Here is a 53,610-nt window from a genome sequence, read left to right on the forward strand (position 1 = left end):
CCTATGGGCTGGCGCTGCTCAGCCGGTTCCTGGAGTGGAAGCCATGATCGTCTTCCCCGCAATCGACCTCAAGGCTGGTCAGGTCGTGCGCCTGGCCGAAGGCGACATGGCCCGCGCAACGGTTTATGGCGACGATCCGGCAGCGCAGGCGCTGCTGTTTGCTGCGGCGGGGTCGCAGTTCCTTCACGTGGTCGATCTCGACGGCAGCTTTGCCGGGCGGGCGGAGAACCGCGCGGCGGTGGAAGCGATCGTCGAAGCGTTCCCCGGCCACGTCCAGCTGGGCGGCGGGATCCGCACCCGCGAGGCGGTCGAAGGCTGGTTCGATCTGGGCGTGTCGCGCGTGGTGATGGGCTCGGCCGCGCTCAAGGACCCGCAGTTCGTCAAGGACATGGCACGCGAGTTTCCCGGCGGGATCGTCGTCGCGGTCGATGCCAAGGACGGAATGGTCGCGACCGAGGGCTGGGCCGATGTCTCCGACGTCGCCGTGGTCGATCTCGCCCGCCGCTTCGAGGATGCCGGGGTCGCCAGCCTGCTGTTCACCGACATCGGCCGCGACGGGCTGCTCAAGGGCGTCAATATCGACGCGACGGTCGAGCTGGCCCGCCGGGTCGACTTGCCGGTGATTGCCAGCGGCGGGGTCAAGGGGCTGGACGACATCCACATTCTTGCGCTCCACGCGCATGAAGGGATCGAAGGCGTGATCACCGGGCGCGCGCTCTACGAAGGGCGGCTTGATCTGGCGGCGGCGATTGCGATGGCGGGGCGGCGATGAGCGACAGAATCGTTACAGTCGCACTGGCTCTCGTAATTGCTTGGGAGACCCCCAAGTTGTGGATTGGCTGGAGGCTGCAGACCTCAGTATTCGGCGGCCAGCGCTATTCTAAGGTCGAATATCCAAGGACTTTTTGGACGCTGTTAGCTTTGCATTCGGCGTTATACATATTGTGTCTTGTCGTTCTCAGCAGCCTTCTCTTTGGCTGGCACACATGACCGTCCGCATCCGCGTCATCCCCTGCCTCGATGTCCGCGACGGGCGCGTGGTCAAGGGCGTCAACTTCGTCGATCTCAAGGATGCCGGCGATCCGGTCGATGCCGCGAAGGCCTATGATGCGGCGGGGGCGGACGAGCTGTGCTTCCTCGACATCAGCGCCAGCCACGAAGGGCGCGGGACGCTGCTCGATGTGGTGCGCCGCACCGCCGAGGTGTGCTTCATGCCGCTGACCGTCGGCGGCGGGGTGCGCTCGGTCGAGGATGCCCGCGCGCTCCTGCTGGCCGGGGCGGACAAGATCGCGGTCAATTCCGCCGCAGTTTCGCGGCCCGAAGTGGTCGCCGACATCGCACAGAAGATGGGCAGCCAATGCGTGGTCGCCTCGGTCGATGCGCGCAAGACCGCGGGCGGCGGCTGGGAAATCTTCACCCACGGCGGGCGCAAGGCGACCGGGATCGACGCGATCGAGCACGCCGTACGTCTGGCCGAGCTGGGCGCGGGCGAGCTGCTGGTCACCTCGATGGACGGCGACGGCACGCAAGGCGGCTACGATCTCGCGCTGACCCGCACGATCGCTGATGCAGTCTCGGTGCCGGTGATCGCTTCGGGCGGGGTCGGCACGCTCGATCATCTGGTCGAGGGCGTCACCAAGGGCCACGCCAGCGCGGTACTGGCCGCCTCGATCTTCCACTTCGGCACCCACACCATCGCCGAGGCGCACGCGGCGCTTCGCGCAGCAGGCTTGCCCGCGCGCGGATAGCTTGGCAGACCGGCGATCATGGACACCCTGACCCGCCTTGCCGCGACCATCGCCGCGCGCCGCGATGCCGATCCTGCGACGAGCTGGGTGGCGAAGCTCCACGCCAAGGGCCTGCCGGTGATCGCGAAAAAGCTGGGCGAGGAAGCGGTCGAAACGGTGATCGCCGCGCTGTCGGGCACCCGCGAGGAACTGGTCGGTGAAGCGGCCGACACGCTGTTCCACCTCATGGTACTGCTCGACGCCAAGGGGATACCGCTGGACGAGGTCCTCGCCGAACTCGACCGCCGCGAGGGAACCAGCGGGATCGCCGAAAAAGCCAGCCGGAGCGAATAGATGCCGATCGACGCCACCCAGCCCTATGACGAGCAGAACATTTTCGCGAAGATCCTGCGCGGCGAGATCCCCAACCGGACCGTCTACGAAGACGAATGGGCGCTGGCCTTCCACGACATCAACCCGCAAGCGCCGCTCCACGTGCTGGTGATCCCCAAGGGGACTTACGTCAGCTGGGACGACTTTTCGGCCAAGGCCAGCGCAGAGGAAATCGCCGGGTTCGTCCGCGCCGTCGGCCACGTAGCGCGCGACAACGGACTGGTCGCGCCGGGCTACCGTTTGCTCGCCAATGTCGGTCAGCACGGCCACCAGGAAGTGCCGCATCTGCACGTCCATCTGTTCGGCGGGCGGCCGCTGGGGCCGATGCTGGCGCGCTGAACTGCCCTGCACGGCTGACCAGTTGCACCCGCAAGCGGTCCGCACTGGCACTTGGGGTTGCCCCCTGACTCCCGCACTTGCTAAGGGTCCGGCGGCATGACGTCATTTCCAGCTCCACCCTCCGGCCTGATCGACGGACCTGTGCACCGCTTTGCCGTGCGCGCCTATTTCGAAGACACCGACCTGTCGGGGGTGGTCTATCACGCCAATTACCTGCGCTGGTTCGAACGTGCGCGCAGCGATTGCGTCCGCCTGCTGGGGATTGACCAGCGCGCCGCGAATGAAGGTGGCGAGGGTGCCTTTGCCGTGGTCGACCTGACCATCCGCTATGCCGTGCCCGCCCGGCTCGACGATGTCGTGAACATCGAAACGCGCTGCACCGCCCTGCGCGCCGCATCGTGCCTGATGCACCAGAAGGCGTTCCGCGGCGACGGCGTACTTCTGTCCGAAGCGACGTTCCGGGTCGGCTTCGTCTCTCCCGAAGGCCGTCCGCGCCGCATGCCTGCCGGCTGGCGCGAGGCCTTTGCCACCATTGCCCTTGAAGGATCCGAATGACCCTGCTTCCCTTGCTCGCCGCTGCCGCCCCCAAAGCGGTCTCGGGCCACCTCAACCCGGTCAAGCTGTTCCTCGACGCGGACATTGTCGTCCAAATCGTCATGGCCGGGCTGATCCTGGCTTCGGTCTGGGTGTGGATGATCGTGCTGTCATTTTCGCTCCGCTCGGGCGGCATCCGCACGCGCTGCGACACCTATGAACGGGCCTTCTGGAAGGCCAAGGACATCGACGCGTTTCAGGCCGAATGGGAAGCGCGCGACACCCCTTCGGCGCGGGTTGCCGCTGCCGGCCTGGCCGAATGGCGCGCCTCGGCCCGGCGCGACAAGGACGGCACCCGCCAGCGGCTGGCTCAGGCGATGGACGGCGCGATCGCGCAGGAGGCCGACCGGCTGGCGGAACGGCTCAATTTCCTCGCCACGGTTGGTGCGGTGGCGCCCTTCGTGGGGCTGTTCGGCACGGTCTGGGGGATCATGAACAGCTTCTTCCAGATCGGCCAGCAGCAGAACTCGTCGCTCGCGGTGGTCGCCCCGGGCATTTCCGAAGCGCTGTTCGCCACCGCGATCGGGCTGTTCGCGGCGATCCCTGCGGTCATCGCCTACAACCGCTTTTCGCACCGCGTCGACCAGCTCGAAGCGCGGCTGCAGCGCTTTGCCGACCGCTTCCACGCCAGCCTGAGCCGCGATCTGGAGGCGGGATAAATGGCCTTCGCCACGCCTCGTCGCAGCAAACGCCGCGGCCGCGCGCCGATGGCAGAGATCAACGTCACCCCGCTGGTCGACGTCATGCTGGTTCTGCTGATCATCTTCATGGTCACCGCGCCGCTGCTCAATGCCGGGGTGCCGGTCAACCTGCCCGACAGCCAGGCCAAGGCGCTGGATCAGCAGGCGCAGCAGGTCAATCTGTCGATGGATGCTCAGGGCCGCCTGTTCATCGACCAGAGCGAAGTCGCCCCCGGGGCGCTGGCCGACAAGCTCGCCGCCCTGCCGCGCGGGGCCGATGGCAAGCCACCGCTGGTCACGCTGCGTGCCGACAAGGCGCTGGACTATGGCCGGGTGATCGCGGTGATGGGCCAGCTCAACCGCGCCGGGTTCAACGCTATTTCGCTGGTCACCACCAGTTCAGGCGCGGCTGAATAGGGCCCGACCATGGCAGCCATCGCCCTTCGCAGCGAAGAACGCATCGGCCTGGGCCTGGCGCTGGCGGCGCATGCCGCGCTGGTGGCCTGGCTGGCGCTGAGCCCGCCTGCACCTGCGCCGCTGCCCCCGCCCGAACGGATGACCGTGACGCTGAGCGAGGATGTCGGCCTGACCGCGACCGCGCCTGCGCTCGACGAGGCCCCGGTGCTGGGCGAAGTCGCGCCGATCCCGCAGCCGCAGCCCGCCGCAGTTGCGCCGCCAAAGCCGCAGCCCGCACCGCCGCGTGCCGTTCCTGCGCCCGCAGCCAAGGTCGCACCGCAGCCCCCGCGCGTGGCCCCTGCCAAGGTTGCGCCGGCCCGTCCTGCGCCGGTCACCACCCGGCCCGCCGGTGCCAGCCGGATCGGTTCCGATTTCCTCAAGGGCGTGTCCGGCGCGCAGGGAACCGCGCGCACGGCCGCGCCTGCCGCAGCCTTCGGGCCGCAGCAGCAATCGGCCCTGCGCGCGGCGATCATGCGTCAGCTCAAGCCGAACTGGAGCGCACCGCAAGGTGCCGATGCCGAAAAGCTGGTGACCCAGGTGCGCTTCAACCTCAATCGCAGCGGCGCGCTGGTCGGCGATCCGCAGGTGATCGCGCAAAGCGGGCAGACCCCGGCCAATGCCGCGCAGGTCCGGCTCCACGCCGAACGGGCGATCCGCGCGGTGCGCCTGGCCGCGCCTTTCATCCTCCCGCCCGACCTTTACGATCACTGGCAGACGGTGACATCGACTTTCGACAGAAGGCTATCGCAATGAAGTTTGCCCCCTTTGCCCTCGCGCTGATTCTTGGTGCAGGCAGTGCGTTCGCGCAGACTACCCCGCCGCCGACCACGCCCGCTCCCGGGATCGACGTGACCGTGTCGGACGACAGCGACTGGCAAAACCAGACCATCGCCATCCCCGCCTTCGCCACCAATGCCGACGTGCCGACCCGGACCAGCGCGGGCAGAACCGGTTCGCTGGGTTTCACTCTGGCCAGCGTAATCACCGCGGACTTGCAGAACAACGGGCTGTTCAAGCCGACCGGCCCCGGCGCCCTGCCGCGACCGGCGCTGGGCCAGGTCCAGGCGCCCGAGTTCGGTACGTGGAGCACCCGCGGTACCGACATGCTGATCCAGGGCTATGTCCGCGCCGAAGCCGACGGGCAGGTCACCGTCGGCTGCTATCTCTATGACGTCGCGCTGAAGCAGCAGCTGGCCAAGGCCGGGTGGACCCTGCCGCCCGCCGACTGGCGCCGCGCCGCGCACAAATGCGCCGATCTGGTCTATTCGCGGCTCTCGGGGGAAAGCCCGTTCTTCGACAGCAAGATCGCCTTCATCGCCGAATCCGGCCCCAAGGATCGCCGGCTCAAGCAACTCGCGATCATGGATTCGGACGGCGAGAACTTTACCAAGCTGACCACCGGGCAGGCCACCGCGCTGACTCCGCGCTGGTCACCCGATTACACGTCGATCCTCTATCTGTCCTATCTCAACGGCCAGCCGCGGATCTATATCCTCGATCCCGCGACCAGGACCCAGCGGCTGCTGCTGTCGGCCCGGAACCCGTTGTTCGCGCCGCGCTGGTCGCCCGATGGCAAGTGGGTGCTCTATTCGATGGCCCAGGCCGGCAATACCGACATCTACAAGATCCCGGCAGCGGGCGGAAATGCGATCAAGCTGACCGACAGTCCGGGGATCGACATCGGCGGCAGCTTCTCGCCCGATGGCAGCAGGATCGTGTTCGAAAGCGACCGCTCGGGCAGCCAGCAGGTCTATGTGATGGACGCCGACGGATCGAACCAGAAGCGCATCAGCTTCTTCGGCGGGCGCAGCGCCACGCCGGAATGGAGCCCGCGCGGCGACCAGATCGCCTTTACCCACATTGTCGGCAACCTGCGTGTCGCGGTGATGGATCCGCAGGGTGGCTCGCTGCGCTATCTGACCGATAGCTGGCAGGACGAAGCCCCGACCTGGGCCCCCAACGGCCGGGTCATCCAGTTTTTCCGTACCGCCAAGACCACCGGCAAGACCAGCGTCTGGCAGGTCGACCTGACCGGGCGCAACCTGCGCCGGATCGAGACCCCGGGCGACGGCAGCGATCCCGCGTGGGGACCGCTTCGTCCCTGATCGTCCCTCACCCATCATTGACTCTGCGGCCCGGCCCGCGAAGCTGAATTCGAAGGAGTAAGCCATGAAGACTAACCTCGCACTTGCTGCAATCCTGGCTGCGGGCCTGGCCGTTTCAGGCTGTTCCAAGAAAGCGCCCAAGGTGCTGCCGCCCGATCCGGGCGGTTCGGTCTCGACCGAGACCCCGGGTGCCAATCAGGGCCCGGTCCCCGGTAGCCAGGCCGATTTCGCCGCGACGATGATGGGCCAGGACACGATCCTGTTCGATACCGACAAGTACAACATCGACAGCGCCGATCAGACCGCACTGGCCGCCCAGGCGCAGTGGCTGGCCAAGTATCCGGCCAAGCGGATCACCCTGGAAGGGCACTGCGACGAACGCGGCACCCGCGAATACAACCTGGCGCTGGGCGAGCGCCGCGCCAACGCGGCCAAGAACTATCTGGTTACCCTGGGCGTGGATGCGGCGCGGATCACCACGGTCAGCTATGGCAAGGAACGGCCCGCGGCGCTGGGATCGGACGAGGACAGCTGGGCCAAGAACCGCCGCGCGGTAACCGTGACGCTGGATTGATGGGTAAGGCGCTTCCCGCGGCTATTGCAGCGCGGGAAGCAGCTGGCTGATCGTCGGCAGGTTCGGCGCCTGGGCGCTGATCGGGAGGCGCAAGGCAGAGCCCGCCCCAACGCCAGCGCCGTGATCGCTGCCCAGCAGCACCAGTCCGGTCATTGCCAGCACCGACAGCGCGATTGACAGGGCCAGTTGCTTGCTCATCACGTGCCTTGTGCCCGTTTCGGCACGGACTTTCAACCCTGCCAGCCCTGAACAAAGGTCCATGGCGTGCATCGATACTTGCGCGCCCTACCCCCGAAAGCCTATCGCACCACAATGAGCCGTCCCAGCCGATCCGACAATTGGGGATTCCCGCGCTGGCGCGGCTATGAAGGCGCGCGCGAAGCGGCGACCGTTCGGCTGTGCGATCGTCACGGCTGCAACGAAGTGGGCAGCTGCCCCGCGCCCAAGACGCCTAACAGTCCCGAACGGTGGATGTTCTGCCAGCGTCACGCCGCCGAATACAACGCCGGGTGGGACTATTTTGAGGGGCTCGACAAGGAAGAAGCCGCCCAGCGCGAAGCGGACGAGACCCGCGACAACTCCGGTTATCACGAGGCGGCCCACTATGGCTGGGCGGGCTCTGGCGACGGCAGCCGCAGCCGCGACGAACTGCGCGCGCTCGACCTGCTGGAACTGACTCCGGACGCCGATTTCGACGCGATCAAGAAAAGCTACAGGGCCAAGGCCAAGCTGGTCCATCCCGACGTCCGGCCCGGCGACGAAGACGCGGCCAAGGCGTTTCAGGCGCTGCAGCTGGCCTATGAGGTGCTCCGCGCGGCCGAGGAACGCCGCGAGTGGAAGGGCTGATCAGGCCCGCTTCTTCAATTTCTTGATCGTTGCCGAGAAGGTCAGCACCGGGCGGCCGTCATCGTCGATGATGCCGCGCACAAAGACGATCGAGAAACCCTGGCGGACCACTTCGCCGCGACCGGTCAGCAGCCGCCCGGGTTCGGCCGCGCCGATGAATTCGCAGTTCATCGTCAAAGTCACCCCGTGGATCGATCCGTCGATTCCGCTGGCACTCATGAACAGGACATAGTCGGCAAAGGTCATCAGCGCCCCGCCGTGGATGTTGCCCCCGCCATTGCGGTTCTTGGCTTCGGGCATGAAACCGCAGACCAGCCCGTCGCCCTCGGGCCGGCAATAGAACGGCCCGGCATGCTCCTCGAAATCGTCGACCGGCTCCCAGTGGTGCCAGCCGGCCCACGGCCCTTCGCTGACCAGGGCCAGGCGCGAATCGCCGGGCGTATCGGCGTCGGATTGCAGCTTGTCGTGCGGTTCGTGGGTCATGGCAGCGGGCCAAGCATATTGCCCGGCCCGCTGCAAGCCGGATCAGACCGCAGCCAGCGCCTGTTCGAAGTCGGCGATCAGATCGTCGGCGTTCTCGATTCCGATGCTGACGCGGACCAAGTTGTCGGTGATGCCGAGCTGGGCCTTGCGTTCGTCCGGCACCGACAGGTGGGTCATCGCCGCGGGCAGGCTGGCCAGCGTTTCGGTGCCGCCCAGGCTGACCGCGAGCTTGGCGATCCTGAGGTTGTCGAGGAAGCGGAACGCCTCGGCCTCGCCGCCCTTGATATAGAGCGAAAATGTGCTGCCCGCGCCGGTGCAGTGGCGATCGAAAATGTCCTGCTGGCGCGGATCGTCGATCATTCCCAGATAGCCAAGCTTTTCGACCTTGGGATGCACCGCCAACCAGGCGCAGACCCGCGCGGCGTTCTCACCGGCGCGGTCCATCCGCAACTCGACCGTTTCCAGGCTGCGCATCAGCATCCAAGCGGTGTTGGGATCGACGATCCCGCCCATCACGTTGCGCAGCATCCGCACCGGGGTCATCCACTTCTTCGCCCCGGCGATCGATCCGGCGACCAGATCGGAATGACCGCCGACATATTTGGTCAGCGAATAGACCACGATGTCGGCGCCGTGATCGAGCGGGCGCGACCACAGCGGGCCCAGGAAAGTGTTGTCGATCGCGATCGGGCATTCGGGGCCGAAGGCGGCATCGCGGGCATCGCGCACAGCCTCGACGTCAACCAGCGCGTTGGTCGGGTTGGCCGGACTTTCAAGATAAACCATCGCCACCTTGCCGCCCTGCGCCGCGGCCTGGGCCTTGGCCCTGGCCATCACCGCGTCGAGCTCTTCGCGCGTCGCCCCGGCGGGGAAATCGACATAGGTGACGCCGAAGCGGCTCAGCGTCTTGGCAACGAAGCCCTCGCTGGCGGCATAGAGCGGGCCCGAATGGACGATCACGTCCCCGGCGTTGCAATAGGCCAGGAACAGCACGCAGATCGCGGTCATCCCGCTGGAAAAGCTCAGCGCCTCTTCCGCGCCGTCCCAAACAGCCAGACGGCCTTCAAGGATCTGCTGGTTGGGTCCGTTGAAGCGCGAATAGACCAGCCCGTCGGTGCCACCGGGAACCTTGCCGGTGATCCCTTCGAAGAAACGCTTGCCGTCAGCCGCGCTGGGGAAGGCGAAGGTGCTGGTCAGGAAAATCGGCGCCTTGAGGCTGCCCTCGGACAGCACCGGATCATAGCCATGGCCCATCATCAGGGTGGCGGGCGAAAGTTCGTGGTTGCCGATATGGGTGATTGCCGCCTTGGGCTTTCGCGCGGGCGTGGGGGTGTCTGCCATGCTTGGCATCCTTCCTGAATTCAACGCCCCCAGGAAGGCGGGAGCTGGTCATTGGCCGGGGCCGGGGTTCCTAACCTCCGCAGGAACGCATCTCCCCAAGGGCCGCGCCTGCGGATAGGGCAGCGCACGGCCCAAATCAATATCGTTGCTGTTGAAACCGGTTAAGTGCTAGCCATGGTTCCGGGTCGAACTTTATACCAATAATGGAGCAAAGTCCGATGTCCAATACCAACCTGCTGGCCTTGGCCATGCGTCTGTTTGGCGCGGTTTTCTGCGTGATCTATCTGCTTGCGATCGTATGGCCATCGGGCTGGGCCTGGCACGAGGGCAGTCCGGCTACGAACGATTATTTCCTGATGATCGTCGGGGTCTACTTCACTCTGGGCGTGTTCCTGATCCGCGGTGCAGGAAATCCGGCGGCGAACGCTTCGCTGATCTGGTTCACCGTCTGGTCCAGCTTGGTCCACGCCGGCATCATGGCGTGGGAGGCAATGCGCGCGCCGATGCATCAGGGCCATCTGATGGGCGACGTGCCAGCGCTGTTGCTGGTTGCTGTTGTCTTTGCCGTGCTGATGCGACGCGGCGCGGCAGCCTGATCCTGATCAGTCTTCGGTAATCAGGCTGCGCTCGCGGGTTTCGGGCAGCAGCAGCGTGGCGACGCCGGCCATGGCGATGACCAGAGCGACGTAGATGTAGAACAGCCACTCCACGCCGGCGCCCTTCAGCGCCAGCGCGACCATTTCCAGCGTCCCGGCGAACAGCGCGTTGCCGATGGCGTAGGGCAGCGCCACGCCCAGCCCGCGGATGTGCGCCGGGAACAGTTCGGCCTTCACCAGCGCGTTGTTGGCGCTGTAGCCGCTCTGCAGAGTCAGCGGGATCAGGATCAGCAGCGTGGCGATCACCGGCGAGGTTGTCTGCTCCAGCGTCAGGAACACCGGTACGGCGGCCAGGGCCCCGCCGATGCCGAAGATCAGCAGCATGGGTTTGCGCCCGAAGCGATCGGCCAGCGCGCCGAACAGCGGCTGCATCGCGGTGAACCACAGCAGCGCCACAGCGATGATATAGGTCGCGGTGGCCTTGTCGAAGCCGACCGTGTTGAACAGGTACTTCTGCATGTAGCTGGTATAGGTATAGGCGCTGAGCCCCCCGCCGGCCGAGAGCATCGCGACCAGAATGCTTTCACGGCGATGGTCGCGCCACAGCAGCCGGGCGGTGGAGGCCGGGCGATCGACCGCCTGGTTGGTGAATGACGGCGTTTCGCCCAGGTTACGGCGCAGCAGGTAGACGCCAAGCGCCAGGCCTGCGCCGATCACGAAGGGAATGCGCCAGCCCCAGGTGGTCAATTGCGCCTCGCTGAGGAAACCCTGCAGCACCACCGCCACGGCGATCGCGCAGAGCTGCCCGCCGCACAGCGTCATGTACTGGAAGCTGGCCCAGAACCCGCGATTCTCCTTCGGCGCCATCTCCGACAGGTAGGTTGCACTGGCGCCGTATTCGCCGCCCAGCGACAGTCCCTGCAGGACACGGGCGAGCAGCAGCACGGCTGGGCCAAGCAATCCGGCCTGGGCATAGGTCGGGGCGACGGCGAGCAGCAATGAGCCGCTGAACATCAGCGCCACCGACAGCGTGAGGCCCGCCTTGCGCCCCCTGCCGTCGGCAAAGCGGCCCATCACCCAGGCCCCGATCGGGCGCATGACAAAGCCCGCGGCGAAGATCGTCGCGGTGCTTAAGAGCTGGGCGGTGGGATCGGCCTTGGGGAAGAAGACCGGGGCGAAGTAGATCGCGAAACTGGCATAGGCGAACCAGTCGTACCATTCGACCAGGTTGCCGGCCGAGCCGCCGATGATCGAGACCAGCCGCTGGCGGGGTATCGACAACTTCGCGCCCATTGCGTCGTTCCCCCCGCCAAGTCCCGGTTTACTTCGGCGAAATCACCATCAGCATCTGGCGGCCTTCCATGCGCGGCCAGGCTTCCATCTTGGCCACTTCGGCGGTGTCGTCCTGGACCCGCTTGAGCAGGTTCATGCCCAATTGCTGGTGCGACAGTTCGCGGCCGCGGAAGCGCAGGGTCACCTTGACCTTGTCGCCTTCGCCGATGAACTTGTGGATCGCCTTCATCTTGGTGTCGTAATCGTGGTCGTCGATGTTCGGACGCATCTTGATCTCCTTGATCTCCTGCGTCTTCTGCGACTTGCGGGCGAGATTCGCCTTCTTCTGCGCCTCGTAGCGGAACTTGCCGACATCGAGGAACTTGCACACCGGCGGGTCGGCGTTGGGGCTGACTTCGACCAGGTCAAGGCCGACCTCGGCCGCCTGCTCGATCGCTTCGCGGGTGTACATCACGCCGATATTCTCGCCGTTCTCGTCAATGACGCGAACCTTGTCGGACGTGATCATCTGATTGTAGCGCGGGCCGCTCTTAACGGGGGGCTGCATGCTGCGCCGGGGTGGGGGTGCTATGTTGGAATCTCCTGAGACGTTTTTCTGCGCCGCTCCATAGTCCGAAACCGGGACTTGGGAAAGGGTTTAGGCTGCGTTTCGACTTGCGGCACGGCCAGTGCGGGGTATCAAGTGCGTGGCGGTGGAACACCGATGCCAGGGGAGGCGGCATATGGCGACAGTTGCGGCGCGGTCCAGCCGCGCAAGACCGGGGGCGCTCTATTTCCCGGTGATGACCCTGCTGCTGGTCATGCTGTCGTTCCTGGCCTTTGCCGACAATCTGATCACCGATGTCGGCCAGCCGAGCAATTCCGATCCGAAAATGATCGTCCATGCGCTGTTTTCGGCGGCCTGGGTGATCGCCTTCGCGGTGCAGGCGTGGCTTGTTTATCTGGGCCGGATCGCCGCGCATCGCCGCATCGGGCAATGGGTCTTCGCGATCGCCGCCGGCATGGTGCTGAGCACGCTGTACCTCTTCATCGCCAAGTTTCGCGGCTTTGCGGCGATGGAGCCCGAAGTGATCGCCAACCGCCTGCTGATGGCGGTGTTCGCGGCCTGCACGTGGCTGGCCTACCAGCGGCGCAACCGGCCCGACTGGCACAAACGGCTGCTGCTGGTCGGCACCATGGCCCTGCTCGAACCGATCCTGGCCCGGCTTTACGATCCGCTGTTCGGTCCCCTCCTGCCCAAAGTGATGAGCGAGACGACCGACATGGCGCTGTTCCTGACCTACCTGTTCGGCGTGTGGCTGGCCTTTCTGGGTTCGCTGGCGCTGTACGACCGGCGCCTTATCGGCCGCGTCCACCCCGCGACGCTAGGTGGAAGCGGCGCGATCGCGGCGTGCAATGCTGCCGCATTCCTGATTTGAGGCGCGCCACAGCGGGAACTGGGCCAGTCGGCCCGAGGCGGGGAGCACCGCGTCGACCGCGCTGGCCGGCTGCATCGCCGCGATGATCGCCGGATCGGCGGCATCCATCCCGCCGGTCAGGGCGCCGAACGCGGGGAGGATCAGCTTGCGCTCACTTGCCACCCAGCACGGCCGGGCAATCATCCGGCCGCGCGCCGAAACGCGCAGGCGCGGGTGGTAATGGCCTGACAGTTCGGCCCGCACTTCGCCCTTCAGCGCTTCGTGGCGCAGGACGATCCCGGCCAGTTCCAGCTCGTCCACCGCGGTGCCCCACGGCACCCGGCCCTGGTCGTGATTACCGGCGATCCACACCCAGTCGGTCGCGCGGCTCAGCGCGTCGAGCATCCCCGCGGCGTGCGGCTCGAGCCGCTCCGGCCCGGCGGTGTCGTGGAAATTGTCGCCCAGACAATAGACCCGCCGCGCCCCGGTCTGGCGAATCGCCCCGGCCACCCGCTCCAGCGTTTCGCGGCTGTCATAGGGCGGCAGCATCTGCCCGTGACGGGCGAAGAAGCTGGCCTTTTCAAGATGCAGGTCGGCCACCAGCAGCGCCGCTTCGCGCGGCCAATAGAGCGCGCGTTCGCCGACCAGGGCAAACTCCTCACCTGCGAACGAAAAGGGAACCATGGCTTTTCCTTGCCGCAGCCCCCGGCTTTTGGCAAGCGCCCGCTGATGACCGACTGGACCCCCGCCACCACCCGTGCCCGCGCCTGGTTCGAAAGCCTGCGCGACCGGATCTGCGCCGCTTTCGAAGAGATCGAGGCCGAGGCGGGCAGCGCCGCGCGCTTCGATTACCTGACCTGGCACCGCGAGGAAGCGGGCAACGACAATCCCGGCGGCGGCACCCGCGGGTTGATGAAGGGCCAGGTGTTCGAGAAAGTCGGGGTCAATGTCTCGACCGTCCACGGCACTTTTGCGCCGGGCTTTGCCGCCAGCATCAACGGTGCCTCGGACCAGGATCCGGGCTTCACCGCGACGGGGATCAGCCTGGTCGCGCACATGGCCAATCCGCACGTCCCGGCGGTGCACATGAACACCCGCTTCCTGACCACGACCAAGGCGTGGTTCGGCGGCGGCGGCGATCTCAATCCGCCGATCCCTTATCCGGAGGATACCGCCGACTTCCACGCCGCCTTCCAGGCCGCCTGCGACGCGCACGACCCGACCTATTACGAGCGCTTCAAGAAATGGGCCGACGATTACTTCTTCATCCCCCACCGCGGCGTCCACCGCGGCGTCGGCGGGATCTTCTACGACCACCTTGAATGCCCCGACCAGGCCGCCTTCGAAGCCAATTTCACCTTCACCCGCGATGTCGGCGAGGCATTCCTGGACATTTTCCCGCAGCTCGTCCGCCGCCGGATGGACACGGCCTTCACCCCGGCCGACAAACGCCAACAACTGGAATGGCGCGGCCGCTATGCCGAATTCAACCTGGTCTACGACCGCGGCACGCTGTTCGGCCTCAAGACCGGCGGCAACGTCGACGCCATCCTGATGAGCCTGCCGCCCGAGGCGAGCTGGGGTTGACCGATAGCCGCGGTTAAATTGTATATTAATCTGTTTAATCCAGAGGACGGCGCGTCGCTAGATAACAATAACCGAACGCGTAATCAGTAATCTGGGGAAAATCCAAATGAAGAAGATTCTTGCTTCGGCCGCAGTTCTTGCGGTCGCTTTCTCGTCGTCTGCCGCTTTTGCGCAGGACGCAGCTGCCTTTGAAGGTGTTTATGTGGGCGTGACCGCCGGCGGCGCACAGCTCGACAGCACGCTGACCGACGGCGACGAATATTTCACATACGGCGCCGCGCAGAAGTCGTCCGGCACCCTCGTGTACGGCGCTACTGCCGGTTACAACATGGCGGTCGGTTCGAACGGTATTCTTGGCCTCGAGGCGGATTTCAGCGGTTCGACCGGCAAGAACGACATCCCGGATCCGGACTGGGAATCGTATCTGCACCAGAAGGTTGACTGGTTCTCGACCGTGCGCGCCCGCGCCGGCCTGGCGACCGGCAATGCCATGGTCTACGCGACCGGCGGCGTCGCCTTTGCCCGCAACGACAACGCGGCCTATTACGATGCAGCCGGCTGCGGCAACAATCAGTACGACGTTTGCGTCAAGGAGACGAAGACCAGCCTGGTGTTCGGCGGCGGCGTTGAATACAAGCTCAGCGAGAAACTGAGCATGAAGGCCGAGTATCTGCACCTCGACGGTGCGACTGCGCGCTACCAGATCCCGACCACCACGTCGTCTTACGAAAACGTGGTGTTCAAGAACAATCTGAACATCGCGCGGATCGGTTTCAACTACAACTTCTGATCGCCGCGATCAGTCGAAATTGAAACCTTTGGGGCGGGCCGCAGGGCTCGCCCCAAATCGTACTGGGCGCGGCATCGGGCAAAAGCATCTCAACGCTTGCGCTTTGCCCACGCTTCATCCCACATAGGCCGCAATGCTGCGCCAGTACGAACTTGTTGAGCGGGTGCTCGCCTATGAGCCCGAGGCCGATGAGGCCATGCTCAACCGCGCCTATGTCTATACCGTGCAGAAACACGGCAGCCAGAAGCGCGCCTCGGGCGATCCCTATTTCAGCCATCCGGTCGAAGTTGCCGGGCTGATGACCGAATTGAAGCTCGACCAGGAAACCATCGTTACTGCGCTGCTCCACGACACGGTCGAGGACACGCTGGCGACCACCGAAGAAATCGAGCGGCTGTTCGGCCCCGAGGTCGCCCGGCTGGTCGACGGAGTGACCAAGCTCAGCAAGATCGAGGCGATGGGCGAGACCGAGCGCGCCGCCGAGAACCTGCGCAAGTTCTTCCTGGCGATGAGCGAGGACATCCGCGTCTTGCTGGTCAAGCTGGCCGACCGGCTGCACAACATGCGCACGCTGCATTTCATCCGCAGCGATGACAAGCGCCGCCGCATCGCCCGCGAAACGATGGATATCTATGCCCCCCTGGCCGAGCGGGTGGGGATGTACGAATATATGCGCGAGATGCAGCTGCTGGCGTTCGAGCAGCTGGAGCCCGAGGCCTATGCGACGATCACCGGGCGGCTGGCGCAGATCCGCAGCAGCGAAGGCGGGCAGGTCGATTCGATCGCACTGTCGATCAAGCAGGCGCTGGCCGAGGCGGGCCTCAAGGTCGAGGTTTCGGGGCGCGAAAAACACCCCTATTCGATCTGGAAGAAGATGGCCGAGCGCCACGTCAGCTTCGAACAGATCACCGACATCATGGCATTCCGCGTGCTGACCGACAGCGACGAGGACTGCTATCGCGCGCTGGGCGTGCTCCATCGCACCTGGCAGATGATCCCGGGGCGGTTCAAGGACTATATCTCGACGCCGAAGTCGAACGGCTATCGCAGCCTCCACACCGCGCTGATCTTTGAAAACTCAATGCGGATGGAAGTGCAGATCCGCACTCAGGACATGCACCGCACCAACGAATTCGGGCTGGCCGCGCACTGGGCCTACAAGCAGCACGAGCGCCCCGACGGGCAGGTCGGCTGGCTGCGCGACCTGATCGAGATCGTCGATGCCAGCCACGATGCCGAGGAACTGCTCGAGCATACCAAGCTGGCGATCTATCAGGACCGCATCTTTGCTTTCACCCCCAAGGGCCAGCTGTTCCAGCTGCCCAAGGGATCGACCCCGGTCGACTTCGCCTATGCGGTCCATTCCGACCTTGGCAGCTTTGCCGTGGGGGCCAAGATCAACGGCCGTCACATGCCGCTGCGCACTGCGCTGGCCAACGGCGACGTGGTCGAGATCATCAAGAGCAAGAGCGCGTCGCCCCAGCTCTCATGGCTGGGTTTCGTCGTCACCGGCAAGGCCCGCGCCGCGATCCGCCGCGCGGTGCGGCAAAAGGAAAAGCAGGAAATCGCCGCGATCGGGCGCGAGCTGTTCGAGGAAATCGCCAGCCGCCTCCCCAGCAAGATCGGCAAGAAGGCGGTCAAGGACGCGGTGAAGCGCCTTGGCTTTGCCAGCGAGGACGAGCTGATGCGGGCCATTGGCACGGCCAAGCTCGATGACCGCCAGGTGATGGAAGCCCTGGTTCCGGGCAGCGCCAAGGACCTGCCCGAGCCCGAGCACTGGCCCAAGCAGGAACGCGCGATCTCGATCCGCGGGCTCACCCCTGGGGTGGCCTTCCAGCTGGGCGAATGCTGCCACCCGGTGCCGGGCGACCGCATCGTCGGCATCCGCCGCCCCGGCACAGGCGTGGAAGTTCACGCGATCGATTGTCTGGAATTGGCCAGCGGGATCGATGCCGATTGGCTCGACCTGTCATGGGGCGAACGTTCAACAGGGGCGATCGGGCGGATCCGGGTGGTGCTCTACAATCGCCCGGGGACCCTGGCCGAAGCGACCGGGATCTTCGCCGGCAACCGTGCCAACATCATCCACCTGGAAAACACCAGCCGCGACGAGCTGTTCGGGACCTATGACATCGACCTGGAAGTGTCCGACCTTGCCCACCTGACCCGGATCGTCTCGGCGCTGCGGGCCAGCGATGCGGTGGCCCAGGCGGACCGGATCTGATGCCGCGCGGTTGCGGAGGCGGAGCCGAAGCAGAGCTATGAGCAAGATAATCGGCATCGACCACGTGCAGCTCGCCATGCCGGGAGGCGGGGAAGACATTGCGCGCGGGTTTTACGCCGCCCTGCTCGGCCTTAACGAAGCGCCCAAGCCGATGCCGCTGGCCGCGCGCGGCGGGTGCTGGTTCGAAGCCCCGGGGGTAAAGATCCATCTGGGCGTGGAGGCCGATTTCCGCGCGGCCCAAAATGCCCACCCGGCGCTGCTGGTCGATGATCTCAAGGCACTGGCCGCGCTGATCGAACAGACGGGCGGCCAGGTGCGCTGGGACACCGAATTGCCCGGCGTACTGCGCTGTCATGTCGCCGATCCCTTCGGTAACCGGATCGAGCTGATCCAGGCCTAGAGCTCGAGCATGACTTCGACCATGTCGCCCTCGCCCAGCCCCTCGGCCTTGCGCACCGCCGCCTTGACCGGCAGCAGCCAGCCCAGGTCCTTGCTGGGAAAGACCGAGGTGGCGAAGGTGCTCTCTCCGATCCGCGCCGTGACCTTCATCGAGCCGAACCCGCGCGGGGTCTTCTCCATCCGCCGCATCAGCGCAGTGCCCGAAAGCGCCTCGCCCGCCGCGCCGTCGATAGTGACGAAGAACCACGCTGCCGGCGCCGCAGGCGTGGTCCAGCGCCACAGCGGGCCGGTGTGGGCGATGGTTTCGGTCACTGCACCCGACGCACTGGCACCGGCACATTGCACACGTCGACCCCGCCCGCCGGGCGGATGTAGAACGGATCGCGCCGGTTGGCGCGCGCATCGGCGTAGCGCGCGAAGCTGGCCTTCTCGGTGTCGAGGTACTCATAGGCCGGCAGGTCCGCCACCTCGGCCGCCAACCGCACCGAGACAATCGGCACCCGCTCGTCGCCCTTGGCCAGGTCATAGAACCCCAGCTCGCCATGCCCGCGCGGCAGCGACGACATGTGCTCCATCCCCTCGATGATCCGGCCGACCAGGGCGATATTGCGATCGAGCTGGCGCGGGGCATGGCCGATGACGGTGTAAAGCTCGGCCCCGCTCCCGGTATTGGGCGGCATATCGCGCCCAACCCCGACCATGCCGTAGCAGTGGACGGGCCACTCCTCCGTATAGTTCGATGCGAAAGGCCAACCACCAAAATGATATTCGAGCGCAGAGTAAGTCAAACCACTATGTTCATCCGAACCTGTTGTCACAGGGCAAGGGTATTTGGGAACCTTGGCAGGATCAAAGCTGCACATGCTGGCGTAGCCGCGCCACATTTCCCTCTCCTTCGCAGTGGCAGTTGGCTTCATGGCCAATTTGGCGAGCTCTCGAATAGGATCAATGACGTAATCACTCTGCGGCACCTCAACCAACCCATTGGGCAATGCCCGCGCCTTGGCCCTGTCCTCGCCGTCGGGATCGCCCCACTGGGTGACATAGTTGTCCTGCACCCGCACCACCGCCAGCCCGTCCCACCAATGCGCCGCGGCGAGCTTGCGGATATTGCCGATCCAGCCCTGGCTGAACGGCGGCGGCAGCAGCTGGATCACCACCCTGCGCGGCTTGCCCTTCGCGTCGGGGGCGAGGTCCATCACCAACAAGTCGTTGCGGTCGATCGCATGCCAGTCGGCCTTCGGCGCCTTGGCGACGATCTCGGCCGGCGAGGGAAAGTCCCCGGGCTTGGGCGGCGGCAGCTGAGCGGCCAGCGGGGTTGCAGTGAGCAGGGCGGCGAGGAGCAGGGTCTTGCGCATGGCGCTGGTCTGCCAGCGAAATCACGCCGGGTCTAGGCACCCGCCTCCAGCGCATCGATGTCTGCATCGGACAGCCCGAAATGATGTCCGACCTCGTGGATCAGGACATGAGCGACCAGATGCTCAAGGCTCTCGTCCCCGCGCGCGATCCATTCGTCGAGGATCGACGCCCGGAACAGCCGGATCCGGTCGGGCATGGTCCCGCTGGCGGCGGCGAACTTGTCGCCCAGCGGCACGCCTTCATAGACCCCGGTCAGTTCGAACGGATCCTCGATCCCCAGCGCCGCCAAAGTCTCGTCATCGGCAAAGTCCTCGACCAGAACCGCCACGCCGTCCAGGTGCGCGCGGAACCCCTGCGGCAACCGCGCCAGCGCGGCGAGGGCCAGGGTCTCGATTTCGTCCAGGGTAGGGGCGTGCCCGTAGGTTCGTCTCATCCCCCGAATGTAGGCATGCCGCCCGCCAGCGCAACGCTTGCGCATCGCCGCCCTTGAAGCTAGGGCGCGCACTTCCAGTGCATGCGGAGCGGTGGCCGAGTGGTCGAAGGCGCTCGCCTGGAAAGTGAGTATACGTCAAAAGCGTATCGAGGGTTCGAATCCCTCCCGCTCCGCCACACAGTCCCAGCACTAGTCTCCGTCTTCAGGGCCGAGCTCGAATGCCGCGGCTTTGGCGGGGTTACAGGCCCAATTCCGTTTTCGCATGACCACTTCGAGCCGTCTCCGAGTCCATTCCGGCTGGCTTTGCGGCGGCAGTCTCCGCGCGGATCGTAATCGGTTCGGTTTCCCTGTTTTCAGGCGATAACAGGGAAAATCATAAAAATGAGGCGCCAAAACAGGCCTTTTGACGGCTGAGGGACCGCCTCGTTGCATAAGAAATTCCAGATTTCCGGGGGTTTCAGAGCCTCAAAACGCGTTTCCCTGTTATTCGCCGGAACAGGGTATTTATTCGACCATAACAGGCGAATTAATCGGCAATAACAGGCAATTTGCGCCCCATAACAGGGTTCAAAGAGGTGGCGCGAAACCCAACGTTTTGCGCTGTTGAGACCAGCCGATCGGTAGATATTGGTGGATCAGTTGCTCGAGATTGAGGCTGCGAGGCTGACGTCCGGCGAGTATCGCGCACTGGATGTCAGGAGCGAGAAAAGCGAGCCGCAGCAGACGCCGATCGTAGGGCGAAATTGGCGAAGTCTCGATGATGGGCAGGCCGCGCTCATCGCGTTGCACCATTGCATGGGCATTGCGCAGCGCGGCGATCAAGGTGGTGTCGTGGTCGGCTGTATCAAGCTGGCCAGCCACGATAGATCGGCGACCTCCGCGGAGTGGCAATGCCACGGGGATCGTAACCACACACTGCTCGCCGTACGACGCAATTTGTTCCTCACCGTCGATCCGAGCTGCCACGGCGCGTGCCAGGTTTGCCGGCAAGACCAGGTCGATGGCATCGGGGCGCAAGTGAACGGACAGTTGGATGGCACCAGAGTCCTTGCCGGGTAGCAATCGTTCGAGCGTATTCATGACTAGTTGCTCGATCGCGGTTGCAGCGACACGGTGCAGCTCCGGCTTGTGCTTGCCGCCGCGCTGCACAGAGGTCGAGACATAATAGCGATAAAGCCGTCCCGAGCGTCCGCGCGAATGCGCCGGGCTCATGGGTTCGCCGCGTACATCGAAGAGGCGCCCGCCAAGCCACGCCCGTTCGGTCCGGCGATCAGCGCTCGAATTACGACTGACCCGGTTGGCGGCAAGATGTTGCTGCACACGGTCAAACAGCTCCACGTCGATGATCGGCAAGTGCTCACCCTGGTGGACTAGGTTTCTGTGCACGATCTGGCCGCGATAGATTCGATTTCGCAGCAGGTGGAATAGCGCGCCCCGGCCGAACGAGGTTCCGCCAATCTCGCGCCCGTTGTTGGTCACATGCCGCTTCGAGACGACGCCATCGTTGGCAAGTGCAGCAGCCAGACGGTGAACAGATCCTATCGCGAGATAGCGTTCGTAAATATTGCGAACGATCTGCGCCTCAGCCTCGTTCACCCGCAGCGTCCTGCTTCCAGCTTCGGGCACATCGTAACCGAGCGGTGGCACACCGCCCATCCACATGCCCTTAGCCTTGGAGGCGGCGATCTTGTCGCGAATGCGCTCGCCGGTGACCTCGCGCTCGAACTGTGCGAACGAGAGCAGGACATTGAGCGTCAGTCGTCCCATCGATGAGGTGGTGTTGAATGCCTGCGTCACCGAAACGAAGCTCACCGCGCGCGCATCAAAGGCTTCGACGATCCGGGCGAAGTCGGCGAGACTACGGGTGAGCCGGTCGATCTTGTAAACGACCACCACATCGATTTTGCCGGCCTCGACGTCGTCGAGCAATCTGCGCAGCGCCGGGCGCTCCATTGACCCGCCCGAGAACCCGCCGTCATCGTAGCGGATTGGAATGAGCTTCCACCCTTCCGAAGCCTGGCTCTTCACATAAGCCTCACCCGCTTCGCGCTGCGCGTCGAGGCTGTTGAACTCTTGGTCGAGCCCTTCGTCCGAACTCTTGCGGGTATAGATCGCGCATCGCTTGCTCGGGGCTGCGGTCATGACGCCTCACGCAGGCCGAAGAAGCGCGGTCCGTTCCACTTGCTGCCGGCAATGGCAGTGGCGACTGCGGAGAGGCTGCGGTAGTGCTGGCCCTGCCAGCGGAACCCGTCGACCTCGACAACCACTTCGTGACTCTTGCCCTGCCACTGGCGGGTGAGCCGGGCCCCGATCCCGAGGTCGAGTCCCTCGGCACGGACCTTGCCCTTGCGGGCAAGCATGCGGCGGCTCTCGCCATCGAGCCCGCCCAGTGCCTCCGACTGCACGCGCCAGGCAAGGAGCATACGCAGGATCGGCACCGAGCGCAGCGCTGGGGGCGCGCCGTAGCGCTGCCCCCAGAACTGTCGGAGGCCCTGAAGGTCCAGCCGCTCGATCTCGGAGACAACCATGTCGACTGCGGCGCTCGTCACGCCGGCTTGCTCGCGCGGTATCGACGGACACCGCCGACCTTGTCCGAGGTGATCTTGAGCCCGCGCTTCCTGAGCGCGCCTGCCAGGGCGCCGCGCACCGAATGCTGCTGCCAGCCGGTTGCCGCCACGATGTCAGCGATGGTGGTGCCGGAGGGCACCAGGAGCAGTCGCTCGACGTGATCAAGTTTGCTTGGCTTCTTCTCAGGACTAGCTGGCATCCCTGCAACATCGCGCTCGCGAGCCATGCGGCGGGGCTTAGTTGTCGTCTTTGTCATCGTGTTGTCCTTCGGTACGCGCAACGGAAAAATTCCGGCCGCTACCGCCACGAGCCCGGCTCGCCGGACACCGACAGCAATGCTCTGTCTGCGGTGACAGTCCAGTCCAAACCGGTGGACAAAACCAGGGCTTGCCCCTTGGCACAAAAAAAGAACATCCTGTATATGAGCTGGCATGCCCAGCGTACCTGATGCGACCGATTCGATGGTCGTCCGCCCGTTGACGGTCGTCTACCGACCGATCGGCTTTCTCGTCCCTGATCCACGCAATGCGCGAACGCACCCGAAACGCCAGATTGAACAGATCGTTGCCTCGATACGGGCGTTCGGCTTCACCAACCCGGTCCTGGCCGATCCCGAGGGCCATCTCATTGCCGGACACGGCCGACTTCTCGCAGCCAAGCAAATCGGCATGGGCGAGGTGCCGGTGATCGAACTGGCCGGTTTGAGTGAAGGCCAAAAGAAGGCCTTGCGTCTCGCCGACAACAAGATCGCTCTCAACGCTGGATGGGACATCGAGATCCTCAAGCTTGAGCTTGCGGATCTATCGCTGCCTGAGTTCGAAGTGGATTTGGCGCTGACCGGGTTTAGCTCGGGCGAGATTGATGTGGTGCTGGGTGAGAGTGTTGACCCGGATGACGAAGTTATTCCCGAAGTGCCAATCGAGCCCAAGGCAAGGCTAGGCGATATCTGGCAGCTCGGCGAACATCGGATCGGGTGCGGCGACGGACGCGATATCGACTTCCTTCGCACTGTGGTCGGTGACGGCGATACGATCGACGCCGCGTTCCTCGATCCGCCCTACAATGTGAAAATCAATGGCCATTCCAATGCGGCAGGCCGTCACCGCGAGTTCGCTATGGCTTCTGGCGAGATGACCACCGCAGCGTTCCGCACATTCTTGACCGAGACATTGTCCGCTTGCGAACGGGTCTCACGCAATGGCGCAATTCATTTCATCTGCATGGATTGGCGCCACCTCGACGATGTCAGCCTGGTTGGAACCGAGGTCTACAACACGCTGCTTAACATCTGCGTCTGGAACAAGAGCAATGCCGGGATGGGCTCACTCTACCGCTCCAAGCACGAGATGGTGTTCGTTTACCGGGTCGGCGATGCGCCGCACACCAACGCGGTCGAGCTCGGCAAGCACGGCCGTAATCGCACGAACGTCTGGGATTATGCCTCAGTCAACAGCTTGCGCGGCAGTCGCCGCGAGGATCTGGCGCTCCATCCAACGGTCAAGCCGGTGGCAATGGTGGCAGACGCGATCTGCGACGTAACCAGGCAGGGCGAGCGCGTGCTTGATATCTTCCTTGGTTCGGGCACCAGCCTCATCGCAGCCGAGCGCGTGGGTCGCAGGTTCCGTGGACTCGATATCGATCCGGCCTATGTCGACGTGGCGATTACCCGCTGGGAGCAGCTGACTGGCAAAGCCGCAGTGCTGGTGCACCGCTCGACCGAGAAGCAATCCCATTGAGCAGCAATTTGGGGCGCTTCGAAAAGGGTCAATCTGGCAATCCTGCGGGTCGGCCCAAGGCGCGCCGGCCGCATATCTCAGCGTTCGACATCATCTTCGACAAGAAGTTGACGGTCACGCAAGGAGGTGTCGAACGCGAACTGACCGTCGACGAGGGTCTGCAACTGCAAACGTACCAGGCGGCCTTGAAGGGCAACAGGATGGCAGTGCGTGCTGTCCTGAAGATGATCGAAAAGCGCGAGAAGGCGATGGCCAAGCTCTCTCCTCAGGAGACTAAGGCTGTCCTGTTGGAACACGAGTACGACAGTGACCACGCGAACGAGGCCATGCTCATTCTGGGCATCGCAGAATATGTGGACAAGGAAGCCGGAGACGGTTGGATGCGGCTTGCGACCTGGGCAGCGCAAGCGGCACTTAGTCGACCTGGCCAGCGGTCGCTGAGCGAAAAGGAAATAGAGAATATCCGCCATTTCACTGCCGAGCCCAACAAACTCAAATGGCCTCGAAAGCGCAGAACGGCGTGAGTGACCAAAGCCCGGGACCGGCGCCAAAGGCGGGTTACAAGCAGCCGCCGATCACGTCCCGGTTTCAGAAGGGTCGAAGTGGCAATCCGCGAGGGCGTCCGCGCGGACGCAAAAACGAGATCCCCTATGACAGTGTGCTCGGCCAGATGGTCACAATCCGAGAAGATGGCCGCGAACGACGAGTAACAGCAGCTGAAGCATTCCTTCTGCAACTAACGCAGAAAGGACTGGCCGGCGATAGTGCGGCGGCTCGTGCCTCTTTAACCGCAATCGAAGAAGCGCGGGGACAGCGCCCGTCAGCCGGCGACCCACCCCTACTTGTCCAGATCGTTTTCGTGGGAATGGGCATTGGTGTTCTACTTCGTGACCTCGGGCTCGGGATCAAGACAAATCCCAGGAGCAAATCGAGAGTTCGCTGGTGGCTTAAGCCTTGGATTGTTGAAGCTGCATTGGCGCGACTTGGTGATCGCAGGTTGAGCTTGTCTGAGCAACGTGAGGTTTGGAATGCCACTCGCAAACCTGAGACGGTAAATTGGCCGGAGTGGTGGATTGAACGCGATTGATGTCGGCTTTGTTGGACATAGGAGACTGACCGGACTCAAAGGGGGCATCTCAGAAAGCAGCCTGTAGTCGAGCGAATGGCACTTTTCGCTCGCATGAAACGATTCCTTTGTGCGAATGAAGGCGCATGCCAATGGTGAAGCCTTCCATCCTGCAATGGGCGCGCGAAAGCGCGGGGCTTTCGCTTGAGGAGGCGGCAGACAAAGTAGGCATTAATGCCGCACGTGGCGTTTCAGGCTCTGATCGACTGCTTGCTCTGGAAACCGAGGCAGGCGAGATTTCGCGGCCGGTTCTGCTGAAGATGGCGAAAATCTATCGTCGCCCGCTTGTCTCATTCTACCTGAATGAGCCTCCGGCTCGCGGGGACCGGGGCGAGGACTTCCGCACCCTGCCTGACCGTCACACCGGCGGCGAGCCACTTGTGGATGCATTGGTTCGCGACATCCGGTCCCGGCAAGCCGTCGTGCGCGCCGTGCAGGTGGAAGAGGAAGAGGCCGAGCCGCTCCCGTTCATCGGCTCTATGTCCCGCAATGATGGCGTTGGGCCGGTACTCGCATCAATCCGTCAGGTGCTTGGCCTCGACCTTGCGGCCTTTCGCGCCCAAGGGTCGGCAGATGCTGGCTTTGCCTTGCTGCGCAGCCGTGTCGAAGCCGCTGGCATCTACGTGCTGCTGATCGGCAATCTCGGAAGCCACCACTCAGCGATCGATGTTGATGCGTTCAGGGGCTTCGCCCTCGCCGATCCGATTGCACCGTTTGTGGTGATCAACGACCAGGACGCCAAGACGGCTTGGTCGTTTACCTTGCTGCATGAGGTTGCACACCTCTGGATTGGGGCAACCGGCGTAAGCGGAGGGCATTTCGAAGGCGCAATCGAGCAGTTCTGTAACGATGTCGCGAGCTCATTCCTGCTCCCGGAGCGGGAGCTCGATCAGCTTCCTATCACCCGCACGACTGACGTGGTGGAGGCCGCACGTTTAGTGACGGAGTTTGCCGAAGAGCGGTTGGTGAGCCGCTCCTTGGTAGCCTACCGTCTGTTCCGCGCGGACAAGATCACCGAGCGCACATGGCGCGTGTTAACCGATACGTTTAGGACCCAATGGCTGCAAAGCCGCGCGGCCCAGCGAGAACGAGCGCGGGGCATGGACGGCGGCCCCAACTACTACATTGTCCGGCGACACCGCCTCGGCGCGGCTTTGCTTAATTTCGTGGCCCGAAACATGAGCGAAGGGGTGCTCACCCCCACGCGCGCGAGCAAGCTGCTGGGAGTCAAGCCGCGCAGCGTTCACACCCTACTGAGCGGTGCCGCGCTTGCTATCGAGCAGGGTGCCTGACGCATGGTGTACCTGCTTGATGCCAACGTACTCATCACGGCGCAAAATCTCTACTATCCTGTCGATGCCGTGCCGGAGTTCTGGGAATGGCTAGTCCACATGGGCAACGCGGGCGAGATCAAGATGCCGATCGAGACACTCGAAGAGGTGAAGGATGGCAGCAACGACGCCGAGCGTGACCTGCTGTTCGCTTGGATTCAGGACGACGCACACAAGGCCGCGATCCTGTTTGACGAAGACGTTCAACCTGCATTGGTCCAGCGCGTCACCAATCAGTATGCACCCGATCTAACGGACGACGAGCTGGAGGCAATCGGTCGCGATCCATTTCTGATCGCCCATGCCTTGGCTGACCCCGCCAACCGCTGCGTGGTGACGACGGAAGCATCAAAGCGCAGGCAACAGCGGCAGAACCGCCGTATCCCGGACGTCTGTGCCGATGTTGGGGTTCAATGCTGCGACACGTTCACGATGCTTCGAGCGTTGCATTTCAGCACTCGCTGGCGGGGATGATTGACGCGAACTCGGAACTGACAACTTCCTATAATCCCCGCTAATGATGAACAATTGGCGGCTTCCAATGAATGCTCCGGCACCTTCGAACGGCCGCTTTATTAGCGCTGGCGGACCACAATGCCGTAACCTGGACAGGATAGCTTGTCTTCCCAACACAGGCTAATTCGCAAAGAATGCACAGAGACCTAACCGCATTCGACGCTGCCGCAATCCTGATCGTTCTCGCCTCGGGGCTTGGCTACATCAATCATCGCTGGCTGCGCCTGCCGGCCAGTGTCGGCATGACGCTGATGGGGGCGATTGCGTCTTTGATCGTCATCGCGATCGATCGGATCACACCGTCGAGCACGCTTGGGAGCCAGCTTGCGGCCTTCCTAGGAAGCATCGACTTCCACCGCGTGCTGATGGAGGGGATGCTTTCGTTCCTGCTCTTCGCGGGTGCCTTGCACGTTGACTGGGCGCACATGCGCAAAGGACGCTTGCCGATCCTGGTGTTCAGTACGGTTGGCGTGATCCTCTCGACGATCATTGTCGGATTTGGGTTTCATTGGATTTCCGCCGCCTTCGGATCGCAGGTGCCGTTGAGCTGGTGCCTGGTGTTCGGCGCGCTGATCAGTCCAACCGACCCGGTAGCAGTGATGGCGGTGATGAAACGTGCGGCGATGCCCGAGACCCTGCAGGCAACCGTAGCAGGGGAAAGCCTGTTCAATGACGGGGTCGGGGTTGTCGTTTTCACCATCCTGCTCCGGATCGCCCTGGGCCAGGAACCCTTCACCCTGTCAGGCGCCGCAGCTGATTTTCTGCGTGAAGCCGGTGGCGGCGCTGCTCTTGGCTTTCTGATCGGGTGGCTGGCCTTTCGCCTGATGCGCACCATCGACGATTACAGCATCGAAGTGATGATCAGCCTTGCCGTGGTCATGGGCGGCTACAGTCTGGCAATGGCCACGCATGTCAGCGGCCCGGTTGCCATGGCCGTTGCCGGCCTGCTCACCGGCAACGCCGGAGTTGCCCAGGCAATGAGCGACACGACACGCGATTACCTGCTCAAGTTCTGGGGGCTGATCGACGAAATCCTCAACGCCGTGCTGTTTCTCCTGATCGGTCTGGAAGTCATCGTTGTGGCGTCGAGTTTGCCGCTGCTCGGGGCAGGCGCCGCGGCGATCCTCCTCACACTCACGGCACGGGCTCTGTCTGTGGGCCTGCCGCTCAAGGTGATGAAGCGGTGGATGGATATGGGCCCGCTGGCCTTTCCGACACTGGTCTGGGGCGGCCTGCGCGGCGGAATCTCGATTGCCTTGGCGCTCTCGCTCCCCGAAAGTCCCGTGCGATCGGCGATTCTGGCCGCAACCTACCTGGTCGTGATCTTTGCCGTGATCGTGCAGGGAGCGAGCATTTCGGGGCTGATCGCGCATCTCAAAAGCAAGGCGGACGGTGCCCGGTGAAAGCAATTGACGAACAAGACGACGTCCGCACAGTTGCCTATCCCAGTGGGTGGCGGGCCCGCTTGCTGCGCTGGCGCGTCCGCCTGGCGCGATTTGTCCTGTTGCCAGAGCTTTCTCCGCAGGAAGCCTACGAATTGCGCCACAAGGTGATCGACCAGAGCGTGGCCAGCCAAGGCTATGTCCTGATGTGCGCGCTCTCCGCCGGTATAGCGACGCTGGGGTTGCTGCAGGGATCGGCTGCGGTGGTGATTGGCGCCATGCTGATCTCTCCCCTGATGGCACCGATCGCCGCCCTCGGATTCGGCTTTGCCTCGATCGACGGCCATCGCATCCGCGATGCCGCCCGCGTGGTGCTGATCGGCGCGGCAATCGGCATCCTGGTCGGAATTTTGCTCACCTGGATCAGCCCGATCCGCAATGCCACGCCGGAAATCATCGCCCGGACCGAGCCAACCCTGCTCGATCTTGCAGTGGCACTGCTGTCTGGCATTGCAGGCGGCTACGCGACCGTGATCGGCAAAGGCGAGACCACCATCGGCGTGGCGATAGCTACAGCCCTGATGCCACCGCTGGCGACAATCGGCTACGGAATAGGGGTAATGCAGCCAATGTTCGCGCTCGGCGCGCTGCTGCTCTTTCTCACCAACCTGTCGGCAATCGCCTTTGCCTTTGCATTGATCGCCCGCTTGAGCGGCGCGGCACGGCCAATCCGCAACGTCGAATGGACGCCGCGCTATATTGCGGCGGGCCTTGCGGCGTTCCTTGTCCTGGCCACGCCGCTTGCGCTGACCCTGCTGCAGGTCACCCGCGAAGCGCGGCTGCGCAGCGCAGCCCGGACAATCATCGCCGATGTTACGCACGCCAACGGACTGGGTGTGGCGCAGCTCGACGCGAGCTGGTCGATGTTCGGTCAGCCGCAAGTCAGTGCGGTGGTGGTTGCGCCGGCATATTCCAATAATGCCGATGCCGAGATCGCCAGTCGGCTTGCAAAAATTACCGGCGGGACGCCATTCGTGAATGTCCAGCAGGTGCTCGCCGCGGATGCCCCCAGCCAGACTCGCGCGCTGGTCGATGCTGCGATGGAGCGCACGGTTGCCGGGATTGCGGCGGACGTGCCGCCGATCGCGCGCCTGCGCTCGAACATCGGCCTGCCGACGCGTGGCATCTGGCTCAACCGGACAGAGCGCAGCGTGACAATCGAACCTGTGGCAGCACCCGGATGGACCCTGGCGCACTACCGCGCCGCCGAAGGCAACGCCGGCGAGGGCGCCGATGGCTGGAATGTTCGCTTGTTCCCACCGGTGCAAGGCGAATTGCTGGTGGGCAACGAACCAGCGAATTCGGATGCGATCGCACCCGATCTTGCCGTCTGGGCGCTGCAGCGCTGGGGAATGGCCAGGATCACGATTGTTCCGGGGCCAGAAGGCGTACCGTCCGAACTGACGGACGCCCTCAAGGCGGCACGGATCGACTTCGATTTGGGACCGGTCGATGTCACGCTCGGCAAGCTTTGCCGGATCGTGGTGTTGGCTTCGCCACCGCCCCTTGATGGGCAAAACCCTGGCCAATGACGCTGGCGCTATCTCCGGCCGTGATGAGCGGGGCGATATTGCTCTTCACTCTGGTGCTGTTTGCCAGCGAGCGGGTCAGGCACGACCTTGTCGCGGTCCTGGCCCTGCTGGCCAGTGTCGCGGCCGGACTGGTCCAGCCCAAGGACGCACTCAGCGGGTTTGCCGATCCCGCAGTGATCGCTGTTGCGGCGGTGCTTGTCGTGGGCCGCGCCCTCGAACTGACCGGAGTTGCCGGGGCGACCACCGCGCGGCTGATGCCTCACAGGGCAACTTTCCCGCTGCGCATGGGCGTACTACTCGTCGCCGGCGCGTTTCTCTCTGCCTTCATGAACAACATTGCGGCACTGGTCATCACGATGCCGATCGCGACCGAGATCGCCCGCAGCAGCAGAAAGCCGCCGGGTGCGATCCTGATGCCGCTGGCCTTTGCCACGATCCTTGGCGGGATGACCACCCTGATCGGCACGCCCGCGAACCTGATCATATCGTCGGTGCGCGAGCGCGAACTGGGTTCGGGCTTCGGCTTCTTCGCCATGACCCCGGTTGCGTCAGTGGTGACCGTTCTTGGCATTACCTATGTCGCGGTGCTGGGCTGGCGGTTGCTACCGGAGCGTTCCAAGGTCGAGCAAACGCGTCGCCGGATCTGGATGACGTTCGAACTCACTGTTCGCGAACGGCCCGGGATAGAGCGCAAGGAACTTGGCGAGATATTGCGAAAGACCGGATCGCGCCTGATTGGCCAGTACCGGGATGGACGAAGGATCGATTGGCCCACTGCCGGCCTGGAACCGGGCGATCGGCTCCTGCTGCTCAGTCGTACCGATCCGTGGTTGGTCGATGTAACCCTGCCCTGGGCGTCGAGCGAACACGTCCACGCCACCGATACTCCTGTGGCGCGAGTCAGCGTCGCTCATGGCTCCCCGCTGATCGGCCGCGGCTATGGGGCGATCCCATACCTCAGCGAGCGTCGCTTGCACGTTGTCGCCGCGGGACCGCGCGCCGCGATGGAGCGCACGCCGCCCGGGCTCATGGAAATCCGTGCTGGCGATCAGCTGTTCATCGAAGGCAACGGCGAAGAGATTGCCCGGTTCGCCGGACAGATGCGCCTGCTCGAGATCGACCGCTTCGACCGCCAGAATGTCCGCAACGGCAAGGCCTATGGCGTTGCCGGCATTTTCATTGCGGCGATCCTGGCAATTGTGCTGGGCGGTGCATCGCCAGCTATCAGTTTCCTTGCCGCCGCAGCGACGATCGCCGGGCTGAGGCTGGTGCCAGCAAAGGAAGTCTATGCTTCGATCGACTGGAGCATCGTGGTGCTTCTGGCCGCCATGATCCCGGTTGGAGGAAGCTTCGAGAGCAGTGGTGCAGCGGCAATCGCTGCGGACTGGCTAGGTGAGGTCCTGGCAGGACAAAGCCTGCAAATCGCGATCGGCACCATGTGCCTGGTGACGATGATCCTGTCGATCTTTCTCAACAATGTGGCGACGGCATTGGTCATGGCACCGCTCGGCATTCGCCTTGCCGAACTCCTTCATGTCTCGCCCGATACCATGTTGCTGGCGGTGCTGATCGGCGCTTCGTCTGACTTTCTCACCCCCATCGGACACCAGAATAACCTGCTCGTGATGGGGCCGGGCGGGTACCGGTTCGGCGACTACATCAGGATGGGCGCGGCGATGTCGACACTGGTCGTCGTCGTTACGGCGCTGTTCCTGGCTCGTCAGTTTGGCTGACAGCTTGTCGTTTGGGCATGAATTGCCGCGCCAGAGCGTGGTAGAGCTTTTGCGGGCAAACCTTCCCGCTGACCCAGTCGGCGATCAGGGCGGTGCCTAATAGCGGCAGGATCATGGAGCGATCGGCGGTCATTTCCGAAACGATGATCACGGCGGTCAGCGGCGCGCGGACCACGCCCGTGAAATAGCCGATAAGTCCAAGCAACACGATCGCACCGGCCGGGCTTTCGGGAAAGAGCTGGGCGAGCAATTGCCCGAGGCCGGCCCCGACCGACAGCGAAGGCGCAAAAATGCCGCCGGGCGCGCCGCTGACCGCGGTGGCAAGGGTGGAGACGAATTTGACCGGCCCGAACATCAACGACTTATGTTCACCAGCCAACAGGCTGCGCGTGGTTTCATATCCCGTTCCCCAGGATAGTCCGCCGGATGCAACACCAAGGACCGCCACGACCAGCCCGCAGCCAAACGCCCAGGCAATCGGCCGCGATCTGATCGCTCCGATCAGGCCGCTGCGCGACCAGGCCATTGCGATCAGAGCCCTTGCGAAAGCACCGCCCAGAACCCCGCCCAAAATCCCGGCGAGTGGCGCAGCGATCAACATGGTTCGGATCGGAAGCTGCTGCGCCACTGCGCCGAAATAAACGTAATCCCCCGCAACGCCGAGGCTGATCAGGCCCGAAACCATCACGGTCATCATCACCAATGCGGCAACCCGCTGCTCAAACGCTGACGCCAATTCCTCGATCGCAAAGGCGACACCGGCGAGCGGTGTGTTGAAAGCTGCGGCAACACCGGCTGCCCCGCCGGCAATAACCACTCCAGTGCTGATCGGCACGCGCAGCCAGCGGTGAACGGCCGCCATCAGCGACGCGCTGACCTGCACAGTCGGCCCTTCGCGGCCGACCGAGCCACCCACTAGAAGCAAGGCGATCGTGAACAGGAATTTGGCAACGGCAACCGGCAAAGCCAGCAGTCTGGCAGAGTTGCTGGCGGTCGGCGCGCGCCCGGCAGCCATGACTTGCGGAATCCCCGAACCCTTCGCCTCCGGCCACCATTTGCGCGTCAGGACGACGACCAGTGCAAAAGTGATCGGGGTTACGATGAGCGGCACCCAAGGGTTCCAGGCGACCAGTCTTGCGAAGGCGCGCTGCGCCAGATCGCCCGCGATCGCGAAGGCAATCGCCGCAAGGCTGAGCAGCACCGCACCGAGCAGCGCCGCAATCCGGCCACGCGCCCGCGAGCCGATCACCGGGTGGAGCGCGCGCTGGAGTGACTTCGGCAGCATGCGGCCCCCTAGCGCGTCCGTGGCATAGAAGGCAAAGGCGCATTTCGGTCGAAGAGCTGCTATGAGGAGACAATTCAACCGGGGGGCATGGAGAGCGATCATGCTGAAACCCCTCGGCAAAAATCTGTGGTTCGCGAATGGCGGGATCGTTTCGTTTTTCGGAGCGGCCTATCCCACCCGTATGGTTGTGGTCCGCCTTGCTAGTGGCAGACTGTGGATTTGGTCGCCCATCGCGCCAACAGAGGCGTTGCTGGGTGCGGTTCGGAGCATGGGCGAGGTGTCGCACCTGGTCAGCCCGAACAAGCTTCACTACCTGTTCCTGAAGGACTGGCAGGCGAAGTTCCCGGCAGCGAAAACCTGGGGCACGGCGTCGACCATCGCCAAGTGTTCCGACATCGCCTTTTCAGGCGAGTTGGGCAGCGAGCCACCGCCAGAATGGGCGGGTCAGATCGACCAGTATCATTTCACCAATTCCCGGTTTCTGGACGAGATGATGTTCTTCCACCGCGCATCTGCAACGGCCATAGTCGCGGACTTGTCGCAGCCCTTCAGCAAGGAGTTCCTTGCCGGACACTGGCCATGGTGGCTGCGCAAAGTTGCAACGCTGTCGCACATGCAGGAAGGCTGGGGCTTCCCACCGCTGGACCTGAGGCTGAGCTTTCGCAAGCGCGCGAGCGCCCAGCGCAAGGTCCAGTCGTTGATAAATTCCCACCCCGAACATGTTGTTGTGGCACACGGCGAAATTGTTCGGAGCGACGGCGAAGCCTACCTGCGGAGGGCATTCACCTGGCTCGATCGCACGTGGTGACGATGATGGTTCCAGCTATCTGATTGTCGGGCAATGCATGAGATCGAGCCCATCTTCCTCTTGGCCATTCAGGCCACAGGAGAAATATGATGGGATATTCTGACCTTGACCCTGCCGTACACGAAAGGCGACCTTGGAACGCTGGGCAAAACGTCGGGCCAAAGCGACCATTAAAGCCCCGCGACATCTGGGCGATCCGGTTTTATCTCGACGAGCACAAGCGATTGCGGGACCGCGCGCTGTTCGATCTTGCCATCGACAGCAAACTTCGCGGCTGCGACCTGGTTAAACTCAGGATTGGCGACCTCGTGAGTGGCGGATCATTTCGCGATCGTGCGACCGTTATCCAGCAAAAGACGGGTAGGCCCGTGCAGTTCGAAATCATGTCCGAGGCTCGGAAGAGTCTTGAAGCGTGGTTGCGGCGTCGCGGCGGCACGATTGCCGACTTCGTGTTTCCGAGCCGGATCGACTACCTCGGCCACCTCAGCACGCGGCAGTATGCGCGGCTAGTCGACGAGTGGGTTTCCACTGTGGGTCTCGACAAGCGGGAATATGGGACGCACTCGATGCGCAGGACAAAGGCGTCCATGATCTACAAAGCCACTGGCAACTTACGCGCTGTGCAAATTCTACTTGGCCACACCAACATCGAGAACACCGTCAGATATCTGGGGGTGGATATCGACGATGCCCTGACATTGTCAGAGCGAACGGAAATTTGAGCACGCGCCAGCCTCGGGCCATGCCCGGGCTGGCATGAGCCGCATGAATGAATGACGGCTTTTAAGGATCAGATCCGAAGCGCAGAATGGCAGCAATGTTCGCGAATTCGAACATCGCGCAGTTTTGCGGGCGTTGCCAAAATATCGGATCAGTGCATGCCAACGGTACGTAGTCGGTTTTAGGCGGCAAATTCAACGCTTGTCGAGCGGCCTACCAGTGCAAAGGCAGCCGAACCGTCGATAGGCCGACTGAAGTAATATCCCTGCACACTCGTGCAGCCTTGGCCGCGCAATTCTTCAAGCTGCTCGCAATCTTCTACGCCCTCAGCCGTCGTCTCCATCTTAAGCGAAAATGCAAGGACAACGATTGCCCGAACGATAGCCATTGCACTGGTGTCGCTTGTGATGGCGTCAACGAATGACTTGTCGATCTTGATCTTGTCGAACGGGAAGCTGCGCAGGTAGCTAAGAGACGAGTAGCCAGTTCCGAAGTCATCCAATGCGATCCGAATTCCGAGGCTACGCAGCTGCCGCAAGACTGCCAGAACTGTATCATTGCCTTCGAGGAACACCGATTCCGTGATTTCGATTTCCAGCCGCTGCGGGTCAAGACCGCTGCGCGAAAGCGCCAGCATGACAGTGGAAGTGAACCCGGGATGGCAGAATTGCAGGGTAGATACATTGACGGCAATTCGCACATGGTCGGGCCACTTGGCTGCCTCGCGGCACGCTTGACCGAGAACCCATTCGCCAATGCTCAGGATCAGTCCAGATTGCTCTGCAACAGGAATAAATAGATCTGGTCCGACTAGTCCCCGAGTTGGATGCGTCCAGCGCAGCAGCGCTTCGAACCCTGAAATTCGATCATTCTTGAGGTCGTAGATCGGCTGATAGTTCAGCGCGAACTCGCCCGAACTGAGCGCCATCCGTAGGTCGAGTTCGAGTTGGCGTCGCTCGCGCGCGGCCTGATCCAGTGCAACTTCGAAGAAGTGGAAGGCGCCGCGCCCATCTTGCTTGGCGCGGTACAATGCCAGATCTGCGTTTTTGAGCAAATCATCGGCATCGTCGCCATCTGCGGGACCGATCGCTATCCCAAGGCTGGCGCCGATTGGGATGATCTGACCACCCGCTTCGACTGGATCGGTGAGGGCATCGACAATTGCCTGGGCAAGTGCGCGCGGACGATCGCTGTCTTTCTCGCAAGTCAAAACAATCGCAAATTCGTCCCCGCCTTGCCGTGAAACCAGTCCATCGGGTGTCAGACTGACCAGAAGTTCGCCAACACGGCTCAGCAGTGCATCCCCTACCGGGTGACCGAGCGTGTCGTTGACGACCTTGAACCCGTCGAGATCAAGGCACAATATCGCGACATCCTCGCCGGAGTGGGCGATGCGCATCAACCTATCTTCGAGTGACTGATGGAAAAAGGCCCGGTTTGGCAGGCCCGTTAGTGGGTCGTGAAATGCCATATGGGTGATACGGTGCTCGCGCTCGACGATTCCTGCCGACATGCGGTTGAAACTCACTGCGAGTTGGCCGATTTCGTCTGCGCCGATAACCTCGACTTCGCTGCGGCTGCCTTCCTCAAGCATTTGAGCCGAGCGTTGCAGGGCCGCGATCGGCCGCGTCAATGCACCTGCCAGTCGCAAGCTGCCGAAAACAACAAGGACCAAGACAATCAGCCCAGCCAGCGCGATCCCCGCTTGCATCGGCCGATAGGGCGAAAGAGCCATGGCTATCGGGTAGCGAAGCAGGAGCGCCGCTGAAGCGTTGCCATCGGGACCGGCTAATGACCGGGCGCGCGCATAAGCAGGACCATCGGCGAGAGTGAGCGTGGCGGCTCCACGCGGGGAACTGCCGTTGGGAAACAGACTTTCGAGTGACACTGAACGCGGGATCGATCCGGTGGGATCGTACCAGTGTCCCTTTGCATCACGTTGAAGAATTGTCGCCACCAGCGGTATGGCCGAGAGCTTCTCGAGCCGCCTCAATTCAGCGGCGTCAAGTTTCACAGCAAAGACGACCCAACCGATTTCTGTCGGGGCAAGAATTGGGGAATCGATTAGCCGGTATGTCTCCGGGCCAATCGTCACGACCGCATCGCGGTGCCCTTCGCTCAGTTCAAACGGGAAGCTCGAAATTCGCTGTGCAAGTGGTCCCTCCATGCCAACCACGCTGCCATCCAGACCAACCAGGGCGGCATACGGCAAATCTGCACGCGAGCGCAGACTGTCGAGGGCTGACTGGATCGTCGCCTTGTCGCCACTTGCGACCGCAGAGCGAAAGCCGAAGTCACGGGCGAGCACTTCAGCTGAGCTGACCAAGGTTCGTTCGCGCAATTCCCAAAGTCGATCATAGACCGTGCCGCTCGCCAGCAGCTCGGATTCAACCGAGCTGCGAGCCTGATTCTCAATCATTACCTGGGCCGTAATCGATACAGCGATGAACCCGATCGCAAAAAGGGCAACGTACAGTGCAGCCAACTTGGTGCGGAGGCTTGCGAACTGGATGCGCGGCAGCTTCATCGGGCGGTACTGACTGCAATGACAAGACCGCCAGTCGGGATCGCCAACGAACGCGTGCGGCTATTTCCTGGAGCGCGCACCGACGGATGCCATACAGCCAGTAGGGCCTTACCGGATGGCGCTACGTTAAGGCTTACACGCCCAGCCCCATCAGTAACTCCGATGTAAGGCGTGCTGGTCGCAAATATAAAAGCACTCATTGAATCGTGGATATTGCAGCCAATTGCCACGACCCCGGGCTTGTCGAACTGCACCGATTTGGTCTCGTCGCGACCGTAAAGCTTCAGTTCGAATTTCTTCGGGGTCGAGAACGAATAGACATGGTGACGGACCTGATCGAAATTGGGGAACTTAACCACCGCGCCCACTGGAACTATCAGGAGGTGGGGCGCAAAGGCGATGTTCTGTTGCGCCATTACGTATGGCCCGCGAACGGCCGCAGGAGGAATTCCTGGTTCGGTGACAGTAACAACCGCGCCTTGAACCGGGCGACCATCGGCGCCGGTCACGGTGACTGTCACCCCCGCAGCCGAGGCAGCAGCAGTCCAAGACAACAAGACGGCAAAAATGCAGAAAATACGCAATATCATTCGCCAGCACTAGGCAACCCCTCCCTTCAAAACGGTATAGAGGAGGTTAGTCTGTCGTTTACCATGCGGGGCTAGATGTTGCGGGGAATGAGAATGCATCGATCCCCAAACCTGCCAGTCCGATCAACTGTCGCGAGCGTGGCTGCAATTGCGCTGGGAGCGATGGGATTAGCCACGTCCGCCTCTGCCGGCCCAGAGCGCATCGGCGGCAAGCTGCCACTCACTGGCGGAATTTCTACGGTCGAAGGCTCAGCCGGAGGAGGACTCGCGACTTGGGCACTCATTGCTGGTGATGAAACCGAAGACGGCAACGGCGGAGCGGCGCAGCTTACCCAAGTTGAGCTGCCCGATTTTGGCCTCACCGTGGTCAGCGGTTCGATCGGCATTCGCAACCGTGTCGAGCTGTCAGTCGCACACCAGATCTTCAACACCCGCAAAGCAGGAGCAGCACTGGGACTGGGCCGTTCCTACACTCTTGGGCAGGACGTGTTCGGGGTCAAAGTTCGCGTCATCGGCGATGCTGTTTGGGACCAAGACAAGCTTCTCCCGCAGATCTCGGTTGGCTTGCAGCATAAGCGGGCCAATCGGGGGGCACTTATTCGGGCGCTTGGGGGCAAATCGTCAAACGGCACCGACTTCTACGTATCTGCCACCAAGATCGTCCTACCGCTAAGCATGCTTGTGAATGGAACGGCGCGTTGGACCAATGCCAATCAATTTGGCTTGCTCGGGTTTGGCGGCGACATTCGTTCAGGGCGAAGCTTGCAATTCGAAGGATCGGCGGCCTTGCTTGCAACACCCAAGATGGCGCTTGGCATCGAATTCCGAACCAAGCCCGACAACCTCGGTTTCGCGAGGGAAGATGCAAGCCTGGATCTGTTCGCGGTAGCCGCCATCGGCCACCATCTGACTGCTACAGCAGCCTTTGTCGATCTGGGTGATATTGCCACTTTTCGTCGCCAGCGCGGGCTCTTTGTAGCGCTGCAAGGGAGCTTCTGATGATCTGGATGTCTTGGGCGGCCATGTTGATTTCCCTGGCGCCGGTGACGACGGCTGAGCAACCAGTCGATCCATACCCGCAAAATGACGCGAATGCAGGCGCCCAACCCTTCGACGGCCAGGCAATGTGGCGGGCCTTCCACGAGGCTGACGGCGTTTCAAGGATCGTCGATGAAGCGATCGACCTCAGTCAGTCGGATCCGCACATTTCGGACATTTTCAGGAACCGCGATCTCGTTCGTTTGCGCCGAACATTGAAAGAGCAATTCTGCTATATTCTCAATGGGGGCTGTCACTATTCCGGCCGGACTATGCAGGCCGCCCATAAGGACATGGGGATACAGACCGCCGACATGGGAGCACTGGTTGAACATCTGCAAGCCGCAATGCGGCATGAACACATTTCATACAGGGCCCAGAATCGTCTCCTGGCCAAGCTTGCGCCGATGAAACGGACTGTCGTGAAGCAATAGCATGATCTTTATGCCGTCCGCTCTCCCCTCCGAAGTGGGCCACTATGCCGCTAATCGAAGATCGTGATTTCAATCATTTATAGGTCAGTTGCAACTTCCGTACGAGCCGGCGGTTCAAGCGCGCGAATTTAAGGGCGGGCCCGGATGCTATATCAGCGAAAACTGTCCGTGCATTTTTCACTATTGGATGGATCAAGCCGGGCGACAAATTCAAGCAACGGATTGGACTTTCGGGTTTGCGAGGTTGGGGCATCCGACCCGAACTGATTGTCCAATGCTTAGGGGTGGCGCACGTGATCTGGCTCAGCCCATGGCGAGGTCCTCAATACGCTCGATATCAAAGCCATGCAAATTTCGGGGCGCCGGCTGGCTCCTTGATCGGGACAAAGTTTGACGTCCGGAGGGTGCCGCCGAATTTTTTCGGCAGCGCTGAAGTAAAATTTCCAGGGCCATCGTTGTCACTGCGAGCGTCCGATATTTCTCGGTGCGCCCGCAAGTAAACGAGGGACTTCACCATGAGAGCTTTTCTTCTGACCACTGCTGCCGTGCTAGCCGCCGCTGCCAACCCCGCAAACGCCCAGATCCTGGGTGGCGGCGGCATCATTGGCGGTGCGCCGATCCCCAATATTCCGGTCATCCCGACTATTCCGTCGCTGCCGGCCACAATCCCGAGCGCGCCGATTAGTGCGGTGACGAACGGTGCGATCAATGCTGCCGCCAACGCTTCGGTGACCAAGTCGATAAATCTGCAGACTGGCAACGCCAGTGCCACTGGTGCTGCAAGCGGTACCGCCGCGGCGTCGCTGGTCCAGACGCTCGACAGCCCACTCGCGTCCAGCGCGGCCAATGCGGCTGCTTCGGGCAACTTTGCTAGTGCGGCTTCGCTCGATGCGCAGCTATTCGGGACCGATGCGGTGCGCGGCACGCTGAGCCAGGCCCGCGATACAGCAGGCAATCTGGTTACGGCATTCAAGGATCGGGCCGGCAACTTGGTCATCGCGACCCGTGATAAGGCGGGCGACTTGATCGTCACCACCCGTGACAAGGCCGGCAATCTGCTTGCGACCGTTAGCTCGGTCAGCGGCGAAGTTACCGCCAGCGTCGCCGGTTCGGCCAATGGCAGCTTCTCCGGCCTCAGCCAAAACCTTGCGCTGGACGGCTCGGCGGCGGGTGATGCCGCGGGAAGCTTCGACGTCAAGCCGGGGACCCAGCTGTTCGGCCTGAACGGCGAGAAGGTCGGCAAGGTCAAGGAAGTCTTCGCCGACGCGGCGGGCCATGTGAAGGGTCTGCTGGTCAAGAGCGGCGACACCACTGCTCTCTTCCCGGAGAGTGACTTTGCCGCCAAGGGCGAAGCGCTGGTGACCGTGCTAAGCCAGGCGCAAATCTTGGGTGCCGGCGAAGCCCAGTCCAATGGCAGCGCCAACGGTTCGGCAAATAGCATCTTCTCGGGTCTGTCGCACAACCTCGCGCTCGACGGCAGCGCGGCAGCCAACAACGCCGGCAGCTTTGATGTCAAACCAGGCACGCAGCTGTTCGACATGTCCGGCGAGAAGATCGGCAAGATCAAGGAAGTGGTCGCAGATGCTAGTGGCCGGATCAAAGCATTGGTCGTGAACGTCAAGGATACTACCGCGACCCTACCAGCGGCCGATTTTGCCGCAAATGGCGATGTGCTGGTGACAGTAATGTCGGCTGCCCAGATATCCGCGACTGGTGAAAAGATGACCGCCAGCCCAGCAGCCGCGCAGTCACAGCCGAGCAGCAATGCCAACTGACACCCGCCCTCGAAACTAGGGCCAGCTTCTCACATTCGAACTCGCCGGCCCTGATACGCCCGGACTTCCACATAGTCCGGGCGCCCTCTTCCAGAACAGATTGCTGTCCCGAACAAGTTCTGGCCGCGCTGCACTTACGCAATGCCGGGACCTCTACAACCTGCCGATCAGGGTCGGCTCTTTAAACATGAGGAACCTACAATGAAAATTCTCAAAATTGCCGCATTCGGCTTGGTGACACTCAGCGGCAACGCGCTAGCCGAGAGCGGAAGCGATCAGACGGCACAGTCCATCGCCGCGAACAATGCCGCTGCCGCCCCGCAGGACATCAACAGCTTCGAGCTCTCCAGCGGCTTCGACTACTCGGTCGGAAAGTATGGCGCGGCGCTGGATACCAGCGTCAAGTCGGTTCCGCTCGAAGGCAAGGCGCAGATCGGCCGGCTCAGGCTCCAAGCGGCATTGCCCTATGTCTGGATCAAAGGCCCCGGGCAGATTGTCGGTGGTGTCGTTGTTGGGTCGAGCAACCCAGGGGAAGTCGCCGAGCGGCAAGGGGTTGGCGATCTCAGCCTTGCTACTTCTTACCGGGCCTTCGATGAGCACGGCGCGCTGCCGATGATCGAACTTGGCGGCAGCGTCAAATTACCCACGGCGAAGGCGACGATCGGCACCGGGCAAACTGACTACGGCGTCAACGTCGCACTGTACAAATCAGTTGGTTCGAAGGTCACATTGTTTGGCTCGGTCGGCTATTCGTGGTTGGGCAGTCCTGCGTCTTACAAGCTCAACAACGGGGTTACGGCCTATGGGGGCGTCAACGTCCGCCCTGGCCCCGCGTTCAATCTTGGCGCGAGTGTCTCATATCGTGAGCCGGTCGCCACTGGCCTGCAAGGCCAGACCGCGATTTCGCCATATTTGACCTACCGGTTCAATCAGCATTTCGGAATGACCGCCTATACTCAGGTAGGCATCAACGATGCCAGTCCGCGCGTCGGAGCAGGACTTCGCTTGAGCGTCTTTCGATAGATTTGCGATTGATGCAGGCGACTGCCGTCAGCACCCAGCTAGGTGCTGACGGCAACTCATCGCACACAAGCCTTTTCAGTAGCCGAGTGCGAGGTCCGCGGTTAGGCTTGAAAATGGGTTGCTGTCAGCGCGCAGAGAATGACACCGCCGTCGGAACGCTTGTATTAGACGGCGGCCACGCCGAGCAATTGGTGCCGTCCAGCGGAAGCAAAGGCGCAGCTCTTCGCCATTCAGTTAGCAGCAGCGCTCAAGCAGCGGATTTTGCATTATGGTCCCGGATCATTTCCCAAAGTATGCCAAGTTGGTGCTCTGAATCTAGGCGCGGCTCGGTCTTGGGGCGATTGTTCGAGGTAAATTGAACAGCTTCAAGCGCGCCAATTTCGACAAGCGTCTTGCTTGTGTAAACTTCCTTTCTCCTCGACACGATATTCTCCTAATCTAGCCTATCCAATAAATTTTAGTCCACTGTCGCGCGATTCTGGATCCTTGATACACAGAATTTCGGCAATTATTCAACTATTATTACCTGCTGATAAATCGGCATTGATTTTCAATATAGTAGAAAAAGTTCTTTTTAGGATAACTTGCATTACTAAGACAAACCTAATCAATTTTAAGATTCACTCGCCGGGCAAATTCTTTTCAACACTTTAGTTGGAAACGAATCAGCGTAAGCCACGAGCTCGGACTGATTTGGGTTGAGGTCTTTGTTCGCTTGGTCAGTCTGCTGGCGAATTACCCACTCGGCTAGTTCTTCGAAGCCAAGCGGACGCAGGAAATTCATTCCGACAGTGCCTTCTTGGACCCAGCGGACCGCAGCCTTACGCGATTCGAGCCCGTCCAGTTTGACCAGCACTTCGTCTCCTGGTCGCACAAACGATGCGAGGACTTTCAGTCCGCGCTGGGAGATATCGAGCAGGCTAATCGAAAGGGTTCGATCGCCGATCAAGAACGCTCCGTTGCAATGAACTTGGACTCTCGGCGCCCGATTAATCTTGCCCTCAATTTTTCGCTTTGCAAGAGAGTCGAGCACTGCCGCGACGTTGATCGGCACGTCAAATTGAACTCCGACCCGGCCATCGCTCGACCATATGATCTTGCTCTTAACAATTAAGTCCTGATTGAATTGGATAGTCACAGGAAGCCCTTCGGCAAACTGCGTGTAAACGACGCCCATCAGACCGTTCGGAGAAATGTTGCGGACCAAGCAGAAGCCAGCAAACTCCTCGGTTTCGATTAGGACAGGCCTGAACACCGTTGCTGCGCGGCCGTCAGCACGGCGTTCGCTGATCCGCTCAGCCGAATGCGACAATTCCCCAATTGCGTCTTTCATCGCCAACCAACTCCAATCTCGCGCCGCGATAGACCACAAGCTGTAGGCACAGGGTAAAGCGCACCTAATGAAATGTCCCTAGTCGACCAGCTTGGACGAACGCCATTACGGTGCGCCATCATCGACAGTCTGCGGAGCGTCGGTCCGCGTGAAATTCGGCCTGAGGGAGCAGACAGAGTGGCCTGTCAGCATCGATGAAGCGGGGCCAGCGCCGCCAGCCGAACCTTCCAGTTCAGCAGATCGTAGACGAGATGTTCAGCGGAAGAGATTTTCACTTACTGAATGTGGTGGCGAGAAAGCGGCGGACGAATGGATGAGCAACTCGTACCAATGCGACTTCAAGCGCGGAAAAAGTCAGTGATCGCTCAAATCATCCTCCGATTGTCCAGTCCAATTGGGAACCTCGGGTCTAAGCCTAAGGTGTAGGCTAATTCGTTATTAACCTTGTTGGGCCATTGGCTTGGGCTTCTAAGGAGGGCGTAGTGGCTAGAGTTCTAATCGCCGATGATGACGTTATTCTCTCTGAATTGCTTCGCTTCAGGTTTGAAGGCGGGGGCTACGATGTCGTGTTGGCGGCTGATGGCTTGGCGGCTCTAGACATGGCCGCTGCCGGAGGGGTTGATCTGATCGTTCTTGATTCGATGATGCCGATAATTTCTGGTCCAGAAGTCCTGGCTCGCCTCAAAGCCGATCCGCGCACAGCCTTAATTCCTGTGGTCATGCTGACGGCGCGGAACGGAGAAAGCGACGTCGTGGCCGCGCTGAGGGGCGGTGCAAGCGAATACATGACCAAACCGTTCATCCCCCAAGAACTGCTTGTCCGGATCGAAAAGCTGCTCCCGGGCGCGCTATGAATTTCGCGGCAAAGGTGCACCTTGCTTTGCTCGTGATGCTGGCTTCGCCGGGCCAGGCGGCAGCTCAGGATCCAGCGCCGACGAGGGCGTCGGTCCAAGATGCGTATGTTTCGGGCGACTTTCCGCGGGCCAGGACGTTGCTCGAAGATTTGCTCGCTAAAGCTCCGAGGGATCCTGATCTTCTTCGCCGGCTTGCCTTGATCGAGGCTGCGACCGGTAATCCAGACACGGCGAGGCGGACGATCGATGACGCAGCCGGACTTGCGCCGCACGACAATGATATCCGGATGGCCCGGGCGAACATTCTTCTCTGGCAGGGCGATCTGGCGGCCGCCAGGATGGAGAGCGAAAAAGTCAGGGCAGAGGATGGCGGCTTTGCCGGTCTGAACGAATTCGATGCGCATCTTCGTCGGGCACTGGCAGCGCGTAAACTGCGGGTGCAATCGCTCAGCTTCGGCCAGACCGTCTCGCAAGCCAACTTCGCGTCCGGCGCGAGTCAGACCTGGACGACCCAGCGCGGATCAATTGCGCTGGCTTGGGCTCCAGATTCGGTTGCCTCACTCGATATCGAACGCGAAGCGCGCCGCGCAACGGACACCCGTGTTGTAGCGCGGTTTGCGTTCCCGATCGGTTCCCAGCATGTCTATGTCGCCGGCGCAGTGACGCCAGCTGCGGACTTCAAGGAGCGGTGGAGCCTCGCGGCCGGTGCCGAGCTGCGCACCGGCCCGTCTACAGATCTGCTCGTCGACGGACGCTACGCGGAATATATCAGTGCGAATGTCGGTGTGTTCAACCTCGGGCTCAAACACAGATTCGGAAACCATTTGTCGGTTACGGCCCGAACAATCAGCCTTTTTGGCAGCGGCCAGCCTTACAGGTTAGGCGGATCGCTCAGAAGTGACTACGCCCTTTCGGACCGCTCCAGCCTGTTTGCCGAGTTGGCCAGCTATCCCGATACCGAGGACGACGGGACGAGACAATTGCACTCGTTTGCCGCCGGAACAAGGCTCGAGCTCGATCGCACGCTTATAATGCGCTTGTCGGCAAGCTACGACAAGCGAAGTGGCAGTTATCGCCGCGCCGGGATCGACGTTGATCTTAGTTGGCGGTTCGGTCGATGAGCAACGAGGCCCTGCTGATCGTTTGGATTTCCGTCGTTGCCGCCGCAGCCCTCGGTTCATTCTTTCTGCTACTGCTCTTTCGTCGCTGGCGGATCGAGCACCGCGAAGCGTCCAACCAGAACAAGCTGGCAGAAATCACCCGCAATTACCTTCAGCGCGTGGGCGGCTTTAGCGTGGATGGCCCAGACCAGCGCTGGCCAGCGGGGCTAAAGCTTGCCGCAATCAGCCACCTCCACTTGTTGCTTCGCGGCGGCGAGCGAGAGCGTCTAATGCAGATGGCCGAGCTCGACGGCTTGCTTAACGAGACGCTGCAGACCTCGAAAAGCCGCAGAGCTCATCGCCGGATCGATGCAATCCGATTGTTGCAGCAATTTGGAAGCGAAGCCTGCGTTGCGCGGCTCAGAGAACTGATGGCCCGTGACCGCAACCCCACGGTACGCGTCGAGGCGGCGTTCGCACTCGCTTCGATTGACGCCCTGCCTCCGCCCCGCGAACTGATCAGGATCCTCGGCCTTTTCGACCGCAATCCGCGCCGCCTCGATAGTGCCCTGCTGCGCGCGACAGCAAAGCATTATTGCGATCACCTGCAACGACTCCTGAACGACCCCATGCCGCACTGGCGGCGAGCCTTGATTGTGGATGCACTGGGCTGGTCCGAAGATCCCTCCGTACTGGAAACTCTGGCACGGGCGGGCGCAATGGAGAGCGCAGAACTACGCAGCGCGGCATTGCGCGCGGCAGCCCGGCTCGGCCATCCTTCGGTCGCCGAATGGGTGATCCCGCTGCTACACGATCCTGTCGCCTTCGTCCGGGTCCAGGCGGCAAATTGCTGCGCGGTGTTAGGGCTTGCCTCGGCAAGACCGGATCTGGTGGAAATAGCTCGCGACGAGGATTTGTGGGTGCGGCTGCGCGCCGCCCATGCGCTGAACGTCCTCGGTGGCGACATGTCCGGAACCATAATCAAAGGAAATGTCGCGTGAATTGGTCCATCATCGAGTTCGCGTCGGCACGCATTGTACTCGATCTTGCGTGGTTTTGCCTCATCGTCGTGCTGGCACGCAATGCGGTGAGCGTCTTCCAGCTGATCGCCGCGGGCTGGGTCTTCGCGACGCGTGTGAAGCCGGGCAGAAGCGCGACGGAATTGTGGCAACGGTACAGCGACCTCGCCTTGCCAGTCAGCGTAATTGCCCCAGCATTCAACGAGGAGCTTTCGATCGTCCAGAGCGTGAAAGCCTTACTTGCGCTCGAATATCCGCACCATGAAGTCATCGTGGTCAATGACGGATCGAAAGATGGAACCATGGCGACCCTGATTGCCGCCTTCGATCTCGAGATCAGCGACCGAGAACAGATTGCAGTCCTGCAAAAGACTGCGATCAGACAGACCTATCATTCGCGTCGCATTCCCAATCTGTTCGTGATCGACAAGTGCAACGGCCGAAAGGCAGATGCGGTGAATGCTGGGATTGGATTTGCTCGTACTCCGCTGGTTTGCGTAATCGACGCCGACTCGATAATCGAGCCGGACGGATTGCTGCGGGCCGCCGAACCCTACATGCATGACGATGGAAGGCTGGTGGCTGTCGGCGGCACAATCCGCATTGCTAATGGTTGCGAGATCGAAGGCGGGGCAATGCGCAAAATCGGCGTGACCTCTCAATGGATCCCGCGGTTCCAGATCGTCGAATACTTGCGAGCCTTTTTGACCGCCCGGGTAGCAAATTCAAGCACCAATACCCTGCTGCTTATCTCCGGAGCGTTTGGTATGTTCCGGCGTTCGGTGCTGCTCGAGATCGGCGGTTACCGTCACGATACTGTTGGCGAGGATCTTGAGATCATTGTCAGAATTCACCGCTATATGCGCGAACAGGGCCGCAGCTATGCTGTGCAGTTCGTACCCGATATCGTCTGCTGGACCGAGGCACCCGCTAGCCTCGCCGGCCTGAAGAACCAGCGCGCACGCTGGCAGCAAGGGGCGCTCGAAACGCTGAGCTTTCATCGCGGCATGATCTTTAACCCACGCTACGGCCGGATCGGCATGATCGGCATGCCGCAGCTGATCCTGGAAGACGTGATTGGCCCCCCCGCAGAACTCATCGGCTATCTGGTCGTCCCGGCAGCGATCCTGCTCGGCTTGCTCGATCCTGTAATCGCACTTGCCTACCTGTCCCTTACGGTTACCTTCGGTACGGCATTGAGCTTCGGCACCCTCGCACTCGAGGAAGTTCAGCTCCGACGGGCGCCCTCCGCCCGGGACCTTGCTAGGATCGGTTCCGCAGCATTCTTTGAGAACTTCGGTTTTCGCCAGATCAACTTGCTGTATCGCTGCCACGGGATCCGCAGGTTCCTCAAGAACGACACCGCGTGGGCCGCGGTGCCCCGAGTCGGGTTTTCTTCAGCAGGCTGAGCACTGCCAAATACCTGGTGAGGCGTGGGAGCCGTCGATTTGTGCCGCGAGCAACGTCTCTGCGCAGAGGACATTGCTCCCAATTCGTCAAAGCGACTCCCGACAGTTGCAGACTGCCAAACAAGGCGAAATGGTCTGGCTGGGTGCGCGAAACACACTTTGCGTGGTCCGCACGTTCTTGGCCCCCGACAAGACTGCTTGACCGTCAGAGGGCCCAATATGCCGAAAGTGGCTTCGAAGAGCTCGGAAGCATCAATAGTGACCGCCGCGCCCCCCCGAAAAGACCCAGGCCCAGCCTCGACAGGCTCGGTCAGTTTGCAAGTGAAGCCAAGCGGAGATGCCGCCACAACGCGAGATTTAAGCATCGCGGCACAGCCGTCCGATAGTGCCGTTTCGCCGCGCGGCGGGACCAAGCGCCGCCGCCCAGGGCCTTCAGCTTGCTACCAGCAAGGCGCGAACCGTCTTGAGGTGCGCCAGCCGTTCGGCGGAAGAGCCGTGGCGCAGCCCCTGTTCAGCAGTCCTGCTCTCGTCTCCGAGCCTGGCCTCACCAAAGTAGGCCGCGACCCCGGCAACCTGGTGAAGCTGGGACACAAGGTCGTCAAGGGCGGTGTTCGTCAGGCGGCCCTCGCGCAGGGCCTGGTCGATCCCCATAAGGACTGCGCGCTTGCGCTCGTTGAACAGGTGCACAAGTCTGGGGTCGGTCTCCCGTCCGTAATCTGGCGTCAGCGCAGCTGGCATTGCAGCAGTCAAGGTCTGAAGCATTCGGTCGAGCTCGCGCATCCGTAGAGGTTTTGCGAGGTGACCCTGCATGCCGGCATCCCGACATGCAGAGATATCATCCTGATATGCGTTGGCGGTGAGCGCGATGATCGGCAGAACGGCCGCACTTATGCCGGCTGCCCTTATTTTGCGGGTCGCTTCGAGCCCGTCGAGATTTGGCATCTGTACATCCATTAGGACAATATCAAAGGCATCGGGCGTGCCGTGAGTCGCGAAGACGCGCTCAATTGCCGCGTTGCCGTCCTCGGCCAGTACGGTGTGGCATCCGGCCTTCCGAAGCATCGCGAGTACCAAGTGCTGATTGATCTTGTTGTCTTCGGCAATGAGCACCGAGAGGGGCGTCTCCCTGCTTTTGCACCCCGGCTCGCCTACGCGCTCGGCCACGGGGCTATCGCCAGCTTGCGGTGCGTCGCAGGGAACCAGCGGAATGGTCAGGGTGAAAACGGATCCCTTGCCGACTTGACTGTCAACACTGAGACTTCCGCCAAGTAGGCCGGCCAGCTCAGCGCAGATCGGCAACCCAAGTCCGGTGCCGCCATAGCGACGCGCAATTGACGCGTCGGCTTGGGTGAACTTATCGAAGACATAGCCTAGCTGTTCTGGTTCTATGCCAATGCCAGTGTCGGCAACCACGATCCTGAGCAGGGTCGCCGTTTCGTCAAGGTCAGCATGAACTGAAACCGCTCCGTATTCGGTAAACTTGAGGGCATTCCCGACGAGGTTGAGGACAATCTGACGCAGGCGCAACGGGTCGCATTGGAGCCACGCCGGTACTGCCTCGTCGATCGACAGGTCCAGCGAAAGTCCCTTCTGGACAGCGACAGGGTCCATCAGGCGCAAGGCACCGCGCAACTTGTGCCTGATATCGGTCGGTTCGGAGCCGATAACCATTTGACCAGCTTCGATCTTCGCGAAATCGAGCAAGTCGTTAAGCAGCCGCAGCATCGCGCGGCCAGAATCCAGGATCATTTCCAGGTTCTGTCGCTGTTCGCCATCACGTTCATTGTGAAGTGCAAGCTCTGTAAAGCCGATCACACCGTTCATCGGCGTGCGAATCTCATGACTCATGTTGGCAAGAAAGACTGACTTTGCCTCCGCAGCGGCTTCGGCCTTTTCTTTCGCTTCGAGCAGCGCAGCCTCGAGCCGCTTGGTTTCGTTGACATTGCGCAGCGAGGCAATGATCTCGCTCGGCGATCCCGTCTCTGCGTTGCGGACCAGTCCGCAATTGGCCTCGAGCCAGTTGAAAGCTCCTGGCTCGGTAAGGCTCGCGGAACGGAATGCGATCCGCACCCGGTTACTGGCACCGGAGACAAGGGCCTGAAAGGCGGTCATGACCGCATCGTGGTCCTCTTCATGAAATCCGGTCATAAAGAGGTTTCCGAGCATGTGCCGATGATCGATCCCGAACACCTGCTGGGAGGACGGCGATGCGTACCGGCAGACGCCCAAAAGGTCGAGGCGCAGCACTGCATCGGTCGCATTGTCAGCAAGCACAGCGAGCTGCTCCTCGCGCTCCTTGAGAAGCCGTGTAGCGAGGCGTTGCTCGGTGATATCGCTCCCCGTGCCGAAGGCGCCTAGAAATGTTCCGTGGTCATCGTACTGCGGCACGATCCGGATCTCAAGTTGACGCATCACGTTGTCGTTATCGGGGATCTGCACGACGATCTTCTCGTCCGTCGATTGTCGCGATTCCATTCGCCTGCGCAGCCGCGAAAGGTCGAACCGGTCCCCATCGACATAGCGGGCGATTTGTGACCATTCAAGCACGGTGCCCAACGTGAGCCCGGTCAGGCGATCCCAGTTGGCGTTCGTGAAGGTGAGACGCCAGTTCGCATCGACCTTGAATACCATGTCCCCAATACCGTCCAGGATCGAACCAATGAAGTCCCTGTTCTCTCTCAGTTCCGCTCTGATCCTGCCGCGGCTTTCGAGATCGACGGCGATCGGCAGTCCGATCGCGAGGCACGTCGCAAGAAAAGTCTGAAGAGCGATAATCTTGTCCCTTGTCCCACCGTGGACCAGCGCTATCGGACCGTGCCCAAGAAGCGTTGCCAACGAGGCGGCGCAGGCAAAGATCGCGACCACGAGAGCCGTGCCGAGTCGTCCCGTGAGAAAGGCTGCCAGCACGACCACTGGCATGACGAGGAACAGAAATGGAAAATTGTCCTGCGCGAACACTGCCGGTACGACCACGCCTACAGCAGTAAGCACAATACTCCACGCGCGCTTGCCAGCCTGGTCGAGTGGCCGCCGATTGGCCAGCTCGTGCCTCACGATAAGGACCATCGAGCCGAAGATCGGGATCGGCAGGGAATGGGCCGCGATCCATTGCAAATAAGTCTGCGTGAATACGCCGACCCGCGCGGTCGAAAATAGCGCGGCAGCAAGCAGTCCGGTCGCTATCGGAGCAAGCATGCCGACAAGAGCGAACTGCGCGAACTGACGCAGGGTCGCGAATGGCTGCTCGCGTACGACGAACCGCTCAAGAAGGAACAGCGACGCTGTGATCTCGAGAAGATTGACGATTGCCAGTCCGAGCGCGAAAGGCGTCGGATCGTCGATCGCTGAGTTTGCGCCGAAATTGGCAATGCAGCAGGCAACTAGCACCATCGCCTTGAATGCGCTCCGGCGGCCAAGCAAGGATCCGATCACAAGCGCATTGCCGATCCAGAAAGCGGCAAGCCGGCCAGTGCCAATCGTCAGGCTAACGCTTGCATATCCCAGAATGCCGAACACCGCAGCTAGGACCAGTGTCCAGACGGCGGCTTTGATCGTGCTGTGCACAGGATCGGAGGGAAGGAGACTTTCCATCACCTCGGCTTGCCCGATGTTTGGTTAATGCTTTGCTACCTGCAAAGCTCACCAACACTGGGACTGTTTGGCACCGTGTGTCGGTAGATCGCGACGATCTGCCATCGACCGCAGAAAAGCGCTGCGCGCGGTGCTGCAGTCTTCATTGGCGGCCACGGGCTATCAGCGCACGCCATTGTCGATTGGAGAAAATGTATCTTTCAGAATGAACGCGGGCGCATTGCTCACCTCTGGTACTTTACCATGAATGAGAAGGGCTGCGGCTAGAAGAAGAGAATTCTCAAGGAGTTGGCAAGGGTCGCGACGACAATCACCGCGATCGCGATAGTCTCTGGGTAAATGTCGCGATGGGACGATCCAATGCGCTTGTTGGAATGCTCGGCCTGCCCTGAATCTGGTTCAATATTGGAAAAATGCATCGACATCGTCAAATCCTCGTAAGCGCAAGTTGGCCCACGAGGATGAGAGGGTCATCACATGTTCAGTCCATTCCGGACCCAATGACCCTCCCCTTCGCAGGGAAAGCTCCAATCCGGACCAAATTCTTCGTTTTTGTGCGTTGGACGGCACTAAGCAACTGATATGGATACCAGCACGATCGTTCACGTGATCGACGAGGATGCTCACCGACGAGCGGATCTGGCCAAACTCGTTTACTCCTTGGGCTGGCACGCCGAGATTTCGGCCAGCCTGGAAGAATTTGTCAGCTATACACCATTGACTGGTTTCGTTCTCCTTCACGACCGGCCGGATCAGCATAGCGTAACACACCTTTTCAGGTACGGTCATGACCATGAAATCTGGTTTCCTGTCATCGTTTATGACTGTGCACCGCGGCCGGGACAGATCGTCGATGCGATCCTCGCCGGTGGGAGCGACTATCTTTCCTATCCAATATCGGCGGAGGACTTGGCGGTTTCGCTATCACGGTTGCGCGAGATAAGTTCGCAGCGGCGTGAGGCCTTTTTGCGCAAGGCCGCGGCTCAGGAGCGCATTGGCCGTCTGACCCGGCGGGAAGGCCAGATACTTTCGCACATGGTCAGTGGTAAGACCAATCGGCTGATCGCCAAGGAGCTGGGGATCAGCTCGAAGACAGTCGAGATCCACCGCACCCACCTTATTGCAAAACTCGGCGCGCAGAACACTATCGAGGCGGTACGGATTGGCCTCGAGGCACTGCGGCCGACGGCATCAATTGGGGATTGAATGCCCCGTATCGGCACCAAAAAATCCGGCGAGATCTTGCAGATAGGCACCAAGCAGCGCAGCACTTGCCGAGCCCGCAATGCACGTAACGTCAGTCTCACGGCCGCCGAGACAACATGATGCAAGCCAGTTGTCTCTTCCGGGCCCGCGGCTTAACATCATTCCAAATTGCGTTGGCAGCAGCCGCAAAGCGGCACTCTCATAGGCCCCCACAGCAATCAGCCCACCAATCGTGTGGCGGTCTGGCAGTTCCGCAATCAGGCCAGCAAAACTAGAGGGCGCCTCGCTAAGAATCCGGTAAGCCTCACCCAGCAAGACAGGATCGCCCGCTGGCGAAGCATTACCGCATTGCAGGGCGAGCTTGCAAAGTTGCTGCGTCCATTCGGGGACCGCTTCGACCTTCTTGCGTTCCGTACTTATCGGGCTCTTCACGGGTTCGGTCCTCGCCGGTATGGCACCCGGCGATCCCACCAAAATGGACCAAAAGTCAATCCGAAATGGACACAATCTACCTTCTGTTTTTAACCAGCCTCAGATCAGGAGCGGCGAGATATGTGCTCATATGACGCGTCAGATAATTGTGCATGCGCGTGGCAGCCACGGTCGTCATACGCACATTTTTGACCCGGCCGTCGCTCGGATCTGCAACGCGTTCAATTAGGCCGGCAGCCTCGAGGTTAACAATCCAGCGCAGTCCTGTAGTCTGTGCGACCCTAGCCGCATGGCACAGGCTCGTTACTGAAATTTCTCGGCCAACGGAGCGAGCGATAAACAAATCGAGAAGCATGTCCCAGCCCGGCTCACCGAGCAACTCCTCATCGAAGAAGGAAGAACGCTCGAGCCTTGTCTTGTAAATGATGCGTGCCAAGTAAACTGGGTCGCACTTATCTGACGAGCGCGGGTCCCACCCTTCAAGCGGCTCAATCTCTTTTTCCTTTTCTGCCGCGATTAGAAGCAGCTTCTCTGCAATTTCTCGCAGCTCGGCAGCCGTCCGTCCGATTGACGAAGCACTCACAGCATTCCCGCCTTTCTCATGCTGAACACCTGGTGGCCCGCGACGATCAGATGATCGACGATCTTTATTTCGAGTACCGCGGCGTGACGAGCTATGGTCGTTGTCGCGGACAAGTCTGCAGGACTTGGACGGGGATCACCGGAAGGATGATTATGAGCGAGGACGATTGCTGCACAGTCGTAACCGTGGGCTGTAGGCCGCCTTGCACTGTGCGGGATTGATGGGCTGATAGCCGCTCCTTTTTTGGGGCGCCGACGATGGATGATTTCGAAGACGAACGAGC

General features: G+C 61.8%; 58 protein-coding genes and 1 tRNA gene (1 of these 59 cut by a window edge). 38 read left to right on the top strand and 21 right to left on the bottom strand.

Features of this window, described 5'->3' with window-relative positions; all coding sequences use genetic code 11:
* The 11 genes from hisH to pal all read left to right on the top strand — a co-directional run.
* On the top strand, positions 1–47 hold the 3' portion of the coding sequence (hisH, locus tag ACFFF7_RS05655; RefSeq protein WP_379480382.1) for an imidazole glycerol phosphate synthase subunit HisH. The gene continues 574 nt to the left of window position 1, outside the view; 47 of the gene's 621 nt are visible here — the last part of the coding sequence; its start codon lies beyond the left edge, outside the window; its stop codon occupies positions 45–47.
* Positions 44–772 carry a 1-(5-phosphoribosyl)-5-[(5-phosphoribosylamino)methylideneamino]imidazole-4-carboxamide isomerase gene (gene hisA / locus ACFFF7_RS05660; RefSeq protein WP_379480383.1) on the top strand — a complete coding sequence of 243 codons (729 nt, stop codon included), beginning with the start codon at positions 44–46 and terminating at the stop codon, positions 770–772. The genes hisH and hisA overlap by 4 nt, the downstream gene beginning before the upstream one ends.
* Before the next feature lie 214 nt (positions 773–986).
* The gene (gene hisF, locus ACFFF7_RS05665; protein WP_379480384.1) at positions 987–1,748 is read left to right on the top strand and encodes an imidazole glycerol phosphate synthase subunit HisF; all 762 of its coding nucleotides are present in this window, start codon (positions 987–989) and stop codon (positions 1,746–1,748) included.
* Between the two features lie 18 nt (positions 1,749–1,766).
* On the top strand, positions 1,767–2,081 hold the full coding sequence (locus ACFFF7_RS05670; RefSeq protein WP_379480385.1) for a phosphoribosyl-ATP diphosphatase: 315 nt from the start codon (positions 1,767–1,769) through the stop codon (positions 2,079–2,081).
* The gene (locus ACFFF7_RS05675; protein ID WP_379480386.1) at positions 2,082–2,459 is read left to right on the top strand and encodes a histidine triad nucleotide-binding protein; all 378 of its coding nucleotides are present in this window, start codon (positions 2,082–2,084) and stop codon (positions 2,457–2,459) included.
* A gap of 96 nt (positions 2,460–2,555) precedes the next feature.
* Entirely contained in the window at positions 2,556–3,014 is a 459-nt protein-coding gene (locus ACFFF7_RS05680; protein WP_379480387.1) for a YbgC/FadM family acyl-CoA thioesterase, read from the top strand.
* A complete protein-coding gene (gene tolQ / locus ACFFF7_RS05685) occupies positions 3,011–3,712 on the top strand; it encodes a protein TolQ (protein ID WP_379480388.1) in 702 nt (233 codons plus the stop codon). Before ACFFF7_RS05680 ends, tolQ begins: the two co-directional genes overlap by 4 nt.
* Positions 3,713–4,150, top strand: coding sequence for an ExbD/TolR family protein (locus ACFFF7_RS05690; RefSeq protein ID WP_379480389.1), 438 nt, complete (start codon positions 3,713–3,715; stop codon positions 4,148–4,150). It begins immediately after the preceding gene.
* A gap of 9 nt (positions 4,151–4,159) precedes the next feature.
* Positions 4,160–4,942 (top strand): cell envelope integrity protein TolA, encoded by a 783-nt coding sequence (tolA, locus tag ACFFF7_RS05695; RefSeq protein WP_379480390.1) that lies wholly within the window; start codon positions 4,160–4,162, stop codon positions 4,940–4,942.
* A complete protein-coding gene (gene tolB, locus ACFFF7_RS05700; protein ID WP_379480391.1) occupies positions 4,939–6,294 on the top strand; it encodes a Tol-Pal system beta propeller repeat protein TolB in 1,356 nt (451 codons plus the stop codon). Before tolA ends, tolB begins: the two co-directional genes overlap by 4 nt.
* 64 nt (positions 6,295–6,358) lie before the next feature.
* Complete coding sequence (gene pal, locus ACFFF7_RS05705; protein ID WP_379480392.1) at positions 6,359–6,868, top strand: peptidoglycan-associated lipoprotein Pal; 510 nt, start codon at positions 6,359–6,361, stop codon at positions 6,866–6,868.
* Positions 6,869–6,889: 21 nt separating this feature from the next.
* Here the strand turns inward: pal and ACFFF7_RS05710 are convergent, their stop codons facing one another.
* On the bottom strand, positions 6,890–7,066 hold the full coding sequence (locus ACFFF7_RS05710) for a hypothetical protein (RefSeq protein ID WP_379480393.1): 177 nt from the start codon (positions 7,064–7,066) through the stop codon (positions 6,890–6,892).
* A 114-nt stretch (positions 7,067–7,180) separates the two neighbouring features.
* Here ACFFF7_RS05710 and ACFFF7_RS05715 point away from each other — a divergent pair, with 114 nt between their 5' ends.
* Positions 7,181–7,714: a J domain-containing protein gene (locus ACFFF7_RS05715; protein ID WP_379480394.1), complete on the top strand. Its 534-nt coding sequence runs from the start codon at positions 7,181–7,183 to the stop codon at positions 7,712–7,714.
* Here the strand turns inward: ACFFF7_RS05715 and ACFFF7_RS05720 are convergent, their stop codons facing one another.
* The gene (locus ACFFF7_RS05720; protein WP_379480395.1) at positions 7,715–8,197 is read right to left on the bottom strand and encodes a PaaI family thioesterase; all 483 of its coding nucleotides are present in this window, start codon (positions 8,195–8,197) and stop codon (positions 7,715–7,717) included.
* Between the two features lie 42 nt (positions 8,198–8,239).
* Positions 8,240–9,538 carry a cystathionine gamma-synthase family protein gene (locus tag ACFFF7_RS05725; protein ID WP_379480396.1) on the bottom strand — a complete coding sequence of 433 codons (1,299 nt, stop codon included), beginning with the start codon at positions 9,536–9,538 and terminating at the stop codon, positions 8,240–8,242.
* A 218-nt stretch (positions 9,539–9,756) separates the two neighbouring features.
* Between ACFFF7_RS05725 and ACFFF7_RS05730 the strand changes: the two genes are divergently transcribed.
* A complete protein-coding gene (locus ACFFF7_RS05730; protein ID WP_379480397.1) occupies positions 9,757–10,134 on the top strand; it encodes a DUF6632 domain-containing protein in 378 nt (125 codons plus the stop codon).
* A 6-nt stretch (positions 10,135–10,140) separates the two neighbouring features.
* Here the strand turns inward: ACFFF7_RS05730 and ACFFF7_RS05735 are convergent, their stop codons facing one another.
* Positions 10,141–11,427, bottom strand: coding sequence for an MFS transporter (locus ACFFF7_RS05735; RefSeq protein WP_379480398.1), 1,287 nt, complete (start codon positions 11,425–11,427; stop codon positions 10,141–10,143).
* A 28-nt stretch (positions 11,428–11,455) separates the two neighbouring features.
* Positions 11,456–11,974, bottom strand: a complete 519-nt coding sequence (gene infC / locus ACFFF7_RS05740) for a translation initiation factor IF-3 (RefSeq protein WP_379480399.1) — start codon at positions 11,972–11,974, stop codon at positions 11,456–11,458.
* 175 nt (positions 11,975–12,149) lie between these two features.
* Between infC and ACFFF7_RS05745 the strand changes: the two genes are divergently transcribed.
* Positions 12,150–12,845 carry a hypothetical protein gene (locus tag ACFFF7_RS05745; RefSeq protein ID WP_379480400.1) on the top strand — a complete coding sequence of 232 codons (696 nt, stop codon included), beginning with the start codon at positions 12,150–12,152 and terminating at the stop codon, positions 12,843–12,845.
* Here the strand turns inward: ACFFF7_RS05745 and pdeM are convergent.
* On the bottom strand, positions 12,792–13,508 hold the full coding sequence (pdeM, locus tag ACFFF7_RS05750) for a ligase-associated DNA damage response endonuclease PdeM (protein ID WP_379480401.1): 717 nt from the start codon (positions 13,506–13,508) through the stop codon (positions 12,792–12,794). The genes ACFFF7_RS05745 and pdeM overlap by 54 nt on opposite strands.
* Positions 13,509–13,553: 45 nt before the next feature.
* Here pdeM and hemF point away from each other — a divergent pair, with 45 nt between their 5' ends.
* The 4 genes from hemF (at position 13,554) to ACFFF7_RS05770 (ending at position 17,825) form a co-directional block, all read left to right on the top strand.
* Positions 13,554–14,411 carry an oxygen-dependent coproporphyrinogen oxidase gene (gene hemF, locus ACFFF7_RS05755; RefSeq protein WP_379480402.1) on the top strand — a complete coding sequence of 286 codons (858 nt, stop codon included), beginning with the start codon at positions 13,554–13,556 and terminating at the stop codon, positions 14,409–14,411.
* Positions 14,412–14,517: 106 nt separating this feature from the next.
* Positions 14,518–15,201, top strand: a complete 684-nt coding sequence (locus ACFFF7_RS05760) for an outer membrane protein (RefSeq protein WP_379480403.1) — start codon at positions 14,518–14,520, stop codon at positions 15,199–15,201.
* A gap of 133 nt (positions 15,202–15,334) precedes the next feature.
* Positions 15,335–17,425 carry a RelA/SpoT family protein gene (locus ACFFF7_RS05765; protein ID WP_379480404.1) on the top strand — a complete coding sequence of 697 codons (2,091 nt, stop codon included), beginning with the start codon at positions 15,335–15,337 and terminating at the stop codon, positions 17,423–17,425.
* 37 nt (positions 17,426–17,462) lie between these two features.
* Positions 17,463–17,825 (top strand): VOC family protein, encoded by a 363-nt coding sequence (locus ACFFF7_RS05770; RefSeq protein ID WP_379480405.1) that lies wholly within the window; start codon positions 17,463–17,465, stop codon positions 17,823–17,825.
* Here the strand turns inward: ACFFF7_RS05770 and ACFFF7_RS05775 are convergent.
* Genes ACFFF7_RS05775 through ACFFF7_RS05785 form a run of 3 tightly spaced genes read right to left on the bottom strand, consistent with a single transcriptional unit; the run spans position 17,822 to position 19,616 of the window.
* Entirely contained in the window at positions 17,822–18,136 is a 315-nt protein-coding gene (locus ACFFF7_RS05775; protein WP_379480406.1) for a DUF1905 domain-containing protein, read from the bottom strand. The genes ACFFF7_RS05770 and ACFFF7_RS05775 overlap by 4 nt on opposite strands.
* Positions 18,133–19,182: a peptidylprolyl isomerase gene (locus ACFFF7_RS05780; protein ID WP_379480407.1), complete on the bottom strand. Its 1,050-nt coding sequence runs from the start codon at positions 19,180–19,182 to the stop codon at positions 18,133–18,135. Before ACFFF7_RS05780 ends, ACFFF7_RS05775 begins: the two co-directional genes overlap by 4 nt.
* A 32-nt stretch (positions 19,183–19,214) precedes the next feature.
* Positions 19,215–19,616, bottom strand: coding sequence for a metallopeptidase family protein (locus tag ACFFF7_RS05785; RefSeq protein ID WP_379480408.1), 402 nt, complete (start codon positions 19,614–19,616; stop codon positions 19,215–19,217).
* Between the two features lie 85 nt (positions 19,617–19,701).
* Here ACFFF7_RS05785 and ACFFF7_RS05790 point away from each other — a divergent pair.
* Positions 19,702–19,792, top strand: a tRNA-Ser gene (locus ACFFF7_RS05790).
* 391 nt (positions 19,793–20,183) lie between these two features.
* Here the strand turns inward: ACFFF7_RS05790 and ACFFF7_RS05795 are convergent.
* Genes ACFFF7_RS05795 through ACFFF7_RS05805 form a run of 3 tightly spaced genes read right to left on the bottom strand, consistent with a single transcriptional unit; the run spans position 20,184 to position 22,440 of the window.
* Positions 20,184–21,758 carry a recombinase family protein gene (locus ACFFF7_RS05795; RefSeq protein WP_379480409.1) on the bottom strand — a complete coding sequence of 525 codons (1,575 nt, stop codon included), beginning with the start codon at positions 21,756–21,758 and terminating at the stop codon, positions 20,184–20,186.
* Positions 21,755–22,165 carry a DUF2924 domain-containing protein gene (locus ACFFF7_RS05800; protein WP_379480410.1) on the bottom strand — a complete coding sequence of 137 codons (411 nt, stop codon included), beginning with the start codon at positions 22,163–22,165 and terminating at the stop codon, positions 21,755–21,757. Before ACFFF7_RS05800 ends, ACFFF7_RS05795 begins: the two co-directional genes overlap by 4 nt.
* Positions 22,162–22,440, bottom strand: coding sequence for a DUF3489 domain-containing protein (locus tag ACFFF7_RS05805; RefSeq protein WP_379480411.1), 279 nt, complete (start codon positions 22,438–22,440; stop codon positions 22,162–22,164). Before ACFFF7_RS05805 ends, ACFFF7_RS05800 begins: the two co-directional genes overlap by 4 nt.
* 175 nt (positions 22,441–22,615) lie before the next feature.
* Between ACFFF7_RS05805 and ACFFF7_RS05810 the strand changes: the two genes are divergently transcribed.
* The 8 genes from ACFFF7_RS05810 (at position 22,616) to ACFFF7_RS05845 (ending at position 31,600) form a co-directional block, all read left to right on the top strand.
* A complete protein-coding gene (locus ACFFF7_RS05810; RefSeq protein ID WP_379480412.1) occupies positions 22,616–23,920 on the top strand; it encodes a site-specific DNA-methyltransferase in 1,305 nt (434 codons plus the stop codon).
* The gene (locus ACFFF7_RS05815; RefSeq protein ID WP_379480413.1) at positions 23,917–24,444 is read left to right on the top strand and encodes a DUF5681 domain-containing protein; all 528 of its coding nucleotides are present in this window, start codon (positions 23,917–23,919) and stop codon (positions 24,442–24,444) included. Before ACFFF7_RS05810 ends, ACFFF7_RS05815 begins: the two co-directional genes overlap by 4 nt.
* On the top strand, positions 24,417–25,007 hold the full coding sequence (locus ACFFF7_RS05820) for a DUF5681 domain-containing protein (protein WP_379480414.1): 591 nt from the start codon (positions 24,417–24,419) through the stop codon (positions 25,005–25,007). Before ACFFF7_RS05815 ends, ACFFF7_RS05820 begins: the two co-directional genes overlap by 28 nt.
* Positions 25,008–25,138: 131 nt before the next feature.
* Positions 25,139–26,338 (top strand): ImmA/IrrE family metallo-endopeptidase, encoded by a 1,200-nt coding sequence (locus ACFFF7_RS05825; protein ID WP_379480415.1) that lies wholly within the window; start codon positions 25,139–25,141, stop codon positions 26,336–26,338.
* A 3-nt stretch (positions 26,339–26,341) separates the two neighbouring features.
* The gene (locus ACFFF7_RS05830) at positions 26,342–26,851 is read left to right on the top strand and encodes a DUF4411 family protein (RefSeq protein WP_379480416.1); all 510 of its coding nucleotides are present in this window, start codon (positions 26,342–26,344) and stop codon (positions 26,849–26,851) included.
* 176 nt (positions 26,852–27,027) lie between these two features.
* Positions 27,028–28,296 carry a cation:proton antiporter gene (locus ACFFF7_RS05835; protein WP_379480417.1) on the top strand — a complete coding sequence of 423 codons (1,269 nt, stop codon included), beginning with the start codon at positions 27,028–27,030 and terminating at the stop codon, positions 28,294–28,296.
* A 62-nt stretch (positions 28,297–28,358) separates the two neighbouring features.
* Positions 28,359–29,867, top strand: a complete 1,509-nt coding sequence (locus ACFFF7_RS05840; RefSeq protein ID WP_379480418.1) for a DUF389 domain-containing protein — start codon at positions 28,359–28,361, stop codon at positions 29,865–29,867.
* Positions 29,864–31,600, top strand: a complete 1,737-nt coding sequence (locus ACFFF7_RS05845; protein ID WP_379480419.1) for an SLC13 family permease — start codon at positions 29,864–29,866, stop codon at positions 31,598–31,600. Before ACFFF7_RS05840 ends, ACFFF7_RS05845 begins: the two co-directional genes overlap by 4 nt.
* Here ACFFF7_RS05845 and ACFFF7_RS05850 read toward each other — a convergent pair.
* Positions 31,566–32,885: a chloride channel protein gene (locus tag ACFFF7_RS05850; protein ID WP_379480420.1), complete on the bottom strand. Its 1,320-nt coding sequence runs from the start codon at positions 32,883–32,885 to the stop codon at positions 31,566–31,568. The genes ACFFF7_RS05845 and ACFFF7_RS05850 overlap by 35 nt on opposite strands.
* Positions 32,886–32,985: 100 nt before the next feature.
* Here ACFFF7_RS05850 and ACFFF7_RS05855 point away from each other — a divergent pair, with 100 nt between their 5' ends.
* Both ACFFF7_RS05855 and ACFFF7_RS05860 read left to right on the top strand, forming a co-directional pair.
* Complete coding sequence (locus ACFFF7_RS05855; RefSeq protein WP_379480421.1) at positions 32,986–33,693, top strand: DUF4336 domain-containing protein; 708 nt, start codon at positions 32,986–32,988, stop codon at positions 33,691–33,693.
* Between the two features lie 89 nt (positions 33,694–33,782).
* Positions 33,783–34,415, top strand: coding sequence for a tyrosine-type recombinase/integrase (locus ACFFF7_RS05860; protein WP_379480422.1), 633 nt, complete (start codon positions 33,783–33,785; stop codon positions 34,413–34,415).
* A 179-nt stretch (positions 34,416–34,594) separates the two neighbouring features.
* On the opposite strand, the gene ACFFF7_RS05865 is transcribed toward ACFFF7_RS05860, so the two are convergent.
* A complete protein-coding gene (locus ACFFF7_RS05865; protein WP_379480423.1) occupies positions 34,595–36,940 on the bottom strand; it encodes a putative bifunctional diguanylate cyclase/phosphodiesterase in 2,346 nt (781 codons plus the stop codon).
* On the bottom strand, positions 36,937–37,530 hold the full coding sequence (locus tag ACFFF7_RS05870) for a cupredoxin domain-containing protein (protein WP_379480424.1): 594 nt from the start codon (positions 37,528–37,530) through the stop codon (positions 36,937–36,939). The genes ACFFF7_RS05865 and ACFFF7_RS05870 overlap by 4 nt, the downstream gene beginning before the upstream one ends.
* 138 nt (positions 37,531–37,668) lie before the next feature.
* On the opposite strand from ACFFF7_RS05870, the gene ACFFF7_RS05875 reads away from it, so the two are divergent.
* The 4 genes from ACFFF7_RS05875 to ACFFF7_RS05890 all read left to right on the top strand — a co-directional run bounded on the left by ACFFF7_RS05875 (position 37,669) and on the right by ACFFF7_RS05890 (position 41,800).
* Positions 37,669–38,529 (top strand): DUF3034 family protein, encoded by an 861-nt coding sequence (locus ACFFF7_RS05875; RefSeq protein ID WP_379480425.1) that lies wholly within the window; start codon positions 37,669–37,671, stop codon positions 38,527–38,529.
* Entirely contained in the window at positions 38,529–39,002 is a 474-nt protein-coding gene (locus ACFFF7_RS05880; protein ID WP_379480426.1) for a group I truncated hemoglobin, read from the top strand. The genes ACFFF7_RS05875 and ACFFF7_RS05880 overlap by 1 nt, the downstream gene beginning before the upstream one ends.
* Before the next feature lie 515 nt (positions 39,003–39,517).
* Positions 39,518–40,777 carry a PRC-barrel domain-containing protein gene (locus tag ACFFF7_RS05885; protein WP_379480427.1) on the top strand — a complete coding sequence of 420 codons (1,260 nt, stop codon included), beginning with the start codon at positions 39,518–39,520 and terminating at the stop codon, positions 40,775–40,777.
* Positions 40,778–40,978: 201 nt separating this feature from the next.
* A complete protein-coding gene (locus ACFFF7_RS05890) occupies positions 40,979–41,800 on the top strand; it encodes a transporter (protein ID WP_379480428.1) in 822 nt (273 codons plus the stop codon).
* 613 nt (positions 41,801–42,413) lie between these two features.
* Here the strand turns inward: ACFFF7_RS05890 and ACFFF7_RS05895 are convergent.
* A complete protein-coding gene (locus ACFFF7_RS05895; protein WP_379480429.1) occupies positions 42,414–43,133 on the bottom strand; it encodes a PilZ domain-containing protein in 720 nt (239 codons plus the stop codon).
* Positions 43,134–43,615: 482 nt separating this feature from the next.
* On the opposite strand from ACFFF7_RS05895, the gene ACFFF7_RS05900 reads away from it, so the two are divergent.
* The 4 genes from ACFFF7_RS05900 to ACFFF7_RS05915 are packed head-to-tail and all read left to right on the top strand — an operon-like array spanning position 43,616 to position 47,515.
* Positions 43,616–43,987: a response regulator transcription factor gene (locus ACFFF7_RS05900; RefSeq protein ID WP_379480430.1), complete on the top strand. Its 372-nt coding sequence runs from the start codon at positions 43,616–43,618 to the stop codon at positions 43,985–43,987.
* A complete protein-coding gene (locus tag ACFFF7_RS05905) occupies positions 43,984–45,108 on the top strand; it encodes a YaiO family outer membrane beta-barrel protein (RefSeq protein ID WP_379480431.1) in 1,125 nt (374 codons plus the stop codon). Before ACFFF7_RS05900 ends, ACFFF7_RS05905 begins: the two co-directional genes overlap by 4 nt.
* On the top strand, positions 45,105–46,088 hold the full coding sequence (locus ACFFF7_RS05910) for a HEAT repeat domain-containing protein (RefSeq protein WP_379480432.1): 984 nt from the start codon (positions 45,105–45,107) through the stop codon (positions 46,086–46,088). The genes ACFFF7_RS05905 and ACFFF7_RS05910 overlap by 4 nt, the downstream gene beginning before the upstream one ends.
* Positions 46,085–47,515: a glycosyltransferase gene (locus ACFFF7_RS05915; RefSeq protein ID WP_379480433.1), complete on the top strand. Its 1,431-nt coding sequence runs from the start codon at positions 46,085–46,087 to the stop codon at positions 47,513–47,515. The genes ACFFF7_RS05910 and ACFFF7_RS05915 overlap by 4 nt, the downstream gene beginning before the upstream one ends.
* Before the next feature lie 432 nt (positions 47,516–47,947).
* On the opposite strand, the gene ACFFF7_RS05920 is transcribed toward ACFFF7_RS05915, so the two are convergent.
* Together ACFFF7_RS05920 and ACFFF7_RS05925 are read right to left on the bottom strand one after the other, a co-directional pair.
* Complete coding sequence (locus ACFFF7_RS05920; protein WP_379480434.1) at positions 47,948–51,106, bottom strand: ATP-binding protein; 3,159 nt, start codon at positions 51,104–51,106, stop codon at positions 47,948–47,950.
* A gap of 263 nt (positions 51,107–51,369) precedes the next feature.
* Positions 51,370–51,531 (bottom strand): hypothetical protein, encoded by a 162-nt coding sequence (locus tag ACFFF7_RS05925; protein WP_379480435.1) that lies wholly within the window; start codon positions 51,529–51,531, stop codon positions 51,370–51,372.
* A gap of 157 nt (positions 51,532–51,688) precedes the next feature.
* Here ACFFF7_RS05925 and ACFFF7_RS05930 point away from each other — a divergent pair, with 157 nt between their 5' ends.
* On the top strand, positions 51,689–52,312 hold the full coding sequence (locus ACFFF7_RS05930) for a response regulator transcription factor (protein ID WP_379480436.1): 624 nt from the start codon (positions 51,689–51,691) through the stop codon (positions 52,310–52,312).
* On the opposite strand, the gene ACFFF7_RS05935 is transcribed toward ACFFF7_RS05930, so the two are convergent.
* The 3 genes from ACFFF7_RS05935 to ACFFF7_RS05945 all read right to left on the bottom strand — a co-directional run.
* Positions 52,298–52,744, bottom strand: a complete 447-nt coding sequence (locus tag ACFFF7_RS05935) for a hypothetical protein (RefSeq protein WP_379480437.1) — start codon at positions 52,742–52,744, stop codon at positions 52,298–52,300. The genes ACFFF7_RS05930 and ACFFF7_RS05935 overlap by 15 nt on opposite strands.
* 76 nt (positions 52,745–52,820) lie before the next feature.
* On the bottom strand, positions 52,821–53,327 hold the full coding sequence (locus ACFFF7_RS05940; RefSeq protein ID WP_379480438.1) for a winged helix DNA-binding protein: 507 nt from the start codon (positions 53,325–53,327) through the stop codon (positions 52,821–52,823).
* Positions 53,324–53,610, bottom strand: a 287-nt coding sequence (locus ACFFF7_RS05945; protein WP_379480439.1) for a JAB domain-containing protein, incomplete at its 5' end; no start/stop codon positions are given. The genes ACFFF7_RS05945 and ACFFF7_RS05940, both read right to left, overlap by 4 nt.

Origin of the sequence: Novosphingobium aquiterrae (assembly GCF_042434435.1) — a bacterium.
GTDB lineage: Bacteria > Pseudomonadota > Alphaproteobacteria > Sphingomonadales > Sphingomonadaceae > Novosphingobium > Novosphingobium aquiterrae.

What these genes read in the sequence shown, in the direction of transcription:
- hisA (WP_379480383.1), top strand. Translation starts at nt 44, where the DNA reads ATGATCGTCTTCCCCGCAATCGACCTCAAGGCTGGTCAGGTCGTGCGC.
- hisF (WP_379480384.1), top strand. Translation starts at nt 987, where the DNA reads ATGACCGTCCGCATCCGCGTCATCCCCTGCCTCGATGTCCGCGACGGG.
- ACFFF7_RS05670 (WP_379480385.1), top strand. Translation starts at nt 1,767, where the DNA reads ATGGACACCCTGACCCGCCTTGCCGCGACCATCGCCGCGCGCCGCGAT.
- ACFFF7_RS05675 (WP_379480386.1), top strand. Translation starts at nt 2,082, where the DNA reads ATGCCGATCGACGCCACCCAGCCCTATGACGAGCAGAACATTTTCGCG.
- ACFFF7_RS05680 (WP_379480387.1), top strand. Translation starts at nt 2,556, where the DNA reads ATGACGTCATTTCCAGCTCCACCCTCCGGCCTGATCGACGGACCTGTG.
- tolQ (WP_379480388.1), top strand. Translation starts at nt 3,011, where the DNA reads ATGACCCTGCTTCCCTTGCTCGCCGCTGCCGCCCCCAAAGCGGTCTCG.
- ACFFF7_RS05690 (WP_379480389.1), top strand. Translation starts at nt 3,713, where the DNA reads ATGGCCTTCGCCACGCCTCGTCGCAGCAAACGCCGCGGCCGCGCGCCG.
- tolA (WP_379480390.1), top strand. Translation starts at nt 4,160, where the DNA reads ATGGCAGCCATCGCCCTTCGCAGCGAAGAACGCATCGGCCTGGGCCTG.
- tolB (WP_379480391.1), top strand. Translation starts at nt 4,939, where the DNA reads ATGAAGTTTGCCCCCTTTGCCCTCGCGCTGATTCTTGGTGCAGGCAGT.
- pal (WP_379480392.1), top strand. Translation starts at nt 6,359, where the DNA reads ATGAAGACTAACCTCGCACTTGCTGCAATCCTGGCTGCGGGCCTGGCC.
- ACFFF7_RS05710 (WP_379480393.1), bottom strand. Translation starts at nt 7,066, where the DNA reads ATGAGCAAGCAACTGGCCCTGTCAATCGCGCTGTCGGTGCTGGCAATG.
- ACFFF7_RS05715 (WP_379480394.1), top strand. Translation starts at nt 7,181, where the DNA reads ATGAGCCGTCCCAGCCGATCCGACAATTGGGGATTCCCGCGCTGGCGC.
- ACFFF7_RS05720 (WP_379480395.1), bottom strand. Translation starts at nt 8,197, where the DNA reads ATGACCCACGAACCGCACGACAAGCTGCAATCCGACGCCGATACGCCC.
- ACFFF7_RS05725 (WP_379480396.1), bottom strand. Translation starts at nt 9,538, where the DNA reads ATGGCAGACACCCCCACGCCCGCGCGAAAGCCCAAGGCGGCAATCACC.
- ACFFF7_RS05730 (WP_379480397.1), top strand. Translation starts at nt 9,757, where the DNA reads ATGTCCAATACCAACCTGCTGGCCTTGGCCATGCGTCTGTTTGGCGCG.
- ACFFF7_RS05735 (WP_379480398.1), bottom strand. Translation starts at nt 11,427, where the DNA reads ATGGGCGCGAAGTTGTCGATACCCCGCCAGCGGCTGGTCTCGATCATC.
- infC (WP_379480399.1), bottom strand. Translation starts at nt 11,974, where the DNA reads ATGCAGCCCCCCGTTAAGAGCGGCCCGCGCTACAATCAGATGATCACG.
- ACFFF7_RS05745 (WP_379480400.1), top strand. Translation starts at nt 12,150, where the DNA reads ATGGCGACAGTTGCGGCGCGGTCCAGCCGCGCAAGACCGGGGGCGCTC.
- pdeM (WP_379480401.1), bottom strand. Translation starts at nt 13,508, where the DNA reads ATGGTTCCCTTTTCGTTCGCAGGTGAGGAGTTTGCCCTGGTCGGCGAA.
- hemF (WP_379480402.1), top strand. Translation starts at nt 13,554, where the DNA reads ATGACCGACTGGACCCCCGCCACCACCCGTGCCCGCGCCTGGTTCGAA.
- ACFFF7_RS05760 (WP_379480403.1), top strand. Translation starts at nt 14,518, where the DNA reads ATGAAGAAGATTCTTGCTTCGGCCGCAGTTCTTGCGGTCGCTTTCTCG.
- ACFFF7_RS05765 (WP_379480404.1), top strand. Translation starts at nt 15,335, where the DNA reads ATGCTGCGCCAGTACGAACTTGTTGAGCGGGTGCTCGCCTATGAGCCC.
- ACFFF7_RS05770 (WP_379480405.1), top strand. Translation starts at nt 17,463, where the DNA reads ATGAGCAAGATAATCGGCATCGACCACGTGCAGCTCGCCATGCCGGGA.
- ACFFF7_RS05780 (WP_379480407.1), bottom strand. Translation starts at nt 19,182, where the DNA reads ATGCGCAAGACCCTGCTCCTCGCCGCCCTGCTCACTGCAACCCCGCTG.
- ACFFF7_RS05785 (WP_379480408.1), bottom strand. Translation starts at nt 19,616, where the DNA reads ATGAGACGAACCTACGGGCACGCCCCTACCCTGGACGAAATCGAGACC.
- ACFFF7_RS05795 (WP_379480409.1), bottom strand. Translation starts at nt 21,758, where the DNA reads ATGACCGCAGCCCCGAGCAAGCGATGCGCGATCTATACCCGCAAGAGT.
- ACFFF7_RS05805 (WP_379480411.1), bottom strand. Translation starts at nt 22,440, where the DNA reads ATGACAAAGACGACAACTAAGCCCCGCCGCATGGCTCGCGAGCGCGAT.
- ACFFF7_RS05810 (WP_379480412.1), top strand. Translation starts at nt 22,616, where the DNA reads ATGCCCAGCGTACCTGATGCGACCGATTCGATGGTCGTCCGCCCGTTG.
- ACFFF7_RS05820 (WP_379480414.1), top strand. Translation starts at nt 24,417, where the DNA reads ATGGCCTCGAAAGCGCAGAACGGCGTGAGTGACCAAAGCCCGGGACCG.
- ACFFF7_RS05825 (WP_379480415.1), top strand. Translation starts at nt 25,139, where the DNA reads ATGGTGAAGCCTTCCATCCTGCAATGGGCGCGCGAAAGCGCGGGGCTT.
- ACFFF7_RS05830 (WP_379480416.1), top strand. Translation starts at nt 26,342, where the DNA reads ATGGTGTACCTGCTTGATGCCAACGTACTCATCACGGCGCAAAATCTC.
- ACFFF7_RS05835 (WP_379480417.1), top strand. Translation starts at nt 27,028, where the DNA reads ATGCACAGAGACCTAACCGCATTCGACGCTGCCGCAATCCTGATCGTT.
- ACFFF7_RS05845 (WP_379480419.1), top strand. Translation starts at nt 29,864, where the DNA reads ATGACGCTGGCGCTATCTCCGGCCGTGATGAGCGGGGCGATATTGCTC.
- ACFFF7_RS05850 (WP_379480420.1), bottom strand. Translation starts at nt 32,885, where the DNA reads ATGCTGCCGAAGTCACTCCAGCGCGCGCTCCACCCGGTGATCGGCTCG.
- ACFFF7_RS05855 (WP_379480421.1), top strand. Translation starts at nt 32,986, where the DNA reads ATGCTGAAACCCCTCGGCAAAAATCTGTGGTTCGCGAATGGCGGGATC.
- ACFFF7_RS05860 (WP_379480422.1), top strand. Translation starts at nt 33,783, where the DNA reads ATGGGATATTCTGACCTTGACCCTGCCGTACACGAAAGGCGACCTTGG.
- ACFFF7_RS05865 (WP_379480423.1), bottom strand. Translation starts at nt 36,940, where the DNA reads ATGAAGCTGCCGCGCATCCAGTTCGCAAGCCTCCGCACCAAGTTGGCT.
- ACFFF7_RS05870 (WP_379480424.1), bottom strand. Translation starts at nt 37,530, where the DNA reads ATGATATTGCGTATTTTCTGCATTTTTGCCGTCTTGTTGTCTTGGACT.
- ACFFF7_RS05880 (WP_379480426.1), top strand. Translation starts at nt 38,529, where the DNA reads ATGATCTGGATGTCTTGGGCGGCCATGTTGATTTCCCTGGCGCCGGTG.
- ACFFF7_RS05885 (WP_379480427.1), top strand. Translation starts at nt 39,518, where the DNA reads ATGAGAGCTTTTCTTCTGACCACTGCTGCCGTGCTAGCCGCCGCTGCC.
- ACFFF7_RS05890 (WP_379480428.1), top strand. Translation starts at nt 40,979, where the DNA reads ATGAAAATTCTCAAAATTGCCGCATTCGGCTTGGTGACACTCAGCGGC.
- ACFFF7_RS05895 (WP_379480429.1), bottom strand. Translation starts at nt 43,133, where the DNA reads ATGAAAGACGCAATTGGGGAATTGTCGCATTCGGCTGAGCGGATCAGC.
- ACFFF7_RS05905 (WP_379480431.1), top strand. Translation starts at nt 43,984, where the DNA reads ATGAATTTCGCGGCAAAGGTGCACCTTGCTTTGCTCGTGATGCTGGCT.
- ACFFF7_RS05910 (WP_379480432.1), top strand. Translation starts at nt 45,105, where the DNA reads ATGAGCAACGAGGCCCTGCTGATCGTTTGGATTTCCGTCGTTGCCGCC.
- ACFFF7_RS05920 (WP_379480434.1), bottom strand. Translation starts at nt 51,106, where the DNA reads ATGGAAAGTCTCCTTCCCTCCGATCCTGTGCACAGCACGATCAAAGCC.
- ACFFF7_RS05925 (WP_379480435.1), bottom strand. Translation starts at nt 51,531, where the DNA reads ATGTCGATGCATTTTTCCAATATTGAACCAGATTCAGGGCAGGCCGAG.
- ACFFF7_RS05930 (WP_379480436.1), top strand. Translation starts at nt 51,689, where the DNA reads ATGGATACCAGCACGATCGTTCACGTGATCGACGAGGATGCTCACCGA.